This window comes from Halomonas sp. DP5N14-9, from assembly GCF_019802175.1.
Taxonomy (GTDB): Bacteria; Pseudomonadota; Gammaproteobacteria; order Pseudomonadales; family Halomonadaceae; genus Halomonas; species Halomonas litopenaei.
This window is the reverse complement of sequence record NZ_JAHVHR010000002.1, coordinates 513420-569273: the sequence shown is the minus strand read 5'-3', so window position 1 is coordinate 569273 and position 55854 is coordinate 513420. Positions and strand designations below refer to the sequence as shown.

The 55854-nt window shown below is 65.2% G+C and carries 53 protein-coding genes (2 of these 53 running past the window's edge); 30 read left to right on the top strand and 23 right to left on the bottom strand.

The genetic code is table 11. The features are described from left to right. Nucleotides 1-580: the 5' portion of an SOS response-associated peptidase gene (locus KUW00_RS04160; protein WP_222568279.1), read on the bottom strand. It extends 104 nt beyond the left edge of the window; only the first 580 of its 684 coding nucleotides appear in the window; the start codon lies at nucleotides 578-580; its stop codon lies beyond the left edge, outside the window. 180 nt (nucleotides 581-760) lie between these two features. Between KUW00_RS04160 and KUW00_RS04155 the strand changes: the two genes are divergently transcribed. Further along, a complete protein-coding gene (locus KUW00_RS04155) occupies nucleotides 761-1411 on the top strand; it encodes a TetR/AcrR family transcriptional regulator (protein ID WP_108131203.1) in 651 nt (216 codons plus the stop codon). After that, nucleotides 1408-2115, top strand: coding sequence for a 1-acyl-sn-glycerol-3-phosphate acyltransferase (locus KUW00_RS04150; RefSeq protein WP_315901104.1), 708 nt, complete (start codon nucleotides 1408-1410; stop codon nucleotides 2113-2115). The genes KUW00_RS04155 and KUW00_RS04150 overlap by 4 nt, the downstream gene beginning before the upstream one ends. Nucleotides 2116-2342: 227 nt before the next feature. On the opposite strand, the gene KUW00_RS04145 is transcribed toward KUW00_RS04150, so the two are convergent. Both KUW00_RS04145 and KUW00_RS04140 read right to left on the bottom strand, forming a co-directional pair. Beyond that, entirely contained in the window at nucleotides 2343-3638 is a 1296-nt protein-coding gene (locus KUW00_RS04145) for an HlyC/CorC family transporter (protein ID WP_045991336.1), read from the bottom strand. 75 nt (nucleotides 3639-3713) lie between these two features. After that, on the bottom strand, nucleotides 3714-4514 hold the full coding sequence (locus tag KUW00_RS04140; protein WP_222568278.1) for an inner membrane protein YpjD: 801 nt from the start codon (nucleotides 4512-4514) through the stop codon (nucleotides 3714-3716). A gap of 267 nt (nucleotides 4515-4781) precedes the next feature. Between KUW00_RS04140 and ffh the strand changes: the two genes are divergently transcribed. The 11 genes from ffh to recJ all read left to right on the top strand — a co-directional run bounded on the left by ffh (nucleotide 4782) and on the right by recJ (nucleotide 16006). Then, nucleotides 4782-6191: a signal recognition particle protein gene (gene ffh, locus KUW00_RS04135; protein WP_045991334.1), complete on the top strand. Its 1410-nt coding sequence runs from the start codon at nucleotides 4782-4784 to the stop codon at nucleotides 6189-6191. Nucleotides 6192-6443: 252 nt separating this feature from the next. After that, complete coding sequence (rpsP, locus tag KUW00_RS04130) at nucleotides 6444-6692, top strand: 30S ribosomal protein S16 (RefSeq protein ID WP_045991333.1); 249 nt, start codon at nucleotides 6444-6446, stop codon at nucleotides 6690-6692. A 50-nt stretch (nucleotides 6693-6742) separates the two neighbouring features. Then, a complete protein-coding gene (gene rimM, locus KUW00_RS04125; protein ID WP_045991332.1) occupies nucleotides 6743-7312 on the top strand; it encodes a ribosome maturation factor RimM in 570 nt (189 codons plus the stop codon). Nucleotides 7313-7354: 42 nt separating this feature from the next. Continuing rightward, entirely contained in the window at nucleotides 7355-8161 is an 807-nt protein-coding gene (gene trmD / locus KUW00_RS04120; protein WP_108131204.1) for a tRNA (guanosine(37)-N1)-methyltransferase TrmD, read from the top strand. A 110-nt stretch (nucleotides 8162-8271) separates the two neighbouring features. Next, a complete protein-coding gene (rplS, locus tag KUW00_RS04115) occupies nucleotides 8272-8628 on the top strand; it encodes a 50S ribosomal protein L19 (RefSeq protein WP_045991330.1) in 357 nt (118 codons plus the stop codon). Between the two features lie 155 nt (nucleotides 8629-8783). Next, complete coding sequence (gene xerD, locus KUW00_RS04110) at nucleotides 8784-9680, top strand: site-specific tyrosine recombinase XerD (protein WP_239452500.1); 897 nt, start codon at nucleotides 8784-8786, stop codon at nucleotides 9678-9680. A 3-nt stretch (nucleotides 9681-9683) separates the two neighbouring features. Continuing rightward, nucleotides 9684-10421: a DsbC family protein gene (locus KUW00_RS04105; protein WP_045991329.1), complete on the top strand. Its 738-nt coding sequence runs from the start codon at nucleotides 9684-9686 to the stop codon at nucleotides 10419-10421. A gap of 104 nt (nucleotides 10422-10525) precedes the next feature. Then, nucleotides 10526-11842 (top strand): homoserine dehydrogenase, encoded by a 1317-nt coding sequence (locus KUW00_RS04100; RefSeq protein ID WP_045991328.1) that lies wholly within the window; start codon nucleotides 10526-10528, stop codon nucleotides 11840-11842. 91 nt (nucleotides 11843-11933) lie between these two features. Next, entirely contained in the window at nucleotides 11934-13325 is a 1392-nt protein-coding gene (gene thrC / locus KUW00_RS04095) for a threonine synthase (RefSeq protein WP_222568277.1), read from the top strand. Between the two features lie 120 nt (nucleotides 13326-13445). Beyond that, on the top strand, nucleotides 13446-14063 hold the full coding sequence (locus tag KUW00_RS04090; RefSeq protein WP_222568276.1) for a glutathione S-transferase family protein: 618 nt from the start codon (nucleotides 13446-13448) through the stop codon (nucleotides 14061-14063). Between the two features lie 131 nt (nucleotides 14064-14194). After that, complete coding sequence (gene recJ / locus KUW00_RS04085) at nucleotides 14195-16006, top strand: single-stranded-DNA-specific exonuclease RecJ (protein ID WP_213230524.1); 1812 nt, start codon at nucleotides 14195-14197, stop codon at nucleotides 16004-16006. A gap of 88 nt (nucleotides 16007-16094) precedes the next feature. On the opposite strand, the gene KUW00_RS04080 is transcribed toward recJ, so the two are convergent. The 7 genes from KUW00_RS04080 to KUW00_RS04050 all read right to left on the bottom strand — a co-directional run bounded on the left by KUW00_RS04080 (nucleotide 16095) and on the right by KUW00_RS04050 (nucleotide 22569). Continuing rightward, complete coding sequence (locus KUW00_RS04080) at nucleotides 16095-17573, bottom strand: multicopper oxidase family protein (protein ID WP_108131206.1); 1479 nt, start codon at nucleotides 17571-17573, stop codon at nucleotides 16095-16097. 190 nt (nucleotides 17574-17763) lie between these two features. Continuing rightward, the gene (locus KUW00_RS04075) at nucleotides 17764-18204 is read right to left on the bottom strand and encodes a DUF411 domain-containing protein (RefSeq protein WP_045991323.1); all 441 of its coding nucleotides are present in this window, start codon (nucleotides 18202-18204) and stop codon (nucleotides 17764-17766) included. Then, a complete protein-coding gene (locus tag KUW00_RS04070; protein WP_222568275.1) occupies nucleotides 18201-18350 on the bottom strand; it encodes a hypothetical protein in 150 nt (49 codons plus the stop codon). Before KUW00_RS04070 ends, KUW00_RS04075 begins: the two co-directional genes overlap by 4 nt. 81 nt (nucleotides 18351-18431) lie before the next feature. After that, entirely contained in the window at nucleotides 18432-18749 is a 318-nt protein-coding gene (locus KUW00_RS04065; protein ID WP_146164620.1) for a hypothetical protein, read from the bottom strand. 90 nt (nucleotides 18750-18839) lie between these two features. Then, the gene (locus KUW00_RS04060) at nucleotides 18840-19295 is read right to left on the bottom strand and encodes a VOC family protein (RefSeq protein WP_213230522.1); all 456 of its coding nucleotides are present in this window, start codon (nucleotides 19293-19295) and stop codon (nucleotides 18840-18842) included. A gap of 95 nt (nucleotides 19296-19390) precedes the next feature. Next, on the bottom strand, nucleotides 19391-22123 hold the full coding sequence (locus tag KUW00_RS04055) for a heavy metal translocating P-type ATPase (RefSeq protein WP_261391960.1): 2733 nt from the start codon (nucleotides 22121-22123) through the stop codon (nucleotides 19391-19393). Then, nucleotides 22120-22569: a MerR family transcriptional regulator gene (locus tag KUW00_RS04050; RefSeq protein ID WP_108448495.1), complete on the bottom strand. Its 450-nt coding sequence runs from the start codon at nucleotides 22567-22569 to the stop codon at nucleotides 22120-22122. The genes KUW00_RS04055 and KUW00_RS04050 overlap by 4 nt, the downstream gene beginning before the upstream one ends. Nucleotides 22570-22963: 394 nt before the next feature. On the opposite strand from KUW00_RS04050, the gene KUW00_RS04045 reads away from it, so the two are divergent. From KUW00_RS04045 to KUW00_RS04035, 3 genes are all read left to right on the top strand, one after another. Further along, entirely contained in the window at nucleotides 22964-24292 is a 1329-nt protein-coding gene (locus tag KUW00_RS04045) for an OmpP1/FadL family transporter (RefSeq protein ID WP_308812410.1), read from the top strand. A gap of 364 nt (nucleotides 24293-24656) precedes the next feature. Beyond that, nucleotides 24657-26591, top strand: coding sequence for a TonB-dependent receptor domain-containing protein (locus KUW00_RS04040; protein ID WP_222568274.1), 1935 nt, complete (start codon nucleotides 24657-24659; stop codon nucleotides 26589-26591). 47 nt (nucleotides 26592-26638) lie between these two features. After that, nucleotides 26639-27673 carry an MBL fold metallo-hydrolase gene (locus KUW00_RS04035; protein WP_222568273.1) on the top strand — a complete coding sequence of 345 codons (1035 nt, stop codon included), beginning with the start codon at nucleotides 26639-26641 and terminating at the stop codon, nucleotides 27671-27673. Nucleotides 27674-27777: 104 nt separating this feature from the next. On the opposite strand, the gene KUW00_RS04030 is transcribed toward KUW00_RS04035, so the two are convergent. From KUW00_RS04030 to KUW00_RS04010, 5 genes are all read right to left on the bottom strand, one after another. After that, nucleotides 27778-29412, bottom strand: coding sequence for an ABC transporter ATP-binding protein (locus KUW00_RS04030; RefSeq protein WP_222568272.1), 1635 nt, complete (start codon nucleotides 29410-29412; stop codon nucleotides 27778-27780). 20 nt (nucleotides 29413-29432) lie between these two features. Further along, nucleotides 29433-30317 (bottom strand): ABC transporter permease, encoded by an 885-nt coding sequence (locus KUW00_RS04025; RefSeq protein ID WP_045991316.1) that lies wholly within the window; start codon nucleotides 30315-30317, stop codon nucleotides 29433-29435. Nucleotides 30318-30326: 9 nt separating this feature from the next. After that, the gene (gene oppB / locus KUW00_RS04020; RefSeq protein WP_045991315.1) at nucleotides 30327-31253 is read right to left on the bottom strand and encodes an oligopeptide ABC transporter permease OppB; all 927 of its coding nucleotides are present in this window, start codon (nucleotides 31251-31253) and stop codon (nucleotides 30327-30329) included. A 75-nt stretch (nucleotides 31254-31328) separates the two neighbouring features. Continuing rightward, the gene (locus KUW00_RS04015) at nucleotides 31329-32942 is read right to left on the bottom strand and encodes an ABC transporter substrate-binding protein (protein WP_261391959.1); all 1614 of its coding nucleotides are present in this window, start codon (nucleotides 32940-32942) and stop codon (nucleotides 31329-31331) included. A gap of 158 nt (nucleotides 32943-33100) precedes the next feature. Next, nucleotides 33101-34732: a peptide ABC transporter substrate-binding protein gene (locus tag KUW00_RS04010; RefSeq protein ID WP_045991314.1), complete on the bottom strand. Its 1632-nt coding sequence runs from the start codon at nucleotides 34730-34732 to the stop codon at nucleotides 33101-33103. 386 nt (nucleotides 34733-35118) lie between these two features. Between KUW00_RS04010 and prfB the strand changes: the two genes are divergently transcribed. The 7 genes from prfB (at nucleotide 35119) to KUW00_RS03975 (ending at nucleotide 41945) form a co-directional block, all read left to right on the top strand. Further along, a protein-coding gene (gene prfB / locus KUW00_RS04005) for a peptide chain release factor 2 (RefSeq protein WP_197037043.1) occupies nucleotides 35119-36217 on the top strand; the annotation gives its coding sequence in 2 pieces (ribosomal slippage) (nucleotides 35119-35193 and nucleotides 35195-36217; 1098 coding nt in all). Between the two features lie 150 nt (nucleotides 36218-36367). Further along, nucleotides 36368-37897 (top strand): lysine--tRNA ligase, encoded by a 1530-nt coding sequence (lysS, locus tag KUW00_RS04000; RefSeq protein WP_045991312.1) that lies wholly within the window; start codon nucleotides 36368-36370, stop codon nucleotides 37895-37897. 159 nt (nucleotides 37898-38056) lie between these two features. Then, entirely contained in the window at nucleotides 38057-38443 is a 387-nt protein-coding gene (locus KUW00_RS03995; protein ID WP_045991311.1) for a hypothetical protein, read from the top strand. Nucleotides 38444-38606: 163 nt separating this feature from the next. Beyond that, nucleotides 38607-40073, top strand: coding sequence for an MFS transporter (locus KUW00_RS03990; RefSeq protein ID WP_222568271.1), 1467 nt, complete (start codon nucleotides 38607-38609; stop codon nucleotides 40071-40073). Between the two features lie 72 nt (nucleotides 40074-40145). Beyond that, nucleotides 40146-40457 carry a BolA family protein gene (locus tag KUW00_RS03985; protein WP_045991309.1) on the top strand — a complete coding sequence of 104 codons (312 nt, stop codon included), beginning with the start codon at nucleotides 40146-40148 and terminating at the stop codon, nucleotides 40455-40457. A gap of 35 nt (nucleotides 40458-40492) precedes the next feature. Continuing rightward, a complete protein-coding gene (locus tag KUW00_RS03980) occupies nucleotides 40493-41392 on the top strand; it encodes a hypothetical protein (protein ID WP_222568270.1) in 900 nt (299 codons plus the stop codon). Between the two features lie 100 nt (nucleotides 41393-41492). Continuing rightward, a complete protein-coding gene (locus tag KUW00_RS03975; RefSeq protein WP_083970197.1) occupies nucleotides 41493-41945 on the top strand; it encodes a GNAT family N-acetyltransferase in 453 nt (150 codons plus the stop codon). Nucleotides 41946-42094: 149 nt separating this feature from the next. Here the strand turns inward: KUW00_RS03975 and zapB are convergent, their stop codons facing one another. Beyond that, nucleotides 42095-42316, bottom strand: coding sequence for a cell division protein ZapB (zapB, locus tag KUW00_RS03970; protein WP_045991307.1), 222 nt, complete (start codon nucleotides 42314-42316; stop codon nucleotides 42095-42097). A 164-nt stretch (nucleotides 42317-42480) separates the two neighbouring features. Then, nucleotides 42481-43155, bottom strand: coding sequence for a 16S rRNA (guanine(966)-N(2))-methyltransferase RsmD (gene rsmD, locus KUW00_RS03965; protein ID WP_222568269.1), 675 nt, complete (start codon nucleotides 43153-43155; stop codon nucleotides 42481-42483). A 171-nt stretch (nucleotides 43156-43326) separates the two neighbouring features. On the opposite strand from rsmD, the gene ftsY reads away from it, so the two are divergent. The 4 genes from ftsY (at nucleotide 43327) to rpoH (ending at nucleotide 47597) form a co-directional block, all read left to right on the top strand. Beyond that, nucleotides 43327-44895: a signal recognition particle-docking protein FtsY gene (gene ftsY, locus KUW00_RS03960; protein WP_222568268.1), complete on the top strand. Its 1569-nt coding sequence runs from the start codon at nucleotides 43327-43329 to the stop codon at nucleotides 44893-44895. After that, on the top strand, nucleotides 44892-45560 hold the full coding sequence (gene ftsE / locus KUW00_RS03955; RefSeq protein WP_045991304.1) for a cell division ATP-binding protein FtsE: 669 nt from the start codon (nucleotides 44892-44894) through the stop codon (nucleotides 45558-45560). Before ftsY ends, ftsE begins: the two co-directional genes overlap by 4 nt. Beyond that, on the top strand, nucleotides 45557-46600 hold the full coding sequence (ftsX, locus tag KUW00_RS03950; protein WP_045991303.1) for a permease-like cell division protein FtsX: 1044 nt from the start codon (nucleotides 45557-45559) through the stop codon (nucleotides 46598-46600). Before ftsE ends, ftsX begins: the two co-directional genes overlap by 4 nt. 130 nt (nucleotides 46601-46730) lie before the next feature. Next, nucleotides 46731-47597, top strand: coding sequence for an RNA polymerase sigma factor RpoH (gene rpoH, locus KUW00_RS03945; RefSeq protein WP_045991302.1), 867 nt, complete (start codon nucleotides 46731-46733; stop codon nucleotides 47595-47597). Between the two features lie 163 nt (nucleotides 47598-47760). On the opposite strand, the gene KUW00_RS03940 is transcribed toward rpoH, so the two are convergent. From KUW00_RS03940 to KUW00_RS03925, 4 genes are all read right to left on the bottom strand, one after another. Then, the gene (locus tag KUW00_RS03940) at nucleotides 47761-48798 is read right to left on the bottom strand and encodes an SPFH domain-containing protein (RefSeq protein WP_045991301.1); all 1038 of its coding nucleotides are present in this window, start codon (nucleotides 48796-48798) and stop codon (nucleotides 47761-47763) included. Nucleotides 48799-48935: 137 nt separating this feature from the next. Beyond that, the gene (locus tag KUW00_RS03935) at nucleotides 48936-49400 is read right to left on the bottom strand and encodes an NfeD family protein (protein WP_222568267.1); all 465 of its coding nucleotides are present in this window, start codon (nucleotides 49398-49400) and stop codon (nucleotides 48936-48938) included. A 275-nt stretch (nucleotides 49401-49675) separates the two neighbouring features. Next, nucleotides 49676-51139, bottom strand: a complete 1464-nt coding sequence (locus KUW00_RS03930) for a DASS family sodium-coupled anion symporter (RefSeq protein WP_108131217.1) — start codon at nucleotides 51137-51139, stop codon at nucleotides 49676-49678. Between the two features lie 272 nt (nucleotides 51140-51411). After that, nucleotides 51412-51816 (bottom strand): DoxX family protein, encoded by a 405-nt coding sequence (locus KUW00_RS03925; RefSeq protein ID WP_222568266.1) that lies wholly within the window; start codon nucleotides 51814-51816, stop codon nucleotides 51412-51414. A gap of 227 nt (nucleotides 51817-52043) precedes the next feature. Here KUW00_RS03925 and KUW00_RS03920 point away from each other — a divergent pair, with 227 nt between their 5' ends. Further along, nucleotides 52044-52505: an META domain-containing protein gene (locus KUW00_RS03920; RefSeq protein ID WP_222568265.1), complete on the top strand. Its 462-nt coding sequence runs from the start codon at nucleotides 52044-52046 to the stop codon at nucleotides 52503-52505. Nucleotides 52506-52529: 24 nt separating this feature from the next. Here KUW00_RS03920 and KUW00_RS03915 read toward each other — a convergent pair whose 3' ends face one another. Continuing rightward, entirely contained in the window at nucleotides 52530-53336 is an 807-nt protein-coding gene (locus tag KUW00_RS03915) for a hypothetical protein (RefSeq protein WP_222568264.1), read from the bottom strand. A gap of 267 nt (nucleotides 53337-53603) precedes the next feature. Here KUW00_RS03915 and KUW00_RS03910 point away from each other — a divergent pair, with 267 nt between their 5' ends. Continuing rightward, the gene (locus KUW00_RS03910; RefSeq protein WP_222568263.1) at nucleotides 53604-53846 is read left to right on the top strand and encodes a helix-hairpin-helix domain-containing protein; all 243 of its coding nucleotides are present in this window, start codon (nucleotides 53604-53606) and stop codon (nucleotides 53844-53846) included. Nucleotides 53847-53857: 11 nt separating this feature from the next. Beyond that, entirely contained in the window at nucleotides 53858-54205 is a 348-nt protein-coding gene (locus KUW00_RS03905; protein ID WP_222568262.1) for a DUF3024 domain-containing protein, read from the top strand. Nucleotides 54206-54325: 120 nt separating this feature from the next. On the opposite strand, the gene KUW00_RS03900 is transcribed toward KUW00_RS03905, so the two are convergent. Next, nucleotides 54326-55854, bottom strand: partial view of a valine--tRNA ligase gene (locus tag KUW00_RS03900; protein WP_222568261.1) — the 3' portion only. 1318 nt of this gene lie beyond the right edge of the window; 1529 of the gene's 2847 nt are visible here — the last part of the coding sequence; the start codon falls outside the window, past its right edge — the gene reads right to left on this strand; the stop codon is at nucleotides 54326-54328.

Genomic DNA, 55854 nt, shown 5'->3' with positions numbered 1-55854 from the left:
CCAACAGTTCCCCGGGAGGGGGGCTCAACAGTGGCTTGAGGTCCTCGGGATCACTCTGCGGGTCCAGCCAGGCCCTGGCTTGGCCGGGGGGCACGACCGCCGGCAGACGGTCGGTCAGGGGGGCCAGAAAGCCAGGGCTAGGCACCGTGATCAAGGCGAAGGAGTCGTTATAGTCGGTAAGGGTGGTGTGAAACCTACACCATAGTCCGGCCAGCAGCATCGGCCCGCGGTCTGCCCGGGTGATCAAGAAGGGCTGCTTGTAGTTCGGACGCGGCTGCCAGGCGTAGGCGCCGGCTACCGGCACCAGGCAGCGCCGCGCGCGGAAGGCGTCACGGAACATCGGGCGCGAGTCGAGGCTTTCGGCGCGGGCGCAGTGGGGGGCGTGATCGAGCACCTGCAACCAGGGCGGTGTCAGGCCCCAGAAACCGATCCCCAGGGTAGGGCGTCCAGCTTCCAGGCGGATGATCGACAGTGGACGGCGCGGGGCCATGTTGACGCCGCTGATGGCCTGGGCCGGAGCATCGAGGTCGTCGAGGGCGGTCTCGATGGCGCGGGCGGGAATATAGAGACGGCCGGTCATGGGGGCTCCTGCGATCTGGAGGGCCAGCGTACCCAAGCTCCCGGTGTCAGGAAAGCCTTGAGCCCGTTGTTGCGGCGAAGGGGGCATAATGAGCGGTCGAAAACAGTGTTCGATTAATGTATGCTGAACGATACCGCTGAACCTGAAGCCGCCGATGTCCGGCCGCGAGAGAGAAGAGCGATGGCGCGTCCAAGACAGCATGCCCCCGAGGAGCTTCACGCCCAAGTGATGGCCGCCTGCGATGCCTGGCTGGCTGAGCAGCCGGTGCATGCCCTGTCGCTGCGCTCGTTGGCCCGGGAGGTGGGCTGTGCGCCGAGCACCCTGCTGAAACTCTACGGCAGCTTCAACAACCTGCTTCAGCACGTCAACCTGGAAAGCCTCGGTCGGCTGCGCACGGTGATGGAGCCCCTGCTGGTCGACACCACCGAGCCTGAGGCCCGGCTGCGTGCCCTGGCCCAGGGGTACTGGAAGTTCGCCCGCGAAGACGCCCATCGCTGGCAGCTGATGTTCGACTATCCGCTGGCCCAGGAAGGCGAGCTCGATCAGCGCCAGACCGATATGATCGGCGCACTGTTTGCCCGGGTCGAGGGGACCCTGACCGAGTATCAACCGGATCTCGAATCGCTCGAGGCGCAGCGCCTGGCGCGAACCCTGTGGGGCAGCGTTCATGGCCTGGTGCAGCTGGGGCTCAATGATCGTCTTGGCTATTCCCAGGGCGGCGCCTTTGAGGTCGAGGAGCTGCTCGATCAACTGCTGTCGACCACCCTCGCCGGACTCAAGCAGATAGGCCGTGACCAGAGGGGCGATAGACAGGTGAACGACACGCCGTGATCGACGTACTCGTCTGGGGCCTCGTCGGCCTGCTTGCCTGCATCGCTGCCTGGCGCTTCTATCGCGCCCCGGCGGTGTATATCCGACGTTTCGTGTTTGCCTTTATCCATGTGTTGTACCGACTTCGCTTCCAGGGGCGTCGCTTCGTGCCCCCGCGCGGGCCGGCGCTGGTGGTGTGCAATCATGTCAGCTTCATGGATGCGCTGGTGATGGGCGGCGGCAGCCCCAGGCCGCTGCGCTTCTTGATGGATCGCCCGATCTACGAGTCGAAGCGCCTCAACTGGCTGTTCCGCATGGTCGGGGCGATACCCGTGGAGTCGGATCGTCGTGACCCGGGCAATGTGCGTCGCGCCCTGGAAGAAGTCAGCCGCGCCTTGAGAAACGGCGACGTGGTGATGCTGTTCCCGGAAGGGCGGCTGACGTCGGATGGTGATGTCAAGACCTTCCGCCGGGGCCTCGATCTGATTCTGTCGAGGGACCCGGTGCCGGTGATTCCCGTCGCGCTGTCAGGCCTGTGGGGCTCGTGGACCTCCAATTGCCACGGCAAGGCTCTGGCCCATTTCCCCAGGCGCTGCCGCGCCCGGGTGGCGCTCTACTTCGACGAGCCGGTGCCGCCGGGGCAAGCCACCCGTCAGTCGCTGGAGGCCCGAGTGCGCGAGCTCAAGGCCGAAGCCGATCGCTGGGTCGAGACCGGTAAGCCCTGAGGCAACCGCCGCCGGGGTGCGCAGGCTCCGACAGAGGGAAGGTCGGGTTAGGGAAGGGATAACGCAGAAAGGGACGGCCTCGGCCGTCCCTTTCTCGTAAAAACCTTGCTTGTCAGTGCTTTGCTTGTCAGTGCTTTGCTGGCAAGTACTCTGCCTTGGTGGCTTGCTCGCCGGTTCCTTCCCTGCATGTCGCGTCGCGACTGACGTACCTCTGGTCCTTGCGGTGGTCAGTCGCCCGCGTCGGACTCTGCCAGGACGCGGCGAGTGCCAGGCCAGCAGCTGACTGAGGTGATCAGGTTGTCGCGCATCTCGAGGATTTCCATGCGGATGTTGCCGATCTGCAGACAGGCCGGGCCGTCGGGGAAGGACTCGAGGTGTTCCAGTATCACCCCGTTCAGCGTCTTGGGGCCGTCGGTGGGCAAGTGCCAGCCCAGCGACTTGTTGATATCACGAATATTGGCGGTGCCGTCAATCACGTGGCTGCCGTCGCTCTGGGGCAGCATGTCCTGCTCCTGTCCGGCCACGTCGGTGGTGAATTCACCGACGATCTCCTCGAGGATGTCCTCCAGGGTCACCAGGCCCTCCACGTCGCCGTACTCGTCCACCACGATGCCAATGCGGCGCTTCTGCTTCTGAAAGTTCAACAACTGAGTGTGCAGCGGCGTCGATTCGGGGATGAAGTAGGGCTCCCGCGCTTCCTGCACGATGGCAGCCTTGGTCACCTCGCCTCTGGACAGGAAGCGGGCGGCATTGCGCAGGTGCAGCATGCCGATGATGCTGTTGATGTCGCCCTTGAACACCGGCAGCCGGGTGTGCTGGCTGGTGCGGATCTGGGTCAGGATGTCCTCGAGACTGTCGTCGAGATCGATGCCGACCACCTCATGGCGCGGCACCATGATGTCGTTCACGGTGACATTCTCGAGATCCAGAATCGACAGCAGCATGGCCTGGTGGCGATGGGGAATCAGGGTGCCGGCCTCGTGGACCACGGTGCGCAACTCGTCGCGGGTGAGGTTGTCACCATTACCGTCGATATTCTTGACGCCAAGCAGCCTGAGCAGGCCGTTGGAGATCACGTTGACCACCCACACCAGCGGATACAGCAGCTTGAGCAGCGGCTCCAGGATCATCGAGGCCGGGTAGGCGATGCGCTCCGGCTTCACCGCAGCAAAGGTCTTGGGGGTGACCTCGGCAAAGATCAGCACCACGATGGTCAGGATCGCCGTGGAGATGGCGGGGCCGCTGACATCGCCAAAGAAGTGGATGGCAATGATGGTGGCGATGGAGGCCGCCAGGTTGTTGACGAAGTTGTTGCCGATCAGGATGACGCCGATCAGCCGGTCGGGACGCGCGAGCAGGCGCATCACGCGCTTGGCGTTGCGCTGTCCGCTGTTGGCCTGGTGGCTCAACCGATAGCGGTTGATCGACATCATGCCGGTCTCGGAACTGGAGAAGAAGCCCGATAGGGCAATCAGCAGAAAGAGCAGGCCGAACAGCAGGCCCACCGGAAAGTCGTCGTTCAAGACGTGAAATCCTTGGTCGCGGGTAGGGGTCGAGTTGTAGGGGGTCGGGCCGGGAGTGTCAAGGAGACCTCCTGTCTAGCTGTGCGCTAACAGCACCTCAAGGACAAACTTGCTACCAAAGTAGGCCAAAAGCAGTGCGATATAGCCTCCCAGGGTCCAGCGCACCGCCCGCATGCCTCGCCACCCAAGGCGGTAGTGACACAGCAGCAGTACCGCGAACACCAGCCAGGCCAGCAGCGACAGCACCGTCTTGTGGACCAGGTGCTGGGCGAACATGTTGTCGAGGAACGCGAACCCGCTGGCGATGGCCAGCGTAAGCAGGGCCATGCCCACCCAGATCATCTCGAACAGCACCCGCTCCATGGTGGTCAGCGGCGGCAGTGCCTGTACCACGCCGCGTATCCGGTGATGCTTGAGGGCCTTGTTCTGGACGCCTACCAGTATCGCCTGCAGCGAGGCGATGGCCAGCACCGCGAAGGCCAGGGCGGAGCTGACGGCGTGGAAGGCGATGCCGGGGGTCATGCCGTTTGCGCTGGTAGGGGTCGGTAGTTCGGTACCGAGCAGCAGCACCACGCCGGCAAAGGGGAACAGCACGGCGGCGATATTGAGCACCGGTTTGAACAGGCTGGCGCCCAGCAGCACCACCACCGCCAGGGCGGTGACCAGCACCGCGCTGGTGGACAGTCCTGGCAGCATCGAGCCCTCGAGGGCAAGCAGGCCGCCGGCGACGACCAGGTGGAGAGCCGCCGCCAGGGTGCCGAAGCCGCGCACCAGTAGGTCGCGCGGAGGTACCCGGCGAATCAGGGTCAGCCCTTGCCAGGAGGCAGCCGCCAGATAGAAGACAAAGGCCAGTAGAGCCAGAGGTAACGCCTGCATGCTGTGCTGTCCGTGCGCCTTGCCGGCGCCTTTGAAGATAGGGAACCTGGGTCCGGGGAATGCCTTCCCCTCGACACCGACTATACCGGATAGCGCCTCGGCTGACAGCCAGCGGGCGGCCTTCTTCGGCTGTCTTGCCGGCAACTGCATGGAGAGTCCGCGCCACAAGGCGTATAATTTGCGCCATCGTCAAGGCCGCGCACCGGCGGCCGTCTCAAGGGGCGTCTCGACAAGGGCGCCTTGAGGCCATCGCATTTGGAGAGGCCCATGTTTCAGAACCTGAGCGAGCGTCTGTCCCAGACGCTGAAGTCGATCAAGGGTCAGGCACGCCTGACCGACGACAACATCAAGGACACCCTGCGCGAGGTGCGCAAGGCGCTGCTCGAGGCGGACGTTGCCCTGCCGGTGGTCAAGGCGTTCATCGAGCGAGTGCGCGAACGTGCCGTGGGCCAGGAGGTCTCCCGCAGCCTGTCGCCGGGCCAGCAGTTCATCAAGATTGTCCAGCAGGAGCTGGAAGTCACCATGGGCGAGGCCAACGAAGGGCTGTCGCTCAAGGGCACGCCCTCCGTGGTGCTGATGGCCGGCCTGCAGGGTGCGGGCAAGACCACCTCGGTGGCCAAGCTGGGCAAGTATCTGCGCGAGCGCGAAAAGAAGAAGGTGCTGGTGGTTTCCACCGACGTCTACCGCCCCGCCGCCATCGACCAGCTCGAGACCCTGGCCAAGGAGGTCGAGGTCGACTTCTTCCCGTCGCGCTCGGATCAGGCCCCGGTGGACATCGCCACGGCGGCGCTGAAACACGCCAAGATCCAGTTCCATGACGTGGTGCTGGTCGATACCGCGGGTCGCCTGGCCATCGATGAAGCGATGATGCAGGAGATCCAGGGGCTGCATCAGGCCATCGAGCCCTCCGAAACGCTATTTGTGGTCGACTCGATGACCGGCCAGGATGCGGCCAACACCGCCCGCGCCTTCGCCGATGCCCTGCCGCTGACCGGGGTAGTGCTGACCAAGGCCGACGGTGATGCCCGTGGCGGTGCCGCCCTGTCGGTGCGTCACGTCACCGGTCGTCCGATCAAGTTCATGGGTGTCGGCGAGAAGGTCGATGCCCTCGAGCCCTTCCATCCGGATCGTGTGGCCTCGCGTATCCTCGGCATGGGCGACGTGCTGTCGCTGATCGAGGAAGCCGAGCGTACCGTCGACAAGGGCAAGGCCGAACAGCTCGCCAAGAAGGTCAAGAAAGGCCAGGGCTTCGATCTCGAGGACTTCCGCGAACAGCTCCAGCAGCTCAAGAAGATGGGCGGCATGAGCGGCCTGATGGGCAAGCTGCCGGGCATGGGGCAGATGGCCGAGATGGCCCAGGGGCCTGGGCCCGAAAAGGAGCTTGGCAAGCTCGAGGCGCTGATCAACTCGATGACGCCGAAGGAACGCCGGAATCCGGACATCATCAACGGCTCGCGCAAGCGCCGTATCGCCGCCGGTGCCGGCCTGCAGGTGCCGGACCTCAATCGTCTGCTCAAGCAGCACAAGCAGATGCAGAAGATGATGAAGAAGGCCGGCAAGAAAGGCGGCATGCAGAAGATGATGCGGGGCATGTCCGGCATGATGGGCGGAGGTGGTCCTGGCGGTCCCGGGGGTATGGGCGGCATGGGTGGCCCCGGCGGCATGCCCTGGCGCTGAGTCAGTTTTCTTGCGCTGGTGCTGTTTTTAATGCCAAGCGCGAAGATGACGAGGGCTGATGACAGGACCCGGCTCTCCTCGCTCGTCAAGGGATGAGCGGCAAAAAAGGTTCCCTTGGGGGGTGGTTTTCCGTAGAATACTGCCTCTTCACTCGAGGACCGCGCCTGGCGCGGCCCTCGTCGTGAGCGAAACACCGGTGGCTGGCCTGGCCGTCGCCGTTATCTGAAATCCCAACCGAAGGACAGTCAACGTATGGTTACCATTCGTCTGGCACGTGGTGGCGCCAAGAAGCGTCCCTTCTACCACCTCGCCGTGACCGATTCCCGCAACGCCCGCGACGGCCGCTTCATCGAGCGTCTGGGCTTCTTCAACCCGGTGGCCCGTGGCCAGGAAGAGCGTCTGCGCATCGACCTCGACCGCATCGCCCACTGGCAGTCCCACGGCGCGCAGCTGTCTGACCGCGTCGCCGAGCTGGTCAAGGAAGCTCGCAAGCAGGCCTGAGGCGCAAGCCTTGCCTGTGAATGTCCCGGTGTGAAAGAGGTTTGACCCAGATGGCATCGCCACAACGCCCTAGCGCGCAGCGCCAAGCGCAAGACGATCGCCACAGCGACGATTACGTCGTGCTGGGCAAGCTGACCAGTCCTTACGGCATCAAGGGCTGGCTGAAGGTGTATTCCTACACCTCGCCCATGGAAGGCATTCTCGACTATGCCGAATGGGTGGTCCGTCACGACGGACAGATTTCGCGCCATCGCCTCAAGCAGGGGCGCAAGCAGGGACAGGGCCTGGTCGCCCAACTGGACGGTGTCGATGACCGTGACCGTGCCGAGAGTCTGGCCGGAGCGGACATCCTGCTGGCCAAGCAAGACCTGCCCGAACTCGACAGTGAAGAGTACTACTGGCACCAGCTGGAAGGCCTCAGGGTCGTCACGCTGGAAGGGGTGTCTCTGGGACGCCTGGCCTACCTGTTCGAGACCGGTGCCAACGACGTCATGGTCGTGAAGGGCGGCGACGCCCCGGACGATCGCGAACGTCTGCTTCCCTACCTGCCCGATGACGTGGTCAAGCGCGTCGATCTCGAGGCAGGAGAGATGCTGGTCGACTGGGACCCGGAGTTTTGAGCGCAGTGCGTTCGAAAACCGCGTCGACAGGAGATCGATAACGTGTGGATAGGGGTGGTGTCACTGTTTCCGGAAATGTTCGAGGCGATTACTCGTCACGGCGTGACCGGCAGGGCCGTCGACAAGGGCCAGGTGACGCTGGAGTTCTGGAACCCCCGGGACTACGCCACCGACCGCCATCGCACCGTGGATGATCGCCCCTATGGCGGTGGTCCCGGCATGCTGATGAAGGTCGACACCCTGAGAAGTGCCATCCACGACGCCCGCAGCCGAGCCCAGGCGGCCACCGGCGAGCGTCCCAAGGTGATCTACCTGTCGCCCCAGGGGCGCAGACTGGATCAGCAGGGCGCGCGGGAACTGGCGTCCGGACCGCCCCTGGTGGTGGTGGCGGGGCGTTACGAAGGCATCGATGAACGCGTGGTCGAAGCGGACATCGATGAGGAGTGGTCGATCGGCGACTATGTCCTGAGCGGGGGAGAGCTGCCCGCCATGGTGCTGATCGATACGGCGGCAAGGCTGGTGCCCGGTGTACTGGGGCATCAGGATTCCGCGGTCGAGGACTCCTTCAACGACGGTCTGCTGGACTGTCCGCACTATACGCGCCCGGAGGAAATCGACGGTCGCAAGGTGCCGGACGTGCTGCTCAGCGGTCACCACGGACAGATCCGTCAGTGGCGGATGAAACAGTCCCTGGGGCGTACCTGGCAACGGCGGCCCGACCTGCTCGAGGGCAGGCAGCTGTCGAAGGAGCAGAAGCGGCTGTTGAACGAGTTCATCGACGAACACGCCGACAAGGCGGAGGTGCAGGACGAACGTCGGGATTCCGACGAGGCGGCCAGTCGCCGCTGACGGACCTGCGTCATCAACGACCCGCGCGCTCGAGCTTCGAGGGCCGGGATCACGATCCATCGGCACCCACGACCGATCGATGGATCACAACGATTTCAGGAGTGAGTCAAATGAGCAGCAAGAACAAGGTGATCCAGGCGCTCGAAGCCGAGCAGATGAGCAAGCAGGTGCCGGACTTTGCACCGGGCGACACCATCGTCGTTCAGGTCAAGGTCAAGGAAGGCAACCGCGAGCGTCTCCAGGCCTTCGAAGGCGTGGTCATCGGCAAGCGTAACCGCGGTCTGAACTCCGCTTTCACCGTGCGCAAGATCTCCCACGGCGTCGGCGTCGAGCGTACCTTCCAGACCTACAGCCCGCTGGTCGACTCCATCAGCGTCAAGCGTCGCGGTGACGTGCGCCAGGCCAAGCTGTACTACCTCCGTGAGCGTAGCGGCAAGTCTGCACGGATCAAGGAAAAGCTGGCCTAAGACGCGTAAGCGTCTGCCAGTCCGAGGGAGGCCCCGCCTCCCTCGCCCGACACCCCGTCACCACCTTCGTGGGGCGGGGTGTCGGTGCATTGGGGGCCCTCTCGTGCTTCACCAGTGCCCTCGATGGCTAGCCACCAGAGCCCAGGAGGTGTTGCTTGAGCGCCGGCGATCGTCAGACAATCGACCGCTTCCTCGACCAGCTATGGCTCGAGCAGGGCGTCAGCGACCATACCCTGAGCGCCTATCGCCACGATCTGGAGGCCTGGGCCAACTGGCTTTCAGGTCAGTCGTGCGCGTTGCTCACGCCGGGTGAGCGGACCTTGCCGGACTGGCTGGACTCGCGTCGCGAGCAGGGCTACAAGCTCACCAGCAATGCCCGGCTGCTGTCGAGTCTCAGGCGCTTCTACCGCTGGGCCCTGGCCGAAGGGATGATCGAAGCGGATCCGCTGGCCCGGGTGCGCCTGCCGCGGGTGCGGCCATCGTTGCCGGACACCCTGGACGAGGACGAGGTCGAGCGCCTGCTGAATGCGCCGGACCTATCCACCGCCCTGGGACTGCGCGATCGCGCCATGCTCGAGGTGCTGTATGGCGCAGGGCTTCGCGTCAGCGAACTGGTCGGTCTGACCACCGATGCGGTCAATCTGCGCCAGGGCGTGGTGCGGGTGCGCGGCAAGGGGCAGAAGGACCGCCTGGTGCCGCTGGGCGAGGAAGCCGGCCACTGGCTCGAGCGCTACCTGCGCCAGGGGCGTAGCGAGCTGATGAGCGATATCCAGCGTCCGGCGCTGTTCCCCGGACGGGGCGACGGCGCCATGACCCGCCAGACCTTCTGGCACCGAATCAAGCACTACGCCAGTGTGGCAGGCATCGATCGTCCGCTGTCGCCACACACCCTGAGGCACGCCTTTGCCACCCATCTGTTGAATCATGGGGCCAATCTGCGTGTCGTACAGATGCTGCTGGGGCACTCGGACCTGTCGACGACCCAGATCTACACCCATGTGGCGCAGGCGCGACTGGAAGCCCTGCACGCCGACCATCATCCTCGAGGCTGACCCATGAAACGCCCTCTGTTCGTGCTTTCCCTGCCCGCTCTGCTCACCGCTGCCCTGTGGACCAGCGGTGCGCTGGCGGCCCCCCCCGCCGCGCTCAACGAGCTTGAGGTGAACGGCCAGAAGATGCCGGTGAGTCAGGTGCTGGATACCCCCATGGACGGCATCTACGAGGTGCGTCTGGAGACCGGGGAGTCCTTTTACACCAACGAGAGCGGCAGCCACTTCCTGGTGGGGGATCTGTACCAGAACGCCGAGGACGGCCTGGTCAACCTGTCCGAGCAGAGCCGCAACGCCAGCCGCGCCAGCCGCGTGGCGGCCATCGACGAGTCCGAGCAGATCGTCTATCGCGGGGTCGATGAGCCCAAGGCCACCATCCACGTCTTCACCGATACCACCTGTCCTTACTGCCGCAAGCTGCACGAGGAAGTGCCGCGCCTCAACGAGCTGGGCATCCAGGTCAACTACCTGGCCTTCCCGCGTGGCGGCATGCAGAGCGAAGGCGCCCGCCAGCTCGAACAGGTGTGGTGCGCCGACAATACCAGCGAGGCGATGACCGCCGCCAAGAGTGGAGAGGTTCCGAGCGGCGCCACAAGCTGCGACAATCCGGTGGAGCGGCAGTATCATCTGGGGCTGGAGCTGGGCGTGCAGGGCACGCCGGCGATCATCCTGCCCGACGGCACCATGGTCCCGGGCTATGTGCCCGCCGAACGGCTGGCCGAGCGCCTCGGCATCGACGGCTGAGCCCGTCTGACAACACAATCGAGAAGGCTCGAGCCAGACTCGGGCCTCGCCAAATCGCTGACACAGCCGTCGCTTGCGGCGACGGTCGAGAAGGGAGAATGACATTGAAACCGGTGAGAGTGGGAATCTGTGGGCTGGGTACCGTCGGTGGCGGCACCTTCAATGTACTGACGCGCAACGCCGACGAGATCGCTCGGCGTGCCGGTCGCCCGCTGGTGATCGAGCAGGTCGCCCATCGCAGCATCAATCCCGCCTGTGACCTTACCGGTATTCGTACCACCAAGGACGTCTTCGAGGTGGCGACCAACCCCGACATCGACGTGGTGGTGGAGCTGATCGGCGGCTACGACGTGGCCCGCGAGCTGGTGATGATGGCCATCGAGAATGGCAAGCACGTGGTCACCGCCAACAAGGCGCTGATCGCGGTGCACGGCAACGAGATCTTCAAGGCGGCCCATGAAAAGGGCGTGATCGTGGCCTTCGAGGCCGCGGTGGCCGGCGGTATCCCGGTAATCAAGTCGCTGCGCGAGGGCCTGGGTGCCAACCGCATCAGCTGGGTGGCGGGTATCATCAACGGTACCGGCAACTACATCCTGACCCATATGCGCGACGAGGGCCGGGCGTTCGAGGACGTGCTCGCCGAGGCCCAGGCGCTGGGCTACGCCGAGGCCGATCCGACCTTCGACGTGGAAGGCATCGACGCCGCCCACAAGCTGACCATCCTGGCGTCCATCGCCTACGGTGTGCCGCTGCAGTTCGAAAAGGCCTACACCGAGGGTATCTCTCGGGTCACCGCCGAGGACGTCGAGCAGGCCGACAACCTGGGCTACATCATCAAGCACCTGGGCATCTCCAAGCGCACCGGTGACGGCCTCGAACTGCGTGTCCATCCGACGCTGATTCCCAAGGAGCGGCTCCTGGCCAGTGTCCACGGGGTCAAGAACGCCATCGCCGTGATGGGTGACGCCGTCGGTCCGACCCTCTACTACGGTGCCGGCGCCGGTGACGAGCCCACCGCCTCGGCGGTAGTCGCCGACCTGCTCGACGTGGCCCGCGACATCTCCACCGAGCACCGCTATCGCACGCCTTATCTGGCCTTCTGCGGCGTCACCGATGACTGTGACGAGCTGCCGATCATGCCCATGGAAGATATCACCACGGCCTACTACCTGCGCCTGCTGGCGGTGGACCGCCCCGGCGTGCTGGCGCGGGTGGCGACCATCCTCTCCGAGGAGGGTATCTCCATCGAGGCGCTGATCCAGAAGGAGGCCACCGAGGGCGAACTGGTGCCGATCATCCTGCTGACCCACCGTACCCTCGAGAAGCACATGAACGAGGCCATTCGCCGCATCGAGTCCCTGGCCGACATCGCCGGCTCGGTGACCCGCATTCGCGTCGAGAGCCTCGACGAGCAGGACTGATGATGCCTGCGGGAGCGGGCTCAGGCTCGCTTTCGCGGGCGCTTCGCTGGAATCTCAGGCCGCGCCCCGGGCGGCGGCAAGGAATCACAAGATGCGCTATATCAGCACTCGCGGGCAGGCGCCCGCGCTGTCCTTCGAAGAAGTCGTCCTTACCGGCATGGCCGCCGACGGTGGCCTCTACGTTCCCGAGGACTTCCCTCACCTGAGCGCCGACGACCTGGCCGACATGGCCGGACTGTCCTACGCCGAGATCGCCTTTCGGGTGATGAAGCCCTTCGTCGGCGGCGAGATCGACGACGACACCTTCCGTGGCCTGGTCAAGGACGCCTACGCGACCTTCAGCCACGACGCCGTGGTGCCGCTCAATCAGCTCGACGCCAACCACTTCCTGCTCGAGCTATTCCACGGTCCGACCCTGGCGTTCAAGGACGTGGCCCTGCAGCTGCTCGGACGTATCCTCGATCACTTCCTCAAGAAGCGTGGCGAGCGCGCGGTGATAATGGGCGCCACGTCCGGCGACACCGGCTCGGCGGCGATCGAGGGCTGTCGTCACTGTGACAACCTCGACATCTTTATCCTGCACCCCCACAACCGGGTGTCCGAGGTACAGCGCCGGCAGATGACCACGGTGCTGGCCGACAACGTCTTCAACGTCGCCATCGAAGGCAACTTCGACGACGCCCAGGCCATGGTCAAGGCCAGCTTCGCCGACCAGAGCTTCCTCGGTGGGGCTCGGCTGGTGGCGGTGAACTCGATCAACTGGGCGCGGATCATGGCCCAGGTGGTCTACTACGTAGCCTCCGCCGTGGCGGTGGGCGCGCCCCAACGTCAGGTCAGCTTCTGCGTGCCCTCGGCCAACTTCGGCAACGTCTTCGCCGGCTACGTGGCCTACCGCATGGGGCTGCCGGTGAAGCAGTTCATCGTCGCCACCAATGCCAACGACATCCTCCACCGTACCCTGGCCGACAACGACTTCTCCAAGCAGGAGCTGCTGGCCACCCTGGCGCCGTCCATGGACATCGTGGTGTCGTCCAACTTCGAACGTCTGCTGTTCGAAGCCTACGACCGCGACGGCGGCGCCGTGGACGAGCTGCTCGGGCGCTTCCAGAACGAGCCGACGGTACTGGCCGAAGCCCCGCTGGGCCGGCTGCGCGAGGTGTTCTCGAGCCACAGCGTGGATGACGACACCATCCTCGAGGTGATCCGCGAGGCCCACCACCGTACCCAGGAGATCCTCGATCCCCACACCGCTACCGGCTATCGTGCCGCCGAGCGCGAGTGCAGGGACGCCTCTACGCCGATGATCACCCTGGCCACCGCCCACCCGGCCAAGTTTGCCGAGGCGGTGGTCAAGGCCGGCTTCCCGGGTGTGCCGCTGCCGCCACATATGGACGATCTGCTCGAGCGCGAGGAACGCTACGAGGTGCTGCCGGCTAGACTCGAAGCGGTACAGGCCTTCGTCGCCGAACATCGTCGTCGCTGAGGCCTTCGGCATGGGGCCGAGCGCCTTGCGGCGTTCGGCTCGGTTTTGTGCCAATCGGTTCTTATCCATCGGTTTTTGCCAAGGGTGCCCGCTGCCGGGCATCCCGACAGGGAGACTTCCATGAAGCTGTGGGGACGCAACAACTCGGTCAACGTCAAGAAGCCCGTCTGGTGTGCCATCGAGCTGGGGATCGACCTCGAACGGGTCGATCTGGGAGGGCCCTTCGGTGGGCTCGATACGCCGGAATTCCTGGCCAAGAATCCCAACGGCCTGATTCCCTGTCTCGAGGACGGCGACCTGGTGCTGTGGGAATCCCACACCATCGTCCGCTATCTGGCCGATGTGCACGGTGACGGTCGGCTCGCGACCGACTCTGCCGGCGCCAGGGCGCGCTGCAGCATGTGGATGGACTGGGCGCTTGGCAGTCTGGCGGGCCCCTATCGGGATCTGATCATGAACCTGGTGCGCGGCACCCCCGAGACCCGCGACGATGCGGCCGTCGAGCGTGGCCTGGCCGGGTTCGAGAAGAGCCTGCGTATCGCCGACGGTGCGCTGGCCCGCCAGCCCTGGCTGTCCGGCGAGGAATTCGGCATCGGTGATATTCCGCTGGGGGCCTACGTCTACCTGTGGTTCGCCCTGGATATCGAGCGCCCGAGCCTGCCGAACCTCGAGGCCTGGTACGAGAAGCTGACCCAGCGCAGCGCCTATCGCGAACACGTGATGCTGCCGATCAGTTAAGTCGATCCAGCTGCGTTGGACGCGCCGGTATCGCGTCGGCGCAGGTGGCGGTCAGCACGCCATCTGCGCCGACCTTCTCGGTTCCCGACACCCTCCTGCGCCAGCCTCGCTTCAACCTTCCAGAGAATCCGATGTCCCACTCTTCTCCGGCAAATACCGGCTCGAGCGAGCATGCCGAGCCGCGTCCGCGTATCGAACCGCGTCCTCGCAACGAAAGGCTGTATCGGCAGGGACTCGAGGCCGGGCTGTCGGAGCTTCAGGCCCGGCTGCTGGCCGGACGCCTGCCCGACTACCAGGGCGAACTCGGCCCGCTGGTCGACCCGAGTCTACGTCATCTGGTCCATCCCGAGCGTCTGGCCGATGCGCCGAGAGCGGCCGAGCGCATCGCCCAGGCGGTGGCCGAGGGCGAGCACATCGGCATCCTCACCGACTACGACGTGGACGGCATCACCTCCCACGTGGTGATCCGGCGCACCCTGAACGAACTGTTCGGGGTGCCAGAGTCACGTCTGCACAGTCTGATCGGTCACCGTATTCATGACGGCTATGGCATCAGCCTGCCGCTGGTGGAGCGCACCCTGAAGCTGACCCCGCGGCCCAGCCTGGTGATTACCGCCGACTGCGGCAGCAGCGACGAGGCGCGTATCGCCAGGCTCAAGGCGGCGGGAATCGACGTGGTGGTCAGCGATCACCACGCTCTGCCCCAGGAAGGGCCGCCGCCCTCGGCCTATGCCACGGTCAATCCGACCCGAGCCGACTGCGACTACCCGGACGCCACCATCGCCGGCTGCATGGTGGCCTGGCTGTTGATGTCGCTGACCCGCCAGGTACTGATCGAACAGGCGGTACTGTCGCCGTCCACGCCCAAGCTCTCGCCCTGGCTGTCCTACGTGGCGCTGGGCACCGTGGCCGACTGTGTGTCACTGGGTGGCAGCGCCATCAACCGGGCGGTGGTGCGCCACGGTCTGGCGCTGATCAATCGCATGGGCGAGCCCTGCTGGCGGGTAATGGCGGAGCGCCTGGGCGCCGACAGCGTGCCCTTCGACGCCGAGACCCTGGGCTTCCAGATGGGGCCGAGAATCAACGCCCGTTCGCGTCTCGACGATCCCTACGCGGCGCTTCACTTCATGCTCGCCGGGGATGACGGGGTGGCGCGGCGTCACCTGGAGACCCTGGACGCCGACAACCAGTCGCGCAAGGCCATCGAAGCCGACATGGTCGCCGAGGCCAGGCTGCTGGCCCGCCGGGCGCTGGACGCCGACGAGCCGGTGGTCATCGTCTATCTGGAGAACGGCCATCCGGGGGTTCAGGGCATCGTCGCCTCGCGCCTGGTGCAGGCCTACGGACGGCCGACCCTGGTGCTGACCCCCGCCGCCGAGGCCGGCATGCTGACCGGCTCCGGACGCTCGGTGGAGGCGCTGCACCTGCGCGATGCTCTGCAGCGCGCCCACGACCTGGCCCCCGAGGCGCTTACGCGTTTCGGCGGCCACCGGGGCGCCGCCGGCGTCGGCGTGGTACAGGAACGTCTCGACGACTTCCGCCAGGCGCTGATCACCGCGGTCAGCGAACAGCTCGGCGATCTGGAACTGGTGCCCAGGCTCTACACCGACGGTGAACTCGGCGAGCATCAGCTAAGCCTCGAGACCCTGGCCGAGATCGAGGGCCTTGGCCCCTTCGGCCGCGAGTTCGAGGCGCCGCTGTTCGAGGGGCGCTTTCTGGTGGAGCGGCTCAAGCCGGTGGGTGACGGCAGTCACCTGACCCTGGAGCTGTCCTGTCGCGGACTGACCCTGAAGGCCATCTGGTTTCGCTGCCTGACCCCGGGCCAGTTGCCGGACTTCGACGTGGGCGCCACCCTCCACTGCGCCTACAAGCTCAATCGCAACCGCTTCCGCGGACGCGAGTCACTGCAGCTGATGGTGGAGCACGCAGAGCCCGTTGAATAAGCCGGTCGACTGAAGCGGTCGAACGAGGGTCCGTGATCCCGGCAAACCTCGGTCTTCGTTGCCTGCGGAGGTCCTGGCGCTGCTGGCTTCAGGTTACCGTGAATTGTCCCATCATGCCGTTATCTTCGTGTTCGAGGATGTGGCAGTGATACATGAAGGGCGCACCCTGCGAAGGCTGGTTGAAATGGACCAGCAGTTCGACGGGCTCGCGCACCAGCACAGTGTCTTTCATGCCTTTGTCACGGGTCTGCGGCGCAGAACCGTTGCGGCTGATGACCTGGAAATGCACGCCGTGTACATGGAAGGGGTGGGCCATCATTGTGCCGGTCACCTCCCATATTTCGCTATCACCCAGGTTGACCCGCTCATCGACTCTGTCCATGGAGAAGGCACGGTCATTGATGCCGAAGCTGGCCCTGCTCATCCGTGTTTCGTCCCTCCTCATGTTTCCCATGCCCATGCCCATCTCCATGCCCATGGTCAACTCGAAGCGACGTCTGCGCAGTGCCGTTGAGGGGATCCGGGGTTCAGGGGCGTGAAGCCGCTGTGGTACCTGAAGGGAACTGCTGCCGGTGCCTTGGGGAATGAACTCGATGACGGTCGTTTCGCTAGCCCCTGACATGGGCGTCATCATGCGCATCATCGACAGACTACTGTCTGGTCCGGTAGTCAGGGTCGCAGGGCGACCATTAGAGAAATCGACGAGAATTTCGGCTCGCTCTCCTGGAACGAGGCGTAGCGAGCGCAGTGCAACAGGCTTCTCGAGCAGACCTCCCTCCGAGGCAATCCAGTGAAAGATTCTGGCGTCGGAGAACGCCAGATCGAAAAACCTGGCGTTGGCACCATTGACCATCCTCAGACGCACCAGCCGGGGAGGAACCTTTGCTACTGGGTTGACAGTGCCGTTGACCAAGAGAGTGTCGCCACGTCGTCCATGCATCGTCGTCATCATGCCCTGTGGTAATACCAGGGTTCCCTGCTCGAACTGCTTATCCTGAAGTATCAGGGGAATGTCATCGACACCGTAATCCGAGGGCAGGCCCAGCGATTTTTCATGGTCGTCACTGACGATCAACATTCCTGCCAGGCCTGCGTAGACCTGTCTGGCGGTGCGCCCATGAGCGTGTGAGTGGTACCAGAGAGTGCATGCCCGCTGACGTATCGGTAGTACCGGTCGCCAGGTGGCTCCGGCGGGGATCGTCTGGTGAGGGCCGCCGTCCAGGTTGCCGGAGACCAGCAGCCCATGCCAGTGCACGGTGGTGTCTTCACCCAGGGTGTTGGTGATGGTGACCTCGGAATCGTCGCCCTGGTGGACCCGAAGCGTGGGACCTAGGTAGCTCCCGTTGTAGCCCAAGGTGATGCTTTCTCGGCCAGGGAAGAAATGGCGCGAGCCCTCCTGAACTTCCAGCGCAATCGACTGGTGACGGCTGCGGGCATCGATCAGTTCCGGGATGTAAAGCTCGTTGAGTTGCGGCAGTGAGTACAAGCGACCTGTGGCGTTGGCTGCCAGCACGGCACCACCCGATAGCAAGGAGCCCATCAGGAACGAGCGGCGTGTCATGAACATGCTTTTCTCCTTCACGGTAACCATCTTGTTGCGCTCACATCGACAGACTGTGGCCGAACAAGCGAGTCTTTTGACTCGTCAGGTGAGAGCAGATAGGTCAAGGCGACAAGACCGGGTTGCCTGGCCCTGGATCGCTGTGGCGCTGGTGGTGATGCCCCGGCAGCTGCCGGGGCCTTGCCCGTGAGGGCGTTCAGAGCGTCATGAATGGCCTGGCCTCACCATCGCGGAACTCGTAGACGTTCCACTCCTGCTGGCGAGGGCCTGGCATGCCTGGGGTGCCGGCAGGCATGCCGGCCAGACCGATGCCGGCTGTATCGGGGTGCTGTTCGAAGAGTCGATCCAGCGCCGCGAAGGGCACGTGCCCCTCGACCGCGTAGCCCCCCATTTCGATGGTATGACAGGCGCCGAGGCCAAACGGAATGCCGAGGCGTTGCTTGATGCTACCGATGTCTCGAGTCTCGACGATGGTCACGTCGACACCACGTTGTTCCAGCAGGCGCGCGTACTCGTCACAGCAGCCGCACTGTGGATTCTTGTACAAGGTGGCAGTGTCGGGCAGGTCCGCCATCGCGGGCGCCGCAGCCAGCAGGCTGGTGGCGAGGAAAAGCAGGGAGGCGTGACGGTGGCTCATGACTTTTTCTCCCGAGAGCGGTGAGTGGTGAGAAGGTACTTGCCGAGGGCGGAGATGCCGAGACCCAGCAGGATCAGCCAGGCGATCGGCATCACCCAACCGATCCAGCCCATCGAACCCATAAATGCGAAACATGTCGTGCTCATTGGTGTAACTCCTGACAGAAGAAGCGTGGCACCGAGGTAGGTGCTTTGTGGTGTACGGTGGTGAAATGACGCTTTTTGCTGTCAGGAACGGGGAGGGCGCCTCGGCGGCGCAATGATGTGACTGGTGCCAGCCGGGACGACGATGTCGATCAAGCCGGCTGGCGGTGTGTCGTGGATGATCGGCAACGGCGAGACGGCGGCACAGACGCTGCACTCCGGGTGTGTGTGGTCTGGAGTGTCGCTGTGGAGTGCGATACAGGGGCCCGCGCAGTCCTCCATGGCCACGTCGGTCGGTCCAGCAAGGCTCGCCAGCACTACCAGCATGATCGTGAGCACCATCGGTACCATGGCCAGGCGTTTGATGCAGTTGCCAAGCAGTGTTCGAGCCGTGGGGTTCATCAACTTGCCCTTCTGGAGATGATTAACCTCGCAAGCAGGCTTCCTATGGTCAGCCGCCGCGTACTTTCCACCGGAGTGGTTCCGGGTACGTCAATAGTTCGGCCAGATACCCGGGGTGGCGAGTTCCAGTAGATGCCCGTCGGGGTCGCGGAAGTACAGGCTCTCGCCGCCCTTGGGCCAGTGGGTACGACCCTCGATCTCGACCCCGTGGGCGTCGAGGCGCGTCTCCCAGGCACCGAGCTCCTCGCGGTCGATGGCCAGCGCCATATGCACCCAGCCGCGGCCATCGTGGGGCGGGATGGTGCCCATATCATCTGGCAGCACCACCGTCTCCAGGGTCTCGCCCTCGAGAAACAGCAGCAGCACCGAAGGACCGACCTGGTAGGCGGTGAAGCGATGGTCGGCGTTGAAGGGCTCAAGCCCCATCACCTCCTCGAAGAAGGCGCGCGCCCGCGCCATGTCGGCCACGTACAGGGCGGTTTCCAGCACCGACCTGAGGCGGGGGCAGGGGCTTGAATCCAGGTCACTCACGGAAGGCTTGCTCATGGGGCGCTCCTCGGCGTGGCGGTCTCTTCAGGATAGCCAGAACCACCACACAATCAGGCCGATCAATCCCAGTCCCGTCAGGGTCACCACGATGCTCATGACAGCACCTCCTGCGATGGCGGGGTGTCGGGGCGTGACGCTCGCGCGTTCTGGGGGCGCAGGCGCTTGAGTCGCAGCCGGTTGGCGTTGGCCACCACGGTGATCGACGAGGCCGACATGGCGGCGCCAGCGATCATCGGTGACAGCAGGGTGCCGGTGAGCGGGTAGAAAAGGCCGGCCGCGATGGGGATACACAGGGCGTTGTAGCCCAGTGCGCCCCACAGGTTCTGGCGGATATTGGCAAGGGTCGCCTGACTGATTTCGATGGCGGCGGCGACGCCGTGAAGCGATGAGCGCATCAGCGTCACCCCGGCGCTTTCGATGGCCACGTCGGTGCCCTGGCCGATGGCGAAGCCGACGTCGGCCCGGGCCAGGGCGGGGGCGTCGTTGATGCCGTCACCCACCATGCCGACGACTTCGCCCTCGGCCTGAAGGCGCTCGATCTCGGCGTGCTTGTCCTCCGGCGACAGCTCGGCGTGGACCTCATCGATGCCGACCTCTTTCCCAATCGCGCGGGCGGTGGCGGCGTTGTCGCCGGTCAGCATCACCACCTTTAGTCCGTCGGCCTGCAGCCGCGCCACAGCGTCACGGCTGTCCTCGCGCAGCGGGTCCTCGATGGCGAAGCCCGCCGCCAAGACGCCATCCAGTGACAGATAGACCAGGGTGCGGGCCTGGGCCTGCCAGCCCTCGAGATCGTGGTCAGCAAGCTCGATCCCTTCCTCCTGCATCATCGCCGCGTTGCCGATGGCCAGGCGTCGTCCCTCGGCGTCCCGGGCACGCACGCCGCGTCCGGTCAGGCTTTCGAAGGCCTCGATGGTGCTGTTGGTTAAAGAAGAAGCGCTATCGGCGCTGTTGCCAAGTTCGTCGCTGGCGTGCGTGTCGGCATCGTCAGGGGCATGGTCATGGCCATGGTCGTGTGCATAGCGGCCCAGGGCCTCGGCCAGGGGGTGTTCGGAACGGGCCTCGATGGCCGCGACCAGACCCAGCAGCCGGGTGCGGTCGTCGCTGGCTTCGCCAGCGAACCAGCGGCAGTCGGTGACCCTGGGGCGACCTTCGGTCAGGGTGCCGGTCTTGTCCACCACCAGGGTGGTCAGTCGACTGGCGGTCTGGAGCGCTTCGCCGGAGCGTATCAGCACGCCGTGCTCGGCGGCCTTGCCCACACCGATCATGGTCGACAACGGGGTGGCCAGGCCCAGTGCGCAGGGGCAGGCGATGATCAGTACCGTGGTGGCGGTGACCAGCATATGGATGACCCGCGGCTCGGGGCCGAAGTGGTACCAGGCCAGGGCGGTGAGCACGGCGATGATCATCACGCTGGGCACGAACACCGCCGAGACGCGATCGGCCAGGTTGCCGATGGGTGGCTTGGAGCCCTGGGCGTTGGCCACCTGTTCGGTGATGCGCCCCAGTCGAGTATCGGCACCGACGCGGGTCGCGCGGAACACCAACGACCCCCGGCCGTTGACCGTGCCGGCGCTGACCTCGTCGCCCGGGCCTCGGGCCACCGGCGCGGGCTCACCCGAGAGCATCGATTCGTCGATATGGCTGTCGCCTTCGACCACCTCACCATCCACGGGCAGGCGCTCGCCGGGCCGCACCCGGATCAGATCGCCCTGGCGAACCTCGTCGATGGGCAGGTCCAGCTCGCCCTCTTCACGCACCACTCGGGCGCTCTGGCTCTGCAGATCGAGCAGGCGATGCAGGGCGTCCGAGGTCCTGCCCTGGGCACGCAGTTCCAGCGCCTTGCCCAGCAACACCAGGCCGATGATCATGCTCGAGGCCTCGAAGTAGAGCCCTCGGGCGGCCTGTGGCAACCAAGGGGCAGCCACCACCACCGCCATGGAGTAGAGCCAGGCGGTGCCGGTGCCCAGTGCGATCAGGGTATCCATGTTGGCCTGGTGGTGACGCAGCGCTTTCCAGGCGCCGACGAAGAAGGCGCGTCCCGGGAACGCCAGCACGGCCAGCGTCGCCAGGCCCACCAGCCCCCAGCCAAGGCGGGCAAGACCCGTCGGCTCAGGGTGATGGATCAGCATCATCACCATCAGCGGAACCGCCAGCGCCAGCGAGGCCAGGCTGCCCTTGAGCTTGCGCCGGTATTCGCGCTGGTTGCGTTCGGCACGCTGGCGTTCGGCCTGGCGCAGGTCGACGATGGGTTCGGCGCCGTAGCCCACGGATTCCACCGCTTGAACCAGCGCCTCGGCGTCAACGTCGCCGTGGATCCGCGCGGTATGGGAGGCGAAGTTGACCTCGGCGCGCTCGACCCCTGAGGTGGCGGCCAGCGCCTTCTGCACACTGGCCACGCAGCCGGCGCAGGTCATGCCCTGGATCGCCAGACGCTGGGAAGGCGCTGAGGGCTCTTCGTGAAGTGACGCTGAGGGCTCTTCCTGAAGCGACGGCGCCTCGGCGGGTGCTTGTGGCGTGGTCGTGCTGTCGCTGGCTATCTGCTCGTCGGTGCCGCTTGCCTCGGCGGGCGCTAGCGGTGTGGGCGCGCTGTCGGCGGTTATCTGCTCGTCGCTGCCGCTTGCCTCGGTGGGGTAGCCGGCTTGCGACAGCAGGGCGGCTAATTCGTCGGCGCCGAGGCATGAGGCAACCGACAGCGTGCCGCTCCCGGGGTCGCCTTCGACCTGGGCTTCGGCGTCGTGCTCCTGGATGGCCCGGCGCATGCGCCCGACGCAGCCCTGGCAGGACATTCCGGTTACCTGAAACTGGTGCTCATTGAGGCGATTCATGACGACTCCCGCTGTCTGGCCGTGGCGGTTTCCGGTACGGACGCCGTCGGCACGCTTTCGATCAGGCGGCACAGGCTGTGTCCGTCCGGGACGCCGTCGGGCAGGTGTTGCCAGCTCTGCATGGCGTCTTCCATGCGCGCTGCCAGGGCCTCGAGCTCGGCGATGCGCCTGCGGATCTTCGGCAGCCGTTCGGCCAGCAGGTCGCGCACCATGGGGCAGGGCGAATCCCCCTGATCGGCGTGGGACAGGATGTCGCGAATCTCGGCCAGGCTGAATCCCAGGGTTCGGGCGCGCTGGATAAAGTCCAGACGCTCGCGATCGCGGTCGCCATAGAGGTGATAGCCGTTGTCAGGGTCTCGATCGGGCGCCAGCAGGCCCTCGCGGGTGTAGTGGCGCACTGTCTCGGCGGTCACGCCGGTGATTCTTGCCAGTTCACTGACCTTCATGTGCACTCCTGGGCGCCCATCGGCGCTGCGCATGGGAGAACGATGGGGATAGTGTAAAACCTGTGTGTTGCACAAAGGTCAAGGGCGCCTGAAGTATGCAGGAAGCGTTTTGTTTAGCTTGTCTAAGTCTTTGAAATGAATGAATTGGCAAATGTTCTTTGACCAAAGTATGAGTAATTTGGCCATTAAAACGAACGTTTGGCCTTGAACTCTTTGGCGCCTTCGCAAACACTGCGAGCAGGCCCGTCGACAGGGCCAAGCAATTCAGGTCAAACAGATTACAAAGAGTGCTCGAAAGGAACTGCGCCCGGACAAGTGTGCGGACGCAACTGCACAATAACCACTACGCCATAACAAGTACGCCGACACGCTTGCTGATAATAAGGACGCCGACATGATGCACAACAACTTCAAGCCTTTGACCCTGGCGGTTGCCGTGGCCACCGCTGCTCTTTCCGGCCAGGCGATGGCCGGCGCCTTTCAGCTCAACGAGCAGGGCGTAAGTGGCCAGGGCACCTCCAACGCGGGCCGTGCCTCCACCGTGACCGACGCCACCATCGTGTTCGGCAACCCGGCCGGCATGTCGTTTCTCGATCGTGCCCAGGTCACCGCCGGTACCGCCTTCCTGACCGTGGACACCGACATCAAGAATGCCGACGGCAGCGCCACGGGCTCCAACGAAGGCGATATGGTGCCGGACACCTTTATTCCCTTCGGCTTCTACGTCCAGCCGATCAACGACAACCTGCACTTTGGCCTCGGTGTCTACGCGCCCTTCGGTCTGATCACCGACTACGAAGGCCAGTTCCAGGGCCGTTTCTTCGGCGATCGCAGCAAGGTCGAGGTGGTCACCGTTCAGCCGACCATCTCGGTGAAGTTCAGCGAGCAGTTCTCGGCCGGCTTTGGCCTGACCTACAACCAGATCGATGGTGAGCTGACTGCCAATACTCAGGGAGGCCCGGTGGGCTTCTTTGACCAAACCGGTGCCTTCACTCCTACCGGAGTCGCAGGCGAAGGGGATGTGGACATCGAGGGTGACGATAACGCCTGGGGCTTTACCTTCGGCGCCATGTACAAGCCCTGGGAGCACACCACCTTCGGTTTCGCCTACCACTCTGAGGTGGAGTATGACCTCGAAGGCAAGGCGCGCTTTACCAATGTACGTGGACAGGGTGACCCGACGGTCGTTGCTGGTATCGGCCCCGTAGTCCCGGTAGGCACTGCGAGCCAGCAAGTCGACGCCGATCTGTCGATCACCCTGCCCGAGGTGTGGGACTTCTCGGTAACCCACGAGCTCAATGATCGTTGGACGGTGATGGCCGGCGCCGCCATGACCAACTGGAGCGAGTTCGATGAGCTGCGTGTCGAGAACGATGTTCGCGAGATCGTCGAGGCCCAGAACTATGAGGACAGCTGGCAGTACTCCATCGGTACCGCCTATCAGCTCAACCCCCAGTGGGTGCTGCGTACTGGCCTTGCCTACGACGAGACCCCGATCAAGGACGAGTACCGCAGCGTGCGTGTGCCGTCTGATGATCGCATCATCTTCTCGCTGGGTGCCGGCTGGACCCCGACCCCGGATCTGACCGTGGACGTGGCCTACTCCTATATCCACGAATCCGACGCCGAGCTGTCCCAGGAAGAGGAAAATCGCGGCACCTACGAGGCGGACTTCGAAAACACCGCCCAGGCCTTCGGTGCCCAGCTGACCTATCGCTTCTGACCTATCGCTTCTGACCGGCCACCACCTCGGTCCAGGCGACCGATATTGGCTTCCGCTAGAACATAGTCAGACCCTGCGCAGCGCCCCCTCCCAGGAGGGGGCGCTGTCGTTCGTGGAAGCCAGCCATGCCAAGAGAAGATATCAGCGTTGCAAGTGGAGGCCTTTCTGGAAGGGCAGGGGGTAACAACAGCGATGCTTCACCGTCAGGGTGATAGCACGCGAATCGGCGAAGTCCACTATTGTCGAACATCCCGTTGCATCGGTTTGCCGGTTTTCTGATCGCTAAACGCTGTCTGGACGTATCCCGGTTGGTTAACATTGCGAATCAATCGTATTTGGTCAATACAACAACCTGGTGCTCCGGATGTCCCTTCGCTTGATGATTCGCTGGTCTGTTCTGCCCCTGGGGGCGGCTTCCCTGTCTGTTCAGGCGCAACAGGATCTCGCCCTGGACAATATCGTCGTTACCGCTGCGGGCTATGAGCAGACGCAGACCGAGGCACCGGCTTCGATCAGCGTGGTGACCCGGGAATCGCTTGAAAAACGTGCCTACCGGGACATCACCGATGCGCTACAGGATGTGCCCGGCGTCGTGGTGACCGGCGGTGGCGATGGCGAAGACGTCAGCCTGCGTGGCATGCCGGCGCAGTACACCCTGTGGCTGGTAGACGGTCGCCGGCAGACTTCGCGGGAATCCCAGCCGAGCGGCGGGGGCGGCTTCCAGAAGGACTGGCTGCCACCGTTGAGCGCCATCGAGCGTATCGAGGTCATCCGCGGCCCCATGTCGACCCTGTACGGGTCCGATGCCATCGGTGGAGTCATCAACATCATCACCCGCAAGGTCGCGGAGGATTGGGTCACCCAACTGCGTACCGAGGCGACGATTCAGGAAGACAGTGACTCCGGCAACGAATTCAACAATCAGCTGTATGTGTCCGGTCCGCTGGCCGACGACGTCCTCGGGTTGCAGCTGACCGGTCAGTACCAGCATCGCCTGGAGGACAAGATCGAGCGCGGCTATGCCAAGCGCGAGTTTTCCAACCTGGCCGCGCGGCTGTCGCTGGAGGCTACGCCCGATCACTCACTTTCGCTTGATGTCAGTCGACGAGAGCAGGATCGCACCAGTCGTGCCGGATTCTCGCTGCCCGAGCGTTCGAGCGACGCCGAGACCGAAAATCGACACAAGACCGTTGCGCTGTCCCACCAGGGCAACTGGGGGTTGCTGACCTCGGATTCCTACGTGCAGCTGGAGGAAACCGACAACGTCGGTCGCGATATCGAGATTCACAATACGGTGGCGGATTCACGCTGGGTACTGCCGCTGGGCGACCACTTCGTGACCTTCGGCGGCACCTGGGAGGACGAGAAACTTGAGGACACCACCACCAACGCCCTGGCAGGCACCGACGAGATCACCGTCTACCAGTACGCGCTGTTTCTCGAAGACGAATGGTATCTGACCGACAGCTTCTCGTTGACCGCCGGGCTGCGCATGGACGATCACGAGTTCTTCGGTGAGCACTACAGCCCGCGACTCTACGGTGTCTGGAGCCTGCTCCCCGACTGGACCCTGAAGGGTGGTATGTCCACCGGGTTCCGCGCGCCCAACCTGCGCGAGCTGTCCAGCGACTGGGTCCAGGAGAGCCGGGGTGGTGATATCTACGGCAACCCGGATCTGGACGCGGAAGAATCCCGTAGCTACGAGATGGGGCTGGTCCATGACGGCGCCAACGGCCTTCAGGCCAGCCTGACGCTGTTCTACAACGACTTCGATGACAAGATATCCACCATCGCCTGTGGCGATCGCGACTGCGGTGATGCGGCCGCTGGCGACCCGGACGCCCGCACCAACGTCAATATCGATGACGCCATCACCAAGGGCATCGAGGCTGGTGTCCAGATGCCGATCGGCGAACGTTGGCAGGCCCAGGCCTCCTACACCTACACCGATTCCGAACAGAAGAGCGGTGACAACGAGGGTCAGCCGCTGACCCAGGTGCCTCGCCACCTGTTCAATACCACCGTCAACTGGCAGGCCACCGAGGCCCTGGCACCCTGGCTGCGCTTTACCTTCCGCGGCGAGGAAAGCCAGCCGGTGAATCTCTCAAGCAACAGCAGCACCTCCATCCGGGCCCCGTCCTACGCTACCTGGGACGCGGGGCTCACCTGGCAGGCGACACGACAGATCCGTGTGCTTTCCGGCATCTACAATCTGACCGACAAGGACATCGAGTTCGATAACTTCGGTCATGTGGACGATGGACGGCGCTACTGGGTCGGGCTCGACCTGGAGTTCTAGAGCGCCAAGCCACCCACTTAAACGAACAGCAGCGAACAGGAAGGACCATGAAAGCGATGATCGCAGGGGCCGTGGTAAGCCTCACCCTGAGTCAGACCGCCCTGGCGGTGGATGAACCTCCCCAACAGCTGCCCGAGCAGCTGGCTGAGCGGGGCCTGGCGGCCGGACAGGCCTTCCCCGGGCTTTCCAGCCTGTGTGACCTGTCGGCCAGGCTTAAGGTGGCGGGCCAGCGTCCGAAAGGCGAGGCGGCAGAGCGGGAGCGTCGTGAGTCCAGTCGCGATGACCGGCGCCAGCGCGGCCCGGCCGAGCCGATGCCGACCCAGGTATTCGACAATCTCTACTACGTCGGCACGCCCGGCGTCGCCAGCTGGGCGCTGACCACCAACGAGGGGATCATTCTGATCGATGCCCTCAACAACAACGAGGAAGCGCAGAAGTTTATCGAGCAGGGGCTAGTGGATCTGGGCCTGGATCCCGAGGACATCACCTATCTGGTGGTGACACACGCCCACGGTGATCACTACGGTGGTCAGCAGTACCTGGTCGATAACTACGGTGCCCAGGTGGTCATGAGCGATGCGGACTGGACCGCCCTCGAACAGCCGGAGCTGGCCATCGACAATCCCCGCTGGGGCGAGCCTCCAGTGCGCGATATCACCATCGCCGACGGCGACACCCTGACTCTTGGCGATACCGTCCTCGAGGCCTACGTGACCCCCGGCCATACCCTCGGCACGCTGTCGCTGGTGATTCCGCTGAAGGATGGCGACAGGACCCATCGGGCGGTACTGTGGGGCGGTACCGGTTTCAACTTCGGGCCGGACGAGGCCCGCTTGCGGGAGTACTCGGCCTCCGCCTCACGAATGAAGGCGATCTCTGAACAGCAGGGCGTGGACGTCTTCCTGTCCAACCATCCCACCCGCGACAACACCCTGGCGCGGATCGAGGCGCTGGAGCAGCGGCAAGCCGGCGCCCCCCATCCCTTCGTCAGCGACCAGGCGCTGGGTGCCCTGGACCTCTTGATGAGCTGTTCGCTGGCCCAGGCCGAGCGTGTCTACGCAGGCGAGCATCCGACAGAGTAGAGACGTTCATACAAGCCAAAGCAGTGCCCGCTGCCTTCGCACACCAGGCGCTGCTCAAGCAGCGCCTGGTGCGTTACGTAGGTAGAGCCCGTAGATCGCTTGGCCTAGGCCACCTGATCGAGCATGGCGGCGGCCAGCAGCTTGCGGGTGTATTCGGTCTTCGGCGCGGCGAACAGCGCCTCGGCGCTGCCCTGTTCCACTACCTCTCCATCCTTCATCACCAGCACGGTGTCGGCCAGTGCCCGCACCACCGCCAGGTCGTGGCTGATGAACAGATAGGTCAGGCCGTGTTTCTGTTGCAGGTCACGCAGCAGGTCGATGACGGTGACCTGCACCGAGCGGTCCAGCGCCGAGGTGGGTTCGTCGAGCAGCAGGAACTCCGGCTTGAGCACCAGCGCCCGGGCGATGGCGATCCGCTGGCGCTGGCCGCCGGAGAACTCGTGGGGGTAGCGATTGCGCATCGAGGGATCCAGCGATACCTCCTTGAGCGCCGCCATCACCTGGGCCTCGCGCTCGGCGCGGGACAGGTGCGGGGCGTGGACCTTGAGCCCTTCGCCGATGATGTCGCCAACGGTCAGCCGCGGCGACAGCGAGCCGTAGGGATCCTGGAACACCACCTGCAGCTTCGAGCGGATCGGCCGCATGGCGGTCTTGTCCAGCACGTCGAGGCGGGTGTCGTGGAAGCGGATCTCGCCCTGGCTCTTGAGCAGCCTCAGCAGGGCGCGGCCCAGGGTCGACTTGCCGGAGCCCGATTCGCCGACGATGCCCACCGTCTGGCCGCGACGGATGCTGACGTCGATGCCTCGCACCGCCTCGAAGTACTCGCTGGGACCGAACAGACGCTTCTTGAGGGCGAAGCGTACGCGCATGTCCTTGGCCTCGAGCACCATGGGCTCGCTGTCGGCCACCGGCGCCTTGCGCCCGCGTGGCTCGGCGTCGATCAGCATGCGGGTGTACTCGTGGCGCGGGTTGGCGAAGACCTCCTGGGTCTCACCCTGCTCGACCAGCTCGCCGTGGCGCATCACACAGACCCGGTCGGCGAAGTGCTTGACGATGGTCAGGTCGTGAGTGATGAACAGGATCGCCATGCCGTAGCGGCGTTGCAGGTCCTTGAGCAGCTCGAGGATCTGGGCCTGGACGGTGACGTCCAGCGCGGTGGTGGGCTCGTCGGCGATCAGCATCTCCGGCTCGCCGGCCAGGGCCATCGCGATCATCACCCGCTGGCGCTGGCCGCCGGACAGCTCGTGGGGGTAGCTCGACACTCGTCTTGCCGGTTCGGGGATGCCGACCTGCTCGAGCAGGTCGATGGCCTTGGCGGTGGCGGCGCGCCCCTTGAGGCTCTGGTGGCGGTCGAGCACCTCCTTGATCTGGTCGCCGATGCGGTGCAGCGGATTGAGCGAGGTCATCGGCTCCTGGAAGATCATGGCGATATTGCCACCGCGAATCCGGCGCATGCGCTTGGCGGTGGCACCGAGCAGTTCCTCGCCCTTGAAGCGGATGACGCCCTCGGCCCGGGCGAGCTCCGGCAGCAGGCGCATGGCGGCGGTGGAGGTCACCGACTTGCCGGAGCCGGATTCGCCCACCAGCGCCAGGGTCTCGCCGGGATTGATGGCGAAGCTGACGTCATTGACCGCCTGGACGGTGCCGTGGGGCAGCTCGAAGCTGACGCTGAGCCCCTCGATCTCGAGCAACGCCTCGCGGGCGGGACGACGGGGGGTCTTGGGTTGTGTGTCGGTCATGGTCGCGTCTCCGTCGTCGATCAGCGGGTCTTGGGGTCCAGGGCGTCTCTGAGGCCGTCGCCGAGGAAGTTCAGACAGAACAGCGTCAGCGCCAGGAACACCGAGGGCACCAGCAGCATCCAGGGCGAGGTCTGCATCATGTCGGCACCCTCGGAGATCAGCACGCCCCAGCTGGTCAGCGGCTCCTGCACGCCGAGGCCGAGGAACGACAGGAAGCTCTCGAGCAGGATGACCTTGGGCACCGTCAGGGTGACGTAGACGATCACCGGGCCGATGGCGTTGGGGATCAGGTGGCGGGTGACGATCTTGCCGTCCTTGACGCCGAGGGCGTGGGCCGCCTCGACGAACTCCCGCTGCTTGAGCGCCAGGGTCTGGCCGCGCACGATACGCGCCATGTCGAGCCACTCCACCGCGCCGATGGCGGCGTAGATCAGGAAGATGTTGCGGCCGAACACCACCATCAGCAGGATCACCAGGAACATGAACGGCAGCGAGTACATGATGTCGACGAAGCGCATCATCAGGTTGTCGACGCGCCCGCCGACATAGCCGGATACGGCGCCGTAGAGCACCCCGATGATCAGGCTGACGAAGGTCGCCACCAGCGCCACCGACAGCGACACCTGGCCGCCGTAGAGGGTGCGGGTCAGCAGGTCGCGGCCGTTGGCGTCGGTGCCGAGCCAGTGACCGCCTTCCAGGGTCGGGCCCACGTCGAAGGCGTTCCAGTCGACGTCGGCCAGCCCCCAGGGGGTCAGCCAGGGACCGATGAAGCAGGCCAGGGTCATCAGCCCGAGCAGCCACAGGCTGGCCATGGCCGCGCGGTTCTGGCTCAGCCGGCGCCAGGCGTCGCGGCCGAGGCTGTCGCCGACGGGGGCGGCGGTCGGGGCGAGGGAATCGGTACTCATGGCGTCGCCTCAGTCGTCATAGCGAATTTGGGGATCAAGGGCCGAGTAGATCAGGTCCACGATCAGGTTCATCAACACGATCAGGGCGCCGTAGAACACCACCGTGCCCATCACCAGGGTGTAGTCGCGGTTGAGCGCGCCCTGGACGAAGTAGCGGCCGATGCCGGGGATGCCGAAGATCTGCTCGATCACCACGGAGCCGGTGATGATGCCGGCGATGGCCGGGCCCAGGTAGGAGGTCACCGGCAGCAGGGCGGGGCGCAGGGCGTGGCGCCAGACCACCTCGGCCTCGGTCAGTCCCTTGGCTCGGGCGGTGCGAATATAGTGGCTGCCCATCACCTCGATCATGCTGGCGCGCATCATCCGCGCGATGTAGGCGATCTGCTGGATCGATAGCGCGATCACTGGCAGGATCAGGTTGGGCAGGGCGCCGTCGTTCCAGCCCCCCGCCGGCAGCCAGCCGAGCAGCACCCCGAACACCAGCGCCAGCACCGGCGCCACCACGAAGTTGGGCACCGCGATGCCGGCCAGCGCCGTGCCCATCACCGTGTAGTCCACGGCGGTATTGCGCTTGAGTGCGGCGATGATGCCCAGCGGCAGGCCGATCGCCAGCGCCAGCAGGATCGCCAGGCCGCCGATCTGCAGGCTTACCGGGAAGCCCTGCATGATCAGCTCGGTGACGGTGAAGTCCTTGTACTTGAACGAAGGCCCGAAGTCGCCCTGGACCAGGTTGCCCAGGTAGCGGAAGTACTGCTGCCACAGCGGTTCGTCCAGGTGATAGGCGGCCATCAGGTTGGCCTCGATCTCCGGCGGCAGGGCGCGCTCGCCGTCGAAGGGCCCGCCGGGGGCGATGCGCATCAGAAAGAAGGCGATGGTGATGACGATCAGCATCGTCGGTATGGCCTGGGCCAGGCGTTTCAAGGTGTAGCTCAGCATGGCGCCGTTCCTCGGTTGACATGAAGGGCGGGCCGTCCCTGGCCGCGCCCACGATTGGGTTGGGGCGAGTGGTCGTCAGGGCGCGTCGCCGTCCACGGACACGTAGCGCAGCGGATGCACGTCGAGCGTCGTGGGCTGCCAGCCCTTGACGTCCGGAGAGGCCAGATTGACGACCACGTAGTCGTAGATCGGCAGCATCACGTCGGCTTCCAGCAGGCGCTGCTCGGCCTCGGTCATCAGCGCGGCGCGTCGGTCCACGTCGAGCTCATGGGTGCTGGCCTCGACCAAGGCGTCGTACTCGGGGTCCGCGTAGCCGGTGCTGGCCGCCGCCGAGCCTCCCGCCGCGTAGGCGTTGAGGAAGTCGTAGGGGTCGTTGACCGTGGCCACGAAGCCGTAGCGGGCGATCTCGAAGTCGCCCTGGCGCAGGCCGGCGAAGTGCACCGCCGCCTCGCGATTGACCAGATCTATTTCCACCCCCAGCGGGCGCCACATGGCGGCGATGGCCACGGCGATCTTCTTGTGGTCTTCCAGGGTGTTGTAGGACAGCTCAAGTTCGAGCGGTCGATCCGGCCCGTAGCCGGCCTGATCCAGCAGCTCACGGGCCCTGGCCCGGCGGCTGTCCATGCCCTGGTCATGGAAGTCGAGGCTTGCCGAGGTGGGCGAGGCGATGGTGCGCGGCACGAACCAGTAGGACGGCGTCTGGCCCATGCCCAGCAGGCGCTCGGTGATCACCTCGCGGTCGAGCGCCAGATTCAGCGCCTCACGCACCCGCTCATCGCTGAGCGGCGTGCCTTCGCGCAGGTTGAGCATATAGAAGTAGCTGCCGATCAGCGGCCCGACGCGCAGCGACTCGCTCAGGTTTTCCTGGGCCCACTCGAAGCGCGCGGAAGGCACCGCGCCGTAGGCGATGTCGAGCTCGCCTGAGCGAAAACGGTTCATCAGCGCCGAGGTATCCTCGATGGCGTGGAAGTCGACACCCTCCAGCGCCACCTCGTCGGCGGCGTAGTAGCGAGGGTTGCGCTCCACCTCGACCTTGTCCTGGGGCTTCCAGTCGGCGAGCACGAAGGGGCCGCTGGCCACCAGGGTGCCTGGCCGGGTCCAGTCCTCGACGCCGCTGGTGAGCAGGTGGCGGGGCAGAGGTGCGGCCTCGGTCATCGCCATGGCCTGAAGAAAATAGGCGGTGGGCTCGGACAGCCGGATTTCCAGGGTGTGGGAATCCAGCGCGGTGACGCCGAGGCTCTCGGGTTCGGCCTCCCCGGTGTTGATCGCCCGGGCGTTGATGATGGGGTAGTAGAGGTTGGCGTTGTGGTTGGCGGTGGCCGGCGTCACCAGACGTTGCAGGGCGAAGACGGCGTCGTCGGCGGTGATCGGCTCGCCGTCGGACCACTGCGCCTCGCGCAGCCGGAAGGTGATGACCCGGCCGTCGTCGGACAGCTCCCAGGATTCGGCCAGGCCCGGCACCAGCGCGCCGTCGGGGCCATAGTTGACCAGACGATCGAACAGTTGGCGGGTGATCCGGCTCTCCCAGTTGCCGCTGACCTTCTGCGGATCCAGGGTGCTGGGCTCGGCGCCGTTGCCGACCTGAAGGGTGGCGGCCTGGGCGTCGGCAGCGGGCAGACAGAGTCCGAGGCTTGTCGTTGCCATCAGGCCGGCAAGTGCCAGCGGACGAAAGGCGTCCATGGAGACCATAGCGAAGTCCTTGTGGGGTAGGCAGAGCGTCGGTAGGGGACTCGCCTCCTGGTGGAGGCGAGTTCTCGCAGCGAGTCGTTGAAGCGAGTCCTTGAAGCGAGTCCTTGAAGCGAGTCCTTGAAGATAGCCCAGCGCTGCTATTTACCAACCCAGCGCTGCTACTCGTCGAAGGAGATCCAGCGCGACGGGTGATCGTCCTCGATGTTGTCTTCCCAGCCGCTGATCTTCGGGTTCACCAGGTTGCGTGAGACGTAGTAGAGCATCGGGATCAGGGCGTCGTCGTCCATGGCCAGGGCCTCGGCGCTTTCCATGACGGCCTTGCGTTCATCCAGGTCCAGGGTGGCGGCGGCCTGGTCGTAGAGGGCGTCGAACTCCTCGTTGGCGTAGGCCCCGTAGTTGTTGCCGACGCCGGAACGCAGCAGCGCCAGAAAGTTCTCGGCGTCGTTGTAGTCGGCGATCCAGCCGGCCCGGGCCACATCGAAGTCTCCCTCGGCGATGGTCTGGTAGTGCACCGTGGCCTCGGCATTGACTAGCTCCACCTCGACACCCAGCGGGCGCCACATGGACGACACCGCCACCGCGATCTTCTTGTGCTCGTCGGTGGTGTTGTAGCGCAGGCGCAGTTCGAGCGGTGACTCCTGGCTGTAGCCGGCCTCTTCCAGCAATTGCTTGGCGCGGGCCATGCGGGCGTTCATGTCATCGGTGATGTCATTGCCGTCGGCGTCTTCGAAGCTGGTGTTCTGCACCTGGTAGTGATCGATGCCGTCAGGCACGAAGGACAGCGATTTCTGGAAGGTGCCGCCCATGATCTGCTGAGCGATGACGTCGCGGCGCACCGCCATGTTGAGCGCCTCGCGCACCCTGGGGTCGGCGGTGGGATGACCGTCGCGGTGGTTGAACACGTAGTAGTAGCTGCCGAGGTAGGTGGCCATGTGGGTGGCCTCGGGGATCTCTTCCTTCAACAGCGGGTACATGCTCGAGGAGTACTCGGTCATGATGTCCAGCTCGCCCGCGCGAAAGCGCGAGACGCCGGCGTTGCGATCCTCGATGGTGTGGTAGCGCACGCCGTCCAGCGCCACCTGGTCGGCCTCGTAGTACTCGGGATTCTTGACCACGGTGATGCGCGACTGGGAGATCCACTCGGTGGGGGTGAAGGCACCGTTGGTGACAATGTTGTCGAGATCCACGTAGTCCCGGCCGTACTCCTCGAAGGTGTGCTGTGGCTGGGGGTAGCCGGTGTAGTGGGTCAGCAGCTGCAGGAAGTAGGGCGTCGGTTGAGTCAGCTGGACCACGAAGGTGCGGCCTTCGTCGCGGCTTTCCACGCCAAGCTCCTCCAGGGGCAGCTCGCCGGTGTTGACCTCCCTGGCGTTGACCACCGGATAGAGCATATAGGCGTACTTGGAGGCGTTGGCCGGGTCCAGCAGGTGGCGCCAGCCGAACACGAAGTCCTCGGCGGTGACAGGCTCGCCGTCGGACCAGCGGGCATCCTCGCGCAGGCTGAAGGTGTAGGTCTTGCCGTCCTCGGAGACCTCCCAGTCGGTGGCCATGCCGGGCAGGATCTCGCCATCCGGGGCGTTCTTGACCAGGCCCTCGTAGACGTCCATCAGGATCTGGGACTCCCACACGCCGCCAGAGATCTGGGAGGTGTCGAAGGAGGCGAGTTCACCGGTGACGCCAAGATCGAGGGTCTCGGCCATGGCCGGTGCGCTGATGGCGGCCGCCAGCGAGGACAGGGTCAGGCCGGAGGCCAGCGCCAGGCGGCGGGCCCAGCGAGCACGGTTCGCGATCATGTCAGTTCCTTGTTCGTGTTGGCATTGTTGTCGCGGGCCGGGCCGTTGGCAGCGCGGTTCGCTGCGACCACGGCCATTGTGGGAAGGCCGCACAAGGCGTGCGATACCGGCTAAGCCCGCTTAGTCGATATCGACCATCGCGCCGTGGCTCCGGTGCTGTCCAGACGAAAATTTTCATGACGTCTTGCGTTTCGTCGATAGCCCCGTGGGAGCCCTTGTGGCAAGGGGGCTCGATGGCAGGAGCAGGATGACGGGATTAGACGTTTTGGCTACAATGCATCCCCTTTATCGCGGCCTGGCCGACGATCATCGCAACTGGCCCATCGCCACCGGCGCATCGCGAGCGCACGCCGGCACCCGGCGAGGGACGACAAAAGGCGAACTTCATGTTGGAAACCAACCCGATTCACAACCTCATCAAGGACCTGTCTGAGCGGACAGACGTCCTGAGGGGGTATCTTTGACTATGCCGAAAAGAAAGATCGGCTAGAGGAAGTCACCCGCGAGCTCGAGGACCCGGCGGTCTGGAACGACCCGGACTACGCCCAGAAGCTCGGCAAGGAACGTGCCTCGCTGGAGCTGGTGGTCGCCACCATCGACGAGCTGGACCAGGGCCTCGGCGACAGCCGCGACCTGCTGGAGCTGGCCGAGATGGAAGACGACGAGGCCACCGTGGCAGAGGTCGAGAAGGAACTGGCCTCGATGCAGGCCAACCTCGAGAAGCTCGAGTTCCGGCGTATGTTCTCCGGCGAGATGGACGAGAACAGCGCCTATCTCGACATCCAGGCGGGCTCCGGCGGTACCGAGGCCCAGGACTGGGCCAACATGCTGCTGCGCATGTATCTGCGCTGGGCCGAGTCCCACGGTTTCAAGGCCGAGATCATCGAGCTGTCGGCCGGTGAAGTGGCCGGGATCAAGTCGGCCACGGTGCACGTCCAGGGCGAGTACGCCTTCGGTTGGCTGCGCACCGAGACCGGGGTGCATCGTCTGGTGCGCAAGAGTCCGTTCGACTCCGGCGGTCGCCGCCACACCTCCTTTGCCTCGGTGTTCCTGTCGCCGGAGATCGACGACAGCTTCGAGGTCGAGATCAATCCGGCGGATCTGCGCGTCGACACCTACCGCTCCAGCGGCGCCGGTGGTCAGCACGTCAACACCACCGACTCGGCGGTGCGGATCACCCACGAGCCGTCCGGCGTGGTGGTGTCGTGCCAGAGCCAGCGCAGCCAGCACGCCAACCGCGACTTCGCCATGAAGCAGTTGAAGGCGAAGCTGTGGGAGCTGGAAATGCAGAAGCGCAACGCCGCCAAGCAGGAGGCCGAGGACTCCAAGGCCGACATCGGCTGGGGCAGCCAGATCCGTTCCTATGTGCTGGACGACCAGCGCATCAAGGACCTGCGCACCGGCGTGCAGTCGAGCAACTGCGACAAGGTGCTCGACGGCGATCTTGACCAGTACATCGTCGCGAGCCTCAAGCAGGGGCTTTAAGCGACCGTCGCCAAGCCCACCGCGTCGCGACCTCGCCCCGGGAGCCAAGTGGCCTCGGGGCGTTTCGCCACCACCATTCATGGGTCCCTTGCCGGGGCCGTTCGGGGAACCGCCGTGGCGGCTTCCCTGCCGTGACAGAGACGAGTAGCCATGGCCAACCAGGATACGCCTTCCACCAATGACGCCGTTGCCGAAGAGAACCGCCTGATCGCGGAGCGCCGCGCCAAGCTGGCGGCTCGTCGCGAGCGCGCCGAGGCCGAGGGCGGCAGCGCCTTCCCCAACGACTTTCGCCGTGACAGCCTGGCCGCCGAGCTCGAGGCGGAACTTGGCGAGCATGACAAGGAAGCGCTGGAGTCGCTGGGCCGCGAGGCCGCGGTCGCCGGGCGCATCATGCGCAAGCGCGGTCCCTTTATCGTGATCCAGGACGTCAGCGGCCAGATCCAGCTCTACGTCGACAAGAAGGGGCTGGATCCTGCCCTGCTCGAGGACATCAAGGGCTGGGACATCGGCGACATCGTGGCCGGCCAGGGCCCGGTGCACAAGTCCGGCAAGGGCGACCTGTACGTGATGATGCGCGAGGCCAAGCTCCTGACCAAGAGCCTGCGCCCGCTGCCCGACAAGTTCCACGGCCTCACCGACATGGAAGCGCGTTACCGCCAGCGCTATGTCGACCTGATCATGAACCCGGACTCGCGCCGGGTGTTCGAGACTCGTGCCGGCATCATCAGCGCCATGCGCCGCTTCTTCGAGGATCGCGGCTTCATGGAGGTGGAAACGCCGATGCTGCAGCCGATCCCCGGCGGCGCCACGGCGCGTCCCTTCATCACCCACCACAATGCGCTGGACATCGACATGTACCTGCGTATCGCGCCAGAGCTTTACCTGAAGCGCCTGGTGGTGGGGGGCTTCGAGCGGGTCTTCGAGATCAACCGCAACTTCCGTAACGAAGGGCTCTCCACCCGCCACAACCCCGAGTTCACCATGGTCGAGTTCTACTGGGCCTACGTGGACTACCAGGCGCTGATGGATCTGACCGAGGCGATGCTGCGCGAGATCGCCCAGAAGGTGCTCGGCACCACCACCCTGAACTACCAGGGAGCGACCTACGACCTGGGCCAGCCGTTCGTGCGGATGACCCTGCGCGAGGCGATCCTGGCTCACGGCGAAGGCATCGAGGCCGCGGACATCGACGACCTCGACGCCGCCCGTGCCCTGGCCGAGCGCCTCGGCATCAAGGTCAAGGATGGTTGGGGACTCGGCAAGCTGCAGACCGAGATCTTCGAGGAGGTGGCCGAGGCGCGCCTGGACCAGCCGACCTTCATCACCGAGTATCCGGCCGAGGTCAGCCCGCTGGCGCGGCGCAACGACGCCAATCCCTTCGTCACCGACCGCTTCGAGTTCTTCGTCGGCGGCCGTGAGATCGCCAACGGCTTCTCCGAGCTCAATGACGCCGAGGACCAGGCCGAGCGCTTCCGCGCCCAGGCGGCCGAGAAGGACGCCGGTGACCTGGAGGCGATGTACTACGACGCCGACTACGTGCGCGCGCTCGAGGTAGGCCTGCCGCCCACCGCCGGCGAGGGCATCGGTATCGACCGCCTGGTGATGCTGTTCACCGACAGCCCCTCGATCCGCGACGTGCTGCTGTTCCCGGCGATGCGCCCGGAAGCCGGCGAGGCCTGAGCCGTTCGGCCTGGCCACCGAGGACAATGTCCCCAGTGGTCGGGTCGATGGATTGTCGGCGGGGTCGGGCCGATGGATTGTCGGCGGGGCCGGGCTTTTGCTGGCAAGCGAGGCCCTTAGCACCCATAATGGCTGCGATTCGACGTCGAGGAGACCGCGATGAAACTGCTCAACCGCTCCGCCCTGAGCGTCAGACCCACCCAGCACTTTGTTGACTGGATCAATGCCCTGGAACCGACCATGGGCGATGACGACCTCACGCTCGCCGACGTCGACCGGGAAAGCACGGTCTACCTGATCCCGGAGATGGACACCCCCGAGGCGCTGGAAGCCTTCGTTCGCGAGCGCTATCTCGAGGTGCTCGAGAACGAACTGCGCGCCTGGGAAGAGGACGAACGGCAGTGGCCCGAGGCCCTGAACTGGGAGCTGTTCCAGCGCTTCTTGCAGGTCGAGCACAGCTATCTGGCGATCGATCTGGATGGCGAGGCTGCGCTTGAGATCTCCGAGGTGGACGACGAACTGCTGGCCGACCTCGAGCAGGACTGAAACAGCGCGGCCTGCCGCCGCTGATCAGTGTCTGCCGGATGTACCCCGCAGGTGTCGACGAGACCGGTCACGGCCGGTCTCGTTGCGTGCCGGCATGACCTCCTGTGCCTGACCACCCCGATGCAAGACAACACCCGCCTAGACAACACCAGGAATTGCCCCGATGAGTCGACTGTTCTCCACCCGTGACGGCGACGACGGCCTGCCCGGGCCGGAGCGACGGCTGGCGGTCATCGCCCTGGTGCTGGGGACCCTGATGGCGGTGGTGGACACCACCATGATCAATATCGCGCTGCCCTCCATGGCGCGGGATCTGGGCGTGTCCGATGCCCGCGCGGTGTGGATCACCAACCTGTTCCAGGTGGTCTGCGCGGCCATGCTGCTGGTGTTCGCCGCCGCCAGCGAGTTGCTCAGTCGGCGCAAGGTCTACGTGGCCGGGCTCACCCTGTTCGTGGTGGCGGCGCTGGGTAGCGCGCTGTCGCCCAACTTCGAGACTCTGCTGGTGTTTCGTGCCCTGCAGGGCGTCGGCGCCGCCGCCACCCTGTCGATCGGGCCGAGCCTGTATCGCTCGATCTTTCCCTCGCGCCTGCTCGGCAGCGCCCTGGGCCTGTCGTCGCTGGTGGTAGCGGGGGGCTACGCCGCCGGCCCGTCGATCGGTGGTCTGGTGCTGTCGGTGGCCAACTGGCCGTGGCTGTTCGCCCTGAACGTGCCGCTGGGCGCCGCCGCCGCGGTCATGGCCTGGCGAGCCCTGCCCAGGGAGGAACGCCGCGAGGGCAACTTCGACGCCTTCGGCGCCCTGGCCTCCATGGCCATGCTGGCGGGACTGTTCATGTGCATGGATGCCGTCGGTCATCGCGCGCCGCTGGCCGAGATCCTGGCCTGGCTGGCGGTGACGGTGGTGTCGGCGGTGGCCTTTATCCGTCGCCAGGGGCGGGCTCCCCATCCGCTGCTGCCACTGGGGCTGTTTCGTGAACCGCGTTTCAGCCTGGCAGTGTCCGCCCAGGGCACCGCCTTCATCGGACAGGGGCTGACCTTCGTTGCGCTGTCGTTTCTCTACCAGCAGCAGATGGGCTACTCGGCGCTGCATACCGCCTGGTTGTTTACCCCCTGGCCGCTGACCATCATGGTGGTCGGGCCGCTGTCCGGTCGTCTGGCCGATCGCTTCAACCCGAGCGTGGTGGCGAGCGCGGGCCTTGCCATGCTGTTGCTGGGGCTGGTCAGCCTGGCGGCGCTGCCGCAGGACGCCAGCGCGATCGACAGCCTGTGGCGCACCGCCCTGTGCGGCGCAGGCTTTGGCCTGTTCCAGCCGCCCAACAACCGTGAACTGATGACCAGCGTACCCAAGGCCCGCAGCGCCAATGCCTCGGGGGTGATGAGTACCACCCGCACGGTGGGGCAGTCGCTGGGGGTGGCCCTGGTCGGGCTGTGCCTGGCCGCCGGCGCCGGCGTTCAGCAGGCGTTGTGGGTCGGCGCTGCCACCACCTTGCTGGCGCTGGTGATCAGCTTGGTGCGTATTCCCCGGGCCAATCGTGCGTATCGTGCGGCGCGGGAGCAGAAGAAGGCCGCGCGCGCCGGCTACTCCGAACGAGTGGGCGAGGACTCCCCGAACCGGGTCGCGGATCGGGCTTAGTCAGCGGCTGGGCGAGGGCGTACAATGGCACAGTATGTACAAAATTAACCGTCACAGACGCGAGTACCCATCATGAGTATTCAGGCGACCATCGAACACAAGCTAAAGGCCCTGGAGCCCACCGAACTGGTGGTCGAGAACGAGAGCCACATGCACAGCGTGCCGCCGAACTCGGAAACCCACTTCAAGGTGACCCTGGTCTCCGAGCGCTTTTCCGGGCTGATGCCGGTCAAGCGCCACCAGCAGATCTACTCACTGCTGGCCGATGAACTGTCCGGCCCGGTCCACGCCCTGGCGCTGCACCTTTACACCCCCGGTGAATGGGATAGCCGCAGCGCACCGCGTCCGGACTCGCCCAACTGCATGGGCGGCTCACGCTCGTGACGCCGGAGCCGACACGGCTCGCCTATCTGGATGCCATGGGGCTGACCGCTTGGGTGGCCCGCTATCAGCTGCCCAACGCCCGCGAGACCGAAGCCTGCGACTGGCCCGAGCCGGTACCAGAGGAGCGGCCCCAGCCCGGTGCCAAGGGCCTGCATGCGCTGCTCGATGACATGCCCGCTTCGGCCGGCGGCGACACTTCCCCCGGGGCGACCGAGCAGGCCGCTGTCGCTGATTCGTCCTCTGCCGTCCAGGCTCCTGCACCCCAGGCGCCGGCTGGTCCGCGCAAGGCCAGGGCGCTGCTCGGTGATATCGTGCCCGATGCAGACGACGGTGCGGCGACGGCCCCCACGGCCATGCCGGCAGAGGATGAGGCGGAGGAAGGCGCCGAGCCGCTGCGCTTCGGCTGTCAGGTGGCCTGTCTCGACGGTCGCTGGCTTTTGCTGGTCGCCCGTGACGAACCGCTGGGGCCCCTGCACCAGCGGCTTCTGCTCAATATCCTGACCGCCGCCGGGGTCAGGCCGTCGCAGCGACCGGTATTCGACTCCCTTGCCTGGCCACTGGAAGAAGGCTTGCCGGTCAGGCGGCCGTTGGACGAGGCGCGTCAGGGCCTGAAGGCCTTTGTGGCCGGTCGGGCACGTCGTGGCTGGGCTCCGGAGCGGGTACTGGTATTCGGCCGCCAGGAGGCGCTGATGCAAGCACTGGCCCCGTCTGACGCCACCGACAACAGCGCGCAGCCTCCGCGCAGCCAGACCCTGGCGCTGCCGTTGTGGCAGGGCCCGGGGCTCGACGAACTGCTCGCCGGTGACGGTGTCGGTGCCGAGGCCAAGCGCCGGCTGTGGGCGCAGATCGGCGAGTGGCAGGCACAGTGGGGCGACGGCACTCGAGGTGATGGTGCTAAAGGCGATGGTGCCAGAGGCGACAGCGATGGCGCCTGAGGCGACAGCGGGCCAGCAGAGCAGCCCGCATAGCGGTGTCTACGGTCCTGTCCGTGTCCTTGGCGCGGACGATCTTGACGCCCTCCTGCGACTGGAAGCGATGCCCTCAGCGCCGTTGTCCAGCCCTCAGGCGCTGGCCCAGGCACTGGAAGATGACCAGCGCCTGCTGCTGGGGATCGATCGGCTGGGTCCGGCGGGTGATGTCGGCGTTGAAGGCGGCCTTGATGCGGGCATGACGGGGCAGAGGGCTATTCACGCCTACGCCTTGCTGGCACGCCAGCCCTTCGAGGCCGAGCTGGAAGCGATCCTGGTGGCCCCGCAAGCTCGCCGCCAAGGGCTTGCTGCACGGCTGCTGACAAGCCTGATTGCGGTAGCGCGCCAGTGGGGCTCGGAGCGACTGCTGCTGGAGGTGCGTGCCGACAACGGCGCGGCGATCGCCTGCTACCGAGCCGCCGGCTTCGCCGAGGATGGTGTGCGTCGCGGCTACTATCCGCCGCTGGCCGATGGCGGCGAGCGTGTCGATGCCTTGCTGATGTCGCTGGCGCTTGACTGAAACAGCCTGAAGCGCACGGCTTCCGTGCATTCATCGTACGCGCAATGCAAAAGGGCTCCCCATGGGGAGCCCTTTTCATTCGTGTCGATCGTTCGTATCAGCCGTTCGAGTCGGCCGTTCGAGTCGACACTGCCGGCACACAAGGCAGGTCAGAGGCTATGGGCGGGCGCCTGTTCGGTATTGCCCGTTTCGCCTTCCACCTCATCGAGCTGGCCCAGGATGGCGGTCAGGCGACGTTCCCACTCTTCGCGATCCTGCTTCAGGCGAGCGTTTTCCTCGCGCAACTCCTCGGCTTCCAGTTTCAGCAATTCCAGGGCCTCAAGGGCGCTGGAGACCTTCTTTTCGAGTTGGTTGAAGAGTTCCGTGCTCATCCTCGTCTCCTGACATGACGTGGGGTGAAGGCGCGACGCGCGCCCCGATGGAACGAGCGTAACGCCGCCGCCGCTGGCGAACAAGCGTCGCCGGGCGGCGACGGGGCTGCTTTGCTGATTCGGCTCAGGAATTACGACGGTCGCGTGCTTGGGGTACTGCCGGCTCAGCTCTCAGGCGCAGCGTCCTTGAGCGAGTCGGCGTCGCTTTCGCTGCGGCGATAAAGACGCCCCATGCTGTCTCCCGCGCGGACCTCTCGGTGCAGCTGCCAGGTGGGGGGCACGGCGGGAGTCAGACCGCTTTCGACCTCCACGTAGATCCAGGCCTCATCCGCCAGCCAGCCGGCTTCCAGGGCCTGGCAGCATGGCTCGGCGAGGCCCTGGCGAAAGGGCGGGTCGAGAAACACCAGGTCGAAGGGGCTGGCGGTATCGCCTTTCAGCAGCGCTGCGGCGTCGGCGCGTCGCACCTTGGCGCGATCGATCGCCAGCGTCGCCAGGTTATCGCTGATCGCCTGGGCCACCTGGGCATCGCGCTCGACGAACAGGGCCTCGCTGGCGCCACGCGATAGCGCCTCCAGGCCCAGGGCACCGGTGCCGGCGAACAGATCGAGCACGCGAAGGCGGTACAGCTCGCCCCCGAGCCAGTTGAACAGGGTTTCGCGCACCCGGTCCGGGGTCGGGCGCAGGCCGGGCTTGTCGAGCACCGGAAGCTGGCGGCGGCGGTGTTCGCCACCGATGATACGCAGCTTGCCAGGCGGCCGACCGCTCGCGGGACTCTTGCCCGAGCGGGGTTTTCCGGCGCCGCCGCGCGGACGGTTTCTTGAAGGACGTTGTCGACTCATGGGCGGCGATTCTACCCCCATGGCCGGGTGTCGTCATGCCTTCGCCATCGCTTCTGTGGCAGGCTGTGGGCAGCGTCGCGTCGCCGCCTCGGGGCTGCCCTGTGTCCACAGCGAGCGGGCAGGGTGGTAGGATGTGGCGGTTCGTTCACCGGCTGAGGCGTCAGGTCATCCATGTTCGGTATTTTCAAGCGCAAGAAGAAGCACACGGGCGAAGAACCCGCCAAGGACCAGGAAGTCGTCGATCAGTCGTCTGCAGATGAGGCGGAAGGTGCGGCTGACAGGGAGGCTGAACAGCCCCTCGGCGACGAGCTGTCGCAACGCTCACCGTCGGATGCCGAGCCGCCCCAGCAGGGCCGGGACCCTGGCCCCGAGCCGACCGAGACCGCCGAGGCGGTGGTGCCGGAGCCTGTCGAGCCGGCAGCGCCGGCCCCCGCGGAGCCGTCCACTCCAGCCGAGCAGGCGCCCGTTGAACCTGAGCCCGACAAGCAAGAGCCCGACGAGCACGAGCAAAAGCCTGTCGAGCAGAAGTCTGTCGAGCAGAAGTCCGGCGAGTCGCAAGCCGACCAGGCGCCGTCTGCCGCCCCCCAGCCGGCTGGCGAGCCCGCCGAAGATGAATCGCCGGCCTCGGCGCACAAGCTTGCCGAGGCGGAGGTGCCCGAGCCAGCAAGCCCGCCCGCCGCCGACGCTGGCACTGGCCAGCGCGAGCACGCCGAGGTGATCGAGCCCAGCCGTCCCACCGGCCCGGCCCTGCAGGAAAAGCCCAGAGCGCCGGTGCAGGGTGGCAAGGGTGGCGAGAAGAAGGGCTGGTTTGCGCGCATGCGCGAGGGCCTTGGCAAGACTCGGGCCAACCTGAGCGACGGCCTGGCTGACCTGTTCATGGGTGCCAAGCAGATCGATGACGAGCTGATCGAGGACATCGAGACCCAGCTGCTGATGGCCGACGTCGGTATCGAGGCCACCAGCGAAATCATCGAGGCACTGACCGATCGCGTCTCGCGCAAGGAGCTGAAGGACCCCGAGGCGCTGTATCGTGCGCTGCAGCAGGAGCTGGCTGCCATGCTCGGCGAGGTCAGCCAGCCCTTGAGCCTCGAGACCGCCGACGGTGGGCCCTTCGTCATCCTGGTGGTGGGCGTCAATGGCGTCGGCAAGACCACCACCATCGGCAAGCTGACCCAGCGCTTCCAGCGCGAGGGCAAGAGCGTGATGCTGGCGGCGGGGGACACCTTCCGCGCGGCCGCGGTAGAGCAGCTCAAGGTGTGGGGCGAGCGCAACAGCGTGCCGGTGGTGGCTCAGCACACCGGCGCCGATAGCGCCTCGGTGATCTATGACGCCGTGGCGGCGGCCCGTGCCCGTGGCGTCGACGTCTTGATCGCCGATACCGCTGGTCGCCTGCACAACAAGAGTCACCTGATGGAAGAGCTCAAGAAGGTCCATCGGGTGATGGGCAAGCTCGATGCGCAGGCGCCTCACGAGGTGATGCTGGTGCTCGACGCCGGTACCGGCCAGAACGCCTTGTCCCAGGCGGCCACCTTCAACGAGGCGGTTCCGGTCAGCGGGATCACCCTGACCAAGCTCGACGGTACCGCCAAGGGGGGCGTGATCTTCGCCCTGGCCAAGCAGCTGAAGACGCCGATCCGCTTTATCGGGGTGGGTGAGAGTCTGGATGACCTGCGGCCGTTCAAGGCCGAGGACTTCGTCGACGCCCTGTTCGATCGTCGCCCGAGTGACGCCGACGAATGATCGCCTTTGAGCACGTCGGCAAGCGCTATGGAGGGCGCTTCGAGGCGCTCTCCAATATCGATTTTCGCGTCTCGCGGGGCGAGATGGTGTTTCTCACCGGCCATTCCGGTGCCGGCAAGAGTTCGCTGCTGCGGCTGATCATGCGCCTGGAGCGACCCAGTCGCGGCCGGGTGATGGTCGCCGGTCACGATATCGACAAGCTGCATCCCAGCCAGTTGCCGTTCTACCGGCGTCAGATCGGGGTGGTCTTCCAGGACCACCAGCTGCTGTTCGACCGCTCGATCTATCACAATGTGGCGTTGCCGCTGGAGATCCGCGGCCTGGCGCCGCGGGATATCGCGCGGCGGGTCCGCGCGGCACTCGACAAGGTCGGCCTGCTGCACCGCGAAAAGGCGCTTCCTATCGAACTTTCCGGCGGCGAGCAGCAGCGCGTGGGCATCGCCCGGGCGGTGGTCAACAAGCCCGCCCTGCTGCTGGCCGATGAGCCTACCGGTAACCTCGACCCTCAGTTGTCCGCCGATATCATGGGGCTGTTCGAGGACTTTCATCGCATCGGCACCACGGTGATGATCGCCAGTCACGATCTGGCGTTGATCGCCAGGCTGCGTCACCGCACCCTGCGCCTGAGCGAGGGGCGTTTGGTGGCCGACGAGGAGGCCGCATGAGCGCTCGCCATTCGCGCAAGGGCGCGGCGACGCCCAGGGGCGCCTCAGCCGCCGCACGTACGGGCGGCCGCCAGGAGGCCTCGACGTCACCTCGCGGTGCGCGTCAGCAGACGGTGCGCGCACAGGGGCAGTGGCAAGCCTGGCTGCGTCACCATCGCGCCATGTGTGTGGACAGCCTGCGCCGGCTGGTGCGCCAGCCGGTGGGTAGCCTCTTGACCATGCTCGCCATCGCCATCGCCCTGGTGCTGCCCAGCGCCCTGTGGCTGTCGCTGGACAGCGCCAAGCTGGTGGACGCCGAGCTGGACGCCAGCGCCACCCTGACGGCCTACCTCGACAAGGGGGTGAGCGAGTCCGAGACCGGTCGCATCCTGGAAGCGCTGGAGGCTCAGTCGGAGGTCGCCGCCACCGAATTGATCACCGCCGAGCAGGGCATGGCGGAATTCCAGCAATCCCTGGGGCTCGATGATGCTCTGGCGCGGCTCGACGAGAATCCGCTGCCCGCCGCTGTGGTGATCTCGCCGACGACGCCGTCACCGGAGGCCATGGCGGCGTTGTCCGAGCGGCTGTCGGCGATGTCCGGGGTGGCCGAGGTGCGCCTCGATCTGGCCTGGATCGAGCGTCTGCGGCAACTGGCTGAGCTGGGTCGTCGCCTGACCCTGGCGCTGGGGGTGCTGTTTGGTCTGGGCGTGCTGCTGGTGGTGGGCAACACCATCCGCCTGGCGGTGGAGAACCGGCGCAAGGAGATCGAGGTGGTGACCCTGATCGGCGCCACCCATGCCTTTGTACGCCGACCCTTCCTGTACAGCGGTGCCTGGTATGGCCTGGGCGGCGGACTGCTGGCGTGGGGGCTTCTGACCCTGGGCAGCGACTGGCTGGCGGCGCCGGTGGCATCGCTGGCGGCCAGCTACGGCGCGCACTATCAGCTACCGACCCTGGGCCTCGTCGGCTCTACAACATTGCTGACTTGTAGTACACTATTGGGCTGGTTGGGAGCCTGGATCGCCGTCAGCCGCCATCTGGCGGGCATCAAGCCACGCTAGCGGCAACAGGTAATCACCCGTTTCTTGTACGGTTTCGTCGGATGTCTACGACCAAAGGGGAACTTCTTCCTATTTTTATCCTCCAAGGTGCATCCGAAATCTTGTTGGTCTTCGAGGAGACAACCTGCACATGAGCAACAGTCTTCTGCCGGTGGGTCATCTTTCACCGGGGCACGACCTAAACGGCTATATTCAGGCCGTCAATCGCATTCCGCTGCTGACGGTGGATGAAGAGCAGGACCTGGCCCATCGCCTTCAGCAGGAAGGCGATCTGGAAGCCGCCCGCCGTCTGGTCATGTCCCATTTGCGTTTTGTCGTGCACATCGCACGCAGCTATTCCGGCTATGGACTTCCCCAGGCTGACCTGATTCAGGAAGGCAACGTCGGCCTGATGAAGGCCGTCAAGCGTTTCGACCCGACCCAGGGCGTACGCCTGGTGTCTTTCGCGGTGCACTGGATCAAGGCCGAGATCCACGAGTTCGTGCTGCGCAACTGGCGTATCGTCAAGATCGCCACCACCAAGGCCCAGCGCAAGCTGTTCTTCAACCTGCGCGGCGCCAAGAAGCGCCTGGCCTGGTTGAACAGCGACGAGGTCGACGCCATCGCCAAGGACCTGGACGTCAAGCCCGAGGTGGTGCGCGAGATGGAAGGTCGTCTGGCCTCCCATGATGCCGGCTTCGATGCCTCACCGTCCGAGGACGAGGATTCGGCCTATCAGGCACCGGTTCACTATCTGGACGACGCCAGCCAGGACCCGGCGACCCAGCTCGAGGACAGCGACTGGGAGCAGGACGCCACCCGTCGCCTTCAGGGCGCGCTGGCCGAGCTCGACGAGCGCTCGCGGGATATCCTGAGCCAGCGCTGGCTCGCCGAAAACAAGGCGACCCTGCATGAACTGGCCGACGTCTATGGCGTGTCCGCCGAGCGCATTCGTCAGCTCGAGAAGAACGCCATGAAGAAGATCCGCGAACGTCTGGGCGACAGCATGGCGGCCTGACCGCCATCGATTGCGCCAGCCGCTGGCAGGACGAAAACGCCCGAACCTCACGGTTCGGGCGTTTTCAGTTGTGGCTGAGCTTGTACCAGGGCGACTGCCATAGGGGCTGTAGGAGGGTTGCCTGAGCCGCTATACGAGCCGCTACACGCCCTGGTACCTGCGCCTAGCCCTGGGCGCTGGCAGCACCCGTCAGGCCGCCAGCGGCGGCCGCGCGGCGGGCAATGTCGCCCAGCGCCTCGTCACCGGCGCTGAGGTCGCGAAAGGCGCCCATGGCGCCGAGCAGGGCCGAGCTCTCGTAGGGCACGAACACGCGCTCTCCCTGCTTGGCCATCTCCGGCAGCATCGAGATATAGGACTGGCCGAGCAGATAGCCGATGACCGCCCTGGTGCTCTTCTCGCCTTCGCCCATGGCACCCAGTACCAGCTCGATGGAGCGACTTTCGCCCTGGGCGCGCAGAATGGCGGATTCCTTGTCGCCCTGGGCGTTGAGGATTGCCGACTCCTTCTGGCCCTGGGCCTTGGCGATGGCGGCGGCCTTTTCGCCCTCGGCCTCGGTGACGGTGGCTCGACGACGACGTTCGGCGGACATCTGCAGGTGCATGGCCTCCTTGACCTCCGTCGGCATCTCGATGTCCTGCACCTCGATGCGATTGATCGCCACCCCCCACTTGGAGGCAGGTTCCTCCATCTGTTCCTTGATCTTGGCGTTGACCTCGGCGCGGGACTCGAATATCTTGTCCAGCTCCATCTGGCCGACCACCGAGCGCAGCGTCGTCTTGGCCAGTACCTCCACCGCCTGACTCATGTTCTCGATCTTGTAGACGGCGTTGGCCGGATCGATGATCTGAAAGTAGATGGCGCCGTCGATGCGCACAGTCACGTTGTCGGTGGTGACCACCGGCTGGGACGGGAAGTCCATGACCGACTCGCGCAGGTCGATGCGGGTCTCCTGGCTCAGCACCGGGGTGAATTCCTGGCCCTTGCGCAGGTAGCGCACCATCTTGATCGGTCTTGGCTTGTCGAAGAACGGAACGATGAAGTTGATGCCCTTCTGCAGCGTGCGGTGGTAGGCGCCGAGGCGCTCGATCACCATCACCTCGGACTCCTGAACGATCACCAGTCCCTTGATCACCATGATCACGGCGATGACGACCACTACCAGGGCAATCAATAGCCCCGGATTTATGGCATACGGCAACATGCAAGTACCTCCTTGGTATCGAGAGTGTCGCCCAGGGCGACCGACGGCATCCCGCCGCCGAAAGCCAGCTTAGGCAATGGGCGGGCGAGTGGCGATAGCGTCTGGCGGCCGCTGCCCGAACGAGCGCATGACCGGGATCAAGAACCTTCGCCGGCGGGACGGACCACCGCCTGGGTGCCCTCGAAGCGGACCAGCGTTACCTCGTCACCCGGACGAAGGGCAGGACCACTCCCTGCTTCGTCCGCCAGGCTGGCACGGTAGAGATCACCGTCGAGCTTGATGCAGGGTGCGTCATCGAAGTCGCGGCTGACCAGCACGAAGCGTTGACCGCGGCCTCCACCGCTGCCAGCCACGCCGAAGCCTTTTTTCGCGCCTCGGCCGCGTCGTCTGAGCTGTCGAATCGCCAGCGGCACCAGCACGGCACAGGCGAGCGCCAGGACGATCAGTTGCAGGGTGAAAGTGGCGCCCAGCCAGGCGGCCAGGGCGGTGACGGCGAGTGCCGCCGCCAGGGCCAGCAGCACGTAGGAACCGGTCAGCAGCTCGACCAGCAGAGCCGCGAGTCCGGCCAGCAGCCACCACAGCGCGGGAGATAGAAAATCCATGAGGGGCCTCTTGGAAGCAGCGAAATGACGTCCTGTCCTGTCCGATTCTGCGCCGCCTGCCGTGGCCCGGCAAGCCGGCGAGGCCCGCAGACGACAGCGCCACCGCATAAGCGGTGGCGCTTGGCTGAATGTGAGGAGGCCCGAAAGGCTGTCGTGTTACGGGGCTTACCAGTACCCCAGCACCTTCCACCGTAGAGAGTCTGCGACACCGACCCAGACGGTCAGGTTGACCAGGCTCCTACCCTGATCAAGAGCGGACCCGCCTTCCGGGCGTCTTACCAGTACCCCAGCACCTTCCACCATAGGCTGCCGACACCGACCCAGACGGTCAGGTTGACCAGGCTCATCACCAACCCGGCCTTCCACCAGGTGCCGAGTTCCACATAGCCGGAGCCGAAGATGATCGGGGCGGTGCCGGTGGCGTAGTGGGTCAGCGACATCATCAGCGAGGAGGCGCCGGCCAGCAGCAGGGCGATGTACAGGGTAGGGATGCCGAGGGCGATACCGGCGGCCAGGAAGGCGGCGTACATGGCGGTGATATGGGCGGTGGTGCTGGCGAAGAAGTAGTGCGCGTAGAAGTAGACGCCGGTCAGCGCCAGGGCCATGCCGAACCAGCCCATATTGAAGCTGCTGATGCCCTCCTCGATGACCCCGGAGAACCAGCCGATCAGTCCGAGCTTGCCCAGGAAGCTTGCCATCATTACCAGAGCGGCGAACCACACGATGGTGTCCCAGGCGGACTTCTCGCCGAGAATGTCATCCCAGGTCAGCACATTGGTGACCAGCAGGATGGACAGTCCCAGCAGCGCCACCGCGGTGGAGTTTACCTTGAATTCGGGGCCGAACAGCATCGCCGGGATACCGGCCCACAGGATCAACAGCAGGCCGAACACGCCGATCATGATCTTCTCGGCGCGGTCGAGCGGGCCCATGGCGGTGAGCTGCTCGCGGGCGAAGGAGGTGGCGTCCGGGGTGCGCTTGAGTTCCGGCGGATACAGCACGTACAGCACCGCCGGCATCAAGGCGATGGCGACCAGGCCGGGCAACAGCGCGGCCAGCGCCCACTGGGTCCAGGTGATCGAGATGGCGGAATCGGTGGCCTTGGCGATCAGGTCGACGATCAAGGGGTTGGGGGCCGTTGCGGTGATGAACATGGCCGAGGTGATGGGGTTGGCGTGATAGTTCACCAGCGCCAGGTACTCGCCGATCTTCTTGCTGGTGCCGGACTCGGGGGAGGAGCCGAAGCTGTCGGCGATGGAGCGCATGATCGGGTGCATGATGCCGCCACCCCGGGCGGTGTTGCTGGGGGTGATCGGGGCGATGGTCAGCTCCGCCAGGGATAGGGCGTAGCCGATGCCGAGGGTGCGTTTGCCGAAGGCGGCGATAAAGGCGTAGCCGATGCGGTTGCCCAGCCCCGTCTTCGACAGCCCGCGGGAGATCATGATGGCCAGGCCGATCAGCCAGATCAGCGGGTTGGAAAAGCCCGAGAGGGCGTCGGAGACCGCGCCCTTGGAACTGTCCGGGTTGGTGACGCCGGTCAGCGCGACCACGGTGATGGCAATGATCGCCAGGGCGCCGATGCGCATGGTCTTGCCGATGATGGCGGCGATGGTAGCGACGAAGATCGCCAGCAGGTGCCAGGCCTCGGGATTGACCCCGTCAGGTACGGGGACCACGAACCAGAGCGCCAGCCCCAGGGTCACCGAGACCAGGGCGGGAAGCGGTTTGAATGCGAGCATAAGCGAGCTCCTTTGGGGAAGATCGAGTGATCACCTCTCCACAGAGAGAATCCGAAGGTGTTGTGCTCATTTACGCATAGACGAAGCGACGTCCGAATGACGGACATCAAGCAGAAGTACGACTTTCGTCGAAATGGTCATGTCGAGTGCAACTTGCGCTGAGGAGGTCGCAGCGCCAAGGCAGGAGATAACGGTGCAGGAGTTGGGTGAGGGCTGCAGCCGACGCCATGCCGGGAACTGCCCTGCATGGCGCGAGAGGAGGTGAACGGTCCCTAGTCGGGCTTGATCGCGGTGCGGCCGCTGCCCAGGAACATCATCGCCAGGGCACCGAGCAGGAACATGCCCTGCAGCTCCAGCGCCCAGCCGCCGCTGCTGGTCAGGCTGAACAGCTCACCCATATGCGCCAGATAGATGGCCACCACCATGTTGCCGGCGATCAGCAGACCGGCGATGCGAGTGTTCCAGCCGAGGATCGCCATGACAGGTGCGACGACCTCGCCCAGCAGAACGCCATAGGCGAGCACCGTGGGCAGGCCATGGGAGGCCAGGGTTTCACCGATCCAGGACAGGCTGCCGGGGTTGATCAGCTTGCTGACGCCGTGCAGCAGGATCATCACGCCAAGGGCCAGGCGCAGGATCAGCTTTCCCAGGTCGTCGTTGTCGAGGGCGTTGAGCATGGTGACTTCCTTTTCACTAGGGGCTTTTTTTGACTCGAGAGCCTTTCACTTCAGGTATTGGTCGGAAAACAGGCGCACCGAGTTGTTCGAGACTTCGCAGCATGATCGCGATGACGTCGGCATGGTGCCTTCGGTCGCAGCACCAGAATCGTCGAAACGGTCGGACCACGCAGGCAATTCTGGCATATTAGGCATCATCCAGATGACTCAGCTGCAAGGAAGATAGCATGGTTCCGTCACGACTTCGCCGCACCGCCGCTTTCGCTCTTTTCACCCTGGCGCTCAGTGCCTGTTCCAGCCAGCCCGCGCCCACGGCGGGTGGTGGCGACACGGCGGCCCCAGGCAGCGTCTCGAGCCCGCTGGTCGGCAAGCGCTGGAACCTGTTGCTGGTGGGCACCAGCGATCGCCTGTCGATGCCGCAGAAGCCGTACTTCGAGGTGGCTTCCGATGGCAGTGTCAGCGGTAGCGACGGCTGCAATCGCTTCACCGGCACGGTGAGCTTCGGTGACAGCCAGCGTATCGACTTCAGCGAACTGACCGCCACCCGCATGGCCTGCGCCAATCCCCAGGGGGCCCAGCAGGTCCGCGACATGCTCGACAACGCCTATCGCTACCTGATCGACCACGATCGACTGGTGTTCTTCGGCCCCAACTCGCTGGTGCTGGGCGGTTTTCGCGACGCCAGCTGACTCGGCCAGTGTTCATCGGGGCGATCAGCGACTCCGGTTGTCCCTCCTGGGCGCGGTACTCGAGATGTCGGCCGCAGCGCGGCTTGCATGATGCAGGCAGGATCGCAGGCTGTGCTTTCGCTGTTGGAAGCGATCCAGCCACCGGGGATGGATCGCCACCACGCGCACCGGAACGCTGGCCAATCCCAGCAATTGCACGATGGCCAGGCGGTGTGAGCCGCCGTAGCCGAGCACGACCTCGCCATCCCGGGTAATCAATACCTGCATTTCGTCATCGGGGTGGCGACTTTCGTCGGGGTGTCGGCGAGCCAGTTCTTGCTGGGTCTTGTAGCCGTGTCGGCGAATGCCGTGGTAGGCACGAGACAGCGTCTCGAAGTAGCGAGCGATATCCTCCTCGCTGCGACACCAGTAGGCGCCTTGCTGTGCCGGGTCGGCGCACTCGCCGGAACGATAGCGAGCCACCGCTTGATGCATCTGGGCGTACTGGGCGGTCTCGCGGAAGTGCCTGTCGTGGGCGAAGATGTCCTCGACTGCAGCGGTCTCGTTCAGGCGTGCCTGGCAAAGTGGTGCAACATGGCTGAGGTCCCAGTCGCCTTCACTGATCAACTCACGGCTCAAGCCAGAGCGCGTGACGCAGCGCGCGATGCGCCTTGGGTCGATGTCGACCAGCGGCAGGTCATTGGCATTCAGCCAGCGACGTTGAAGGTCGACACGGCCACACAGCTCGGCCAGGTACAGCAGGGCACGCCGTGTTCGGCGACGAAGGCGTGGCAGGGCGGCGAGCCCGGCAGTGCCAGGGAACGCCAGGGGGGAAAGGCCCGAGTGCGTCATGCTGTGCGCGTCTATTGTTGTTGTAGTCGTTGGTATGGTCGTTGTTCGGTCTGTTGTCGTATCTGCGGCCGAATCGGCGATTGGCCTGAAGGACCGGCTGCGCTGACAGCTTCACTGTGCCGCAATAAATTCTAATAGAAGAAACTGAATTTTGTAGTAACACCATCATCTCTGTGTCGTACCCGATCAGGCCGAGGCGACGCAGACGGTTGCCTGAGGCGAGGGGCAGGCACGCACCAATAGCGACGTTCCGACAGGGGGGGCTGGATGGCCTTCAGCAACGAAGAGAGAGCGGCATTGCTGGCGCTTCACGGGGTAGGGCCGACCGTCATCAGTCGCTTCGAGCAGCTTGGTATCGACTCCTTCGAGCATCTGGCGACGTTCGAGTCCCGGGAGATCGCCGAGCAGGTGGCATCGATGCTCAACACCAGCTGCTGGAAGAATTCGCCACGCGCCCTGACCGCAGTGGAGGCGGCCATCGTGCGTGCCAGGCAAGGACTACAGGAATAGGGGGCCGTCTTATGGCATTCAATGATCTGGAGAGAAAGCGAGTGGAGAAGGCGGCAGAGGCTTTCGTCGAGAAGCGCCGTCCACCGCCTCACCTGAGATCAAAACTTGATCTCGCCTTTCGCATCGATGGGCATAACCTGGAGATATTCGAAGTCAGGCAGCGTTACGACAAGCCCGATGAGAAGCTGGAGATTCCCGTCGCCAAGGCAAGTTACGTGCGCAAGCACGATGTCTGGAAGGTCTACTGGCAGCGGGCGGACCTGAAGTGGCACGGTTATACCCCCTGTCCCCAGGTGGAAACGGTGGAAGCCTTTCTCGAACTGGTGGATCGCGACGAGATGGCCTGTTTCTTCGGTTAGCCGAGCGTGCTGGGAGCCGATGGATTCTCTGTTGCTATCACGTCTGAATAAAGTCGACCCCGCCAGTGGCGGGGTCGACTCGGCTGGTGCTCAGGCCGGTTGAGCCGGTTTAGGCCCAGACTACAGGGCCGCGATCTTGTCGCGCTGTTCGACCAGCACCCGGCGGGCGGCCTGGTACTCCTCGAGCTTGCCGCGCTCCTTGTCGATGACGGCAGCCGGGGCCTTGGCCACGAAGCCTTCGTTGGCGAGCTTCTTCTCGACGCCGCCGATCAGCTTGTCCTGCTTGTCGATCTCCTTGCCCAGGCGGGCCAGTTCGACGTCCTTGTCGATCAGGTCCGCCATCGGCACCAGCACTTCCATGTCGCCGACCAGCTGGGTGGCGGACAGCGGCGCCGTGCTTGCGTCATCGAGCCACGCGATGGACGACAGCTTGGCCAGCTTGGACAGGAACAGGCGGTTGGCGCTCAGGCGCGCCTGGTCGGCCTCGCTGCCCTTGGTCAGCAGGGCGTCGAGCGGCTTGCCCGGGGCGATGTTCATCTCGGCGCGGATGTTGCGCACCGCCACGATCACCCCCTTGAGCCATTCGATGTCGCGGATCGCGTCCTGGTCGATCAACGCCTCGTCCGCCAGCGGCCAGGCCTTGGCCATCAGCGAGTCGTTGTCCCCCTCCAGGGTGCCGGCGAGCGGCGCCACGCGCTGCCAGATCTCCTCGGAGATGTAGGGCATCATCGGATGGGCCAGGCGCAGGATGGCTTCCAGCACCCGTACCAGGGTGCGCCGGGTGCCGCGCTTGGCGGCCTCGCTGGCGCCTTCGTCCCACAGTACCGGCTTGGACAGCTCCAGATACCAGTCGCAGTACTCGTTCCAGACGAAGTCGTAAAGGGCCTGGGAGGCGTGGTCGAAGCGGAACTCCTCCATCGCCCGGGTGACCTGATCCACCGTCTGCTGCAGGCGGGCCTCGATCCAGCGGTCGGCCAGCGACAGCTCGACCTCGCCGCCTTCGCGGCCGCAGTCCTCGTTCTCGGCGTTCATCAAGACGTAGCGAGAGGCGTTCCACAGCTTGTTGCAGAAGTTGCGGTAGCCGTCCAGCCGGCCCATGTCGAACTTGATGTCGCGACCGGTGGTGGCCTGGGACAGGAAGGTATAGCGCAGGGCGTCGGTGCCGTGGGCCTCGATGCCGTCGGGGAACTCCGAACGGGTCGCCTTGGCGATGGCCTTGGCCTTCTGCGGCTGCATCATGTTGCCGGTGCGCTTGTCGACCAGCGCCTCCAGATCGATGCCGTCGATCAGGTCGATGGGGTCGAGTACGTTGCCCTTGGACTTGGACATCTTCTGGCCCTGGCCGTCACGCACCAGGCCGTGGACGTAGACCGTCTTGAACGGCACCTCGTCAGTGAACTTGAGGGTCAGCATGATCATCCGCGCGACCCAGAAGAAGATGATGTCAAAGCCGGTCACCAGCACGCTGCTGGGATGGAAGGTCTTGAGCTCTTCGGTCTGCTCGGGCCAGCCGAGGGTGCCGAAGGTCCACAGCCCGGAGCTGAACCAGGTGTCGAGTACGTCCTCGTCCTGGGTCAGGGCGACGTCGCCTGCGATGCCGTGCTTTTCGCGGGCCTCGGCCTCGGTGCGCGCCACATAGACGTTGCCCT

Excerpts from the sequence above, each read along its gene's own strand:
- KUW00_RS04045 (WP_308812410.1), top strand. The coding sequence starts at position 22,964 with ATGATGCACAACAACTTCAAGCCTTTGACCCTGGCGGTTGCCGTGGCC.
- rpoH (WP_045991302.1), top strand. The coding sequence starts at position 46,731 with ATGAGCAACAGTCTTCTGCCGGTGGGTCATCTTTCACCGGGGCACGAC.
- KUW00_RS04090 (WP_222568276.1), top strand. The coding sequence starts at position 13,446 with ATGAAGCTGTGGGGACGCAACAACTCGGTCAACGTCAAGAAGCCCGTC.
- lysS (WP_045991312.1), top strand. The coding sequence starts at position 36,368 with ATGGCCAACCAGGATACGCCTTCCACCAATGACGCCGTTGCCGAAGAG.
- rpsP (WP_045991333.1), top strand. The coding sequence starts at position 6,444 with ATGGTTACCATTCGTCTGGCACGTGGTGGCGCCAAGAAGCGTCCCTTC.
- ffh (WP_045991334.1), top strand. The coding sequence starts at position 4,782 with ATGTTTCAGAACCTGAGCGAGCGTCTGTCCCAGACGCTGAAGTCGATC.
- rimM (WP_045991332.1), top strand. The coding sequence starts at position 6,743 with ATGGCATCGCCACAACGCCCTAGCGCGCAGCGCCAAGCGCAAGACGAT.
- KUW00_RS03985 (WP_045991309.1), top strand. The coding sequence starts at position 40,146 with ATGAGTATTCAGGCGACCATCGAACACAAGCTAAAGGCCCTGGAGCCC.
- KUW00_RS03975 (WP_083970197.1), top strand. The coding sequence starts at position 41,493 with ATGCCCTCAGCGCCGTTGTCCAGCCCTCAGGCGCTGGCCCAGGCACTG.
- zapB (WP_045991307.1), bottom strand. The coding sequence starts at position 42,316 with ATGAGCACGGAACTCTTCAACCAACTCGAAAAGAAGGTCTCCAGCGCC.
- KUW00_RS04040 (WP_222568274.1), top strand. The coding sequence starts at position 24,657 with ATGTCCCTTCGCTTGATGATTCGCTGGTCTGTTCTGCCCCTGGGGGCG.
- KUW00_RS04015 (WP_261391959.1), bottom strand. The coding sequence starts at position 32,942 with ATGGTCTCCATGGACGCCTTTCGTCCGCTGGCACTTGCCGGCCTGATG.
- recJ (WP_213230524.1), top strand. The coding sequence starts at position 14,195 with ATGTCCCACTCTTCTCCGGCAAATACCGGCTCGAGCGAGCATGCCGAG.
- KUW00_RS04025 (WP_045991316.1), bottom strand. The coding sequence starts at position 30,317 with ATGAGTACCGATTCCCTCGCCCCGACCGCCGCCCCCGTCGGCGACAGC.
- KUW00_RS04155 (WP_108131203.1), top strand. The coding sequence starts at position 761 with ATGGCGCGTCCAAGACAGCATGCCCCCGAGGAGCTTCACGCCCAAGTG.
- KUW00_RS03910 (WP_222568263.1), top strand. The coding sequence starts at position 53,604 with ATGGCCTTCAGCAACGAAGAGAGAGCGGCATTGCTGGCGCTTCACGGG.
- KUW00_RS03990 (WP_222568271.1), top strand. The coding sequence starts at position 38,607 with ATGAGTCGACTGTTCTCCACCCGTGACGGCGACGACGGCCTGCCCGGG.
- KUW00_RS04080 (WP_108131206.1), bottom strand. The coding sequence starts at position 17,573 with ATGTTCATGACACGCCGCTCGTTCCTGATGGGCTCCTTGCTATCGGGT.
- KUW00_RS03930 (WP_108131217.1), bottom strand. The coding sequence starts at position 51,139 with ATGCTCGCATTCAAACCGCTTCCCGCCCTGGTCTCGGTGACCCTGGGG.
- ftsE (WP_045991304.1), top strand. The coding sequence starts at position 44,892 with ATGATCGCCTTTGAGCACGTCGGCAAGCGCTATGGAGGGCGCTTCGAG.
- KUW00_RS04050 (WP_108448495.1), bottom strand. The coding sequence starts at position 22,569 with ATGAAGGTCAGTGAACTGGCAAGAATCACCGGCGTGACCGCCGAGACA.
- KUW00_RS04105 (WP_045991329.1), top strand. The coding sequence starts at position 9,684 with ATGAAACGCCCTCTGTTCGTGCTTTCCCTGCCCGCTCTGCTCACCGCT.
- KUW00_RS04035 (WP_222568273.1), top strand. The coding sequence starts at position 26,639 with ATGAAAGCGATGATCGCAGGGGCCGTGGTAAGCCTCACCCTGAGTCAG.
- ftsY (WP_222568268.1), top strand. The coding sequence starts at position 43,327 with ATGTTCGGTATTTTCAAGCGCAAGAAGAAGCACACGGGCGAAGAACCC.
- KUW00_RS03940 (WP_045991301.1), bottom strand. The coding sequence starts at position 48,798 with ATGTTGCCGTATGCCATAAATCCGGGGCTATTGATTGCCCTGGTAGTG.
- ftsX (WP_045991303.1), top strand. The coding sequence starts at position 45,557 with ATGAGCGCTCGCCATTCGCGCAAGGGCGCGGCGACGCCCAGGGGCGCC.
- KUW00_RS04065 (WP_146164620.1), bottom strand. The coding sequence starts at position 18,749 with ATGAACCCCACGGCTCGAACACTGCTTGGCAACTGCATCAAACGCCTG.
- KUW00_RS03905 (WP_222568262.1), top strand. The coding sequence starts at position 53,858 with ATGGCATTCAATGATCTGGAGAGAAAGCGAGTGGAGAAGGCGGCAGAG.
- KUW00_RS03995 (WP_045991311.1), top strand. The coding sequence starts at position 38,057 with ATGAAACTGCTCAACCGCTCCGCCCTGAGCGTCAGACCCACCCAGCAC.
- KUW00_RS04010 (WP_045991314.1), bottom strand. The coding sequence starts at position 34,732 with ATGATCGCGAACCGTGCTCGCTGGGCCCGCCGCCTGGCGCTGGCCTCC.
- oppB (WP_045991315.1), bottom strand. The coding sequence starts at position 31,253 with ATGCTGAGCTACACCTTGAAACGCCTGGCCCAGGCCATACCGACGATG.
- KUW00_RS04060 (WP_213230522.1), bottom strand. The coding sequence starts at position 19,295 with ATGAGCAAGCCTTCCGTGAGTGACCTGGATTCAAGCCCCTGCCCCCGC.
- KUW00_RS03980 (WP_222568270.1), top strand. The coding sequence starts at position 40,493 with ATGGGGCTGACCGCTTGGGTGGCCCGCTATCAGCTGCCCAACGCCCGC.
- KUW00_RS03935 (WP_222568267.1), bottom strand. The coding sequence starts at position 49,400 with ATGGATTTTCTATCTCCCGCGCTGTGGTGGCTGCTGGCCGGACTCGCG.
- KUW00_RS04075 (WP_045991323.1), bottom strand. The coding sequence starts at position 18,204 with ATGAGCCACCGTCACGCCTCCCTGCTTTTCCTCGCCACCAGCCTGCTG.
- rsmD (WP_222568269.1), bottom strand. The coding sequence starts at position 43,155 with ATGAGTCGACAACGTCCTTCAAGAAACCGTCCGCGCGGCGGCGCCGGA.
- thrC (WP_222568277.1), top strand. The coding sequence starts at position 11,934 with ATGCGCTATATCAGCACTCGCGGGCAGGCGCCCGCGCTGTCCTTCGAA.
- KUW00_RS03920 (WP_222568265.1), top strand. The coding sequence starts at position 52,044 with ATGGTTCCGTCACGACTTCGCCGCACCGCCGCTTTCGCTCTTTTCACC.
- KUW00_RS04070 (WP_222568275.1), bottom strand. The coding sequence starts at position 18,350 with ATGAGCACGACATGTTTCGCATTTATGGGTTCGATGGGCTGGATCGGT.
- KUW00_RS04140 (WP_222568278.1), bottom strand. The coding sequence starts at position 4,514 with ATGCAGGCGTTACCTCTGGCTCTACTGGCCTTTGTCTTCTATCTGGCG.
- KUW00_RS03915 (WP_222568264.1), bottom strand. The coding sequence starts at position 53,336 with ATGACGCACTCGGGCCTTTCCCCCCTGGCGTTCCCTGGCACTGCCGGG.
- KUW00_RS04030 (WP_222568272.1), bottom strand. The coding sequence starts at position 29,412 with ATGACCGACACACAACCCAAGACCCCCCGTCGTCCCGCCCGCGAGGCG.
- KUW00_RS04055 (WP_261391960.1), bottom strand. The coding sequence starts at position 22,123 with ATGAATCGCCTCAATGAGCACCAGTTTCAGGTAACCGGAATGTCCTGC.
- KUW00_RS03925 (WP_222568266.1), bottom strand. The coding sequence starts at position 51,816 with ATGCTCAACGCCCTCGACAACGACGACCTGGGAAAGCTGATCCTGCGC.
- rplS (WP_045991330.1), top strand. The coding sequence starts at position 8,272 with ATGAGCAGCAAGAACAAGGTGATCCAGGCGCTCGAAGCCGAGCAGATG.